The 54,403-nt window shown below is 71.1% G+C and carries 50 protein-coding genes (1 of these 50 running past the window's edge); 27 read left to right on the top strand and 23 right to left on the bottom strand.

Annotation, left to right across the window (positions count from 1 at the left end; translation table 11 throughout):
• Positions 1-374: 374 nt before the first annotated feature.
• Positions 375-1,523 (bottom strand): TIGR04053 family radical SAM/SPASM domain-containing protein, encoded by a 1,149-nt coding sequence (locus G6O68_RS24915; protein ID WP_165251370.1) that lies wholly within the window; start codon positions 1,521-1,523, stop codon positions 375-377.
• Between the two features lie 131 nt (positions 1,524-1,654).
• Between G6O68_RS24915 and hemG the strand changes: the two genes are divergently transcribed.
• From hemG to G6O68_RS24900, 3 genes are all read left to right on the top strand, one after another.
• Positions 1,655-3,130, top strand: a complete 1,476-nt coding sequence (gene hemG / locus G6O68_RS24910) for a protoporphyrinogen oxidase (RefSeq protein ID WP_165251369.1) — start codon at positions 1,655-1,657, stop codon at positions 3,128-3,130.
• An 86-nt stretch (positions 3,131-3,216) separates the two neighbouring features.
• Positions 3,217-4,572, top strand: coding sequence for a Gfo/Idh/MocA family protein (locus G6O68_RS24905; protein WP_165251368.1), 1,356 nt, complete (start codon positions 3,217-3,219; stop codon positions 4,570-4,572).
• Positions 4,573-4,631: 59 nt separating this feature from the next.
• A complete protein-coding gene (locus G6O68_RS24900) occupies positions 4,632-5,654 on the top strand; it encodes a hypothetical protein (protein WP_165251367.1) in 1,023 nt (340 codons plus the stop codon).
• 82 nt (positions 5,655-5,736) lie between these two features.
• On the opposite strand, the gene G6O68_RS24895 is transcribed toward G6O68_RS24900, so the two are convergent.
• Positions 5,737-6,333: a PEP-CTERM sorting domain-containing protein gene (locus G6O68_RS24895; RefSeq protein WP_165251366.1), complete on the bottom strand. Its 597-nt coding sequence runs from the start codon at positions 6,331-6,333 to the stop codon at positions 5,737-5,739.
• Between the two features lie 214 nt (positions 6,334-6,547).
• On the opposite strand from G6O68_RS24895, the gene G6O68_RS24890 reads away from it, so the two are divergent.
• Positions 6,548-8,299, top strand: coding sequence for a sigma-70 family RNA polymerase sigma factor (locus G6O68_RS24890; protein ID WP_165251365.1), 1,752 nt, complete (start codon positions 6,548-6,550; stop codon positions 8,297-8,299).
• A gap of 7 nt (positions 8,300-8,306) precedes the next feature.
• On the opposite strand, the gene G6O68_RS24885 is transcribed toward G6O68_RS24890, so the two are convergent.
• The 3 genes from G6O68_RS24885 to G6O68_RS24875 form a co-directional block, all read right to left on the bottom strand.
• Positions 8,307-9,557 carry a mandelate racemase/muconate lactonizing enzyme family protein gene (locus G6O68_RS24885; RefSeq protein WP_165251364.1) on the bottom strand — a complete coding sequence of 417 codons (1,251 nt, stop codon included), beginning with the start codon at positions 9,555-9,557 and terminating at the stop codon, positions 8,307-8,309.
• 121 nt (positions 9,558-9,678) lie between these two features.
• Positions 9,679-10,674 carry an HAD family hydrolase gene (locus G6O68_RS24880; protein ID WP_165251363.1) on the bottom strand — a complete coding sequence of 332 codons (996 nt, stop codon included), beginning with the start codon at positions 10,672-10,674 and terminating at the stop codon, positions 9,679-9,681.
• A gap of 103 nt (positions 10,675-10,777) precedes the next feature.
• Positions 10,778-12,646: an esterase/lipase family protein gene (locus tag G6O68_RS24875; RefSeq protein ID WP_165251362.1), complete on the bottom strand. Its 1,869-nt coding sequence runs from the start codon at positions 12,644-12,646 to the stop codon at positions 10,778-10,780.
• A 204-nt stretch (positions 12,647-12,850) separates the two neighbouring features.
• Here G6O68_RS24875 and G6O68_RS24870 point away from each other — a divergent pair, with 204 nt between their 5' ends.
• From G6O68_RS24870 to G6O68_RS24820, 11 genes are all read left to right on the top strand, one after another.
• On the top strand, positions 12,851-15,991 hold the full coding sequence (locus G6O68_RS24870; RefSeq protein ID WP_165251361.1) for a PSD1 and planctomycete cytochrome C domain-containing protein: 3,141 nt from the start codon (positions 12,851-12,853) through the stop codon (positions 15,989-15,991).
• A 16-nt stretch (positions 15,992-16,007) separates the two neighbouring features.
• On the top strand, positions 16,008-16,508 hold the full coding sequence (locus G6O68_RS24865; protein WP_165251360.1) for an SMI1/KNR4 family protein: 501 nt from the start codon (positions 16,008-16,010) through the stop codon (positions 16,506-16,508).
• A gap of 65 nt (positions 16,509-16,573) precedes the next feature.
• Positions 16,574-17,050 carry a hypothetical protein gene (locus G6O68_RS24860; RefSeq protein ID WP_165251359.1) on the top strand — a complete coding sequence of 159 codons (477 nt, stop codon included), beginning with the start codon at positions 16,574-16,576 and terminating at the stop codon, positions 17,048-17,050.
• A gap of 13 nt (positions 17,051-17,063) precedes the next feature.
• On the top strand, positions 17,064-18,944 hold the full coding sequence (locus G6O68_RS24855; RefSeq protein ID WP_165251358.1) for an amidohydrolase: 1,881 nt from the start codon (positions 17,064-17,066) through the stop codon (positions 18,942-18,944).
• A gap of 32 nt (positions 18,945-18,976) precedes the next feature.
• A complete protein-coding gene (locus G6O68_RS24850; protein WP_165251357.1) occupies positions 18,977-19,978 on the top strand; it encodes an isopenicillin N synthase family dioxygenase in 1,002 nt (333 codons plus the stop codon).
• 48 nt (positions 19,979-20,026) lie between these two features.
• Positions 20,027-20,749 (top strand): M17 family peptidase N-terminal domain-containing protein, encoded by a 723-nt coding sequence (locus G6O68_RS24845; RefSeq protein ID WP_165251356.1) that lies wholly within the window; start codon positions 20,027-20,029, stop codon positions 20,747-20,749.
• Positions 20,750-20,764: 15 nt separating this feature from the next.
• Complete coding sequence (locus G6O68_RS24840) at positions 20,765-21,379, top strand: nitroreductase family protein (RefSeq protein WP_165251355.1); 615 nt, start codon at positions 20,765-20,767, stop codon at positions 21,377-21,379.
• Positions 21,380-21,449: 70 nt separating this feature from the next.
• On the top strand, positions 21,450-22,910 hold the full coding sequence (locus G6O68_RS24835; RefSeq protein ID WP_165251354.1) for an AlkA N-terminal domain-containing protein: 1,461 nt from the start codon (positions 21,450-21,452) through the stop codon (positions 22,908-22,910).
• Positions 22,907-23,419, top strand: coding sequence for a methylated-DNA--[protein]-cysteine S-methyltransferase (locus tag G6O68_RS24830; RefSeq protein ID WP_165251353.1), 513 nt, complete (start codon positions 22,907-22,909; stop codon positions 23,417-23,419). Before G6O68_RS24835 ends, G6O68_RS24830 begins: the two co-directional genes overlap by 4 nt.
• An 82-nt stretch (positions 23,420-23,501) precedes the next feature.
• Entirely contained in the window at positions 23,502-23,834 is a 333-nt protein-coding gene (locus G6O68_RS24825) for a DUF6438 domain-containing protein (protein WP_165251352.1), read from the top strand.
• 299 nt (positions 23,835-24,133) lie between these two features.
• On the top strand, positions 24,134-25,615 hold the full coding sequence (locus G6O68_RS24820) for a DUF1501 domain-containing protein (protein ID WP_165251351.1): 1,482 nt from the start codon (positions 24,134-24,136) through the stop codon (positions 25,613-25,615).
• Here the strand turns inward: G6O68_RS24820 and G6O68_RS24815 are convergent.
• The gene (locus tag G6O68_RS24815) at positions 25,596-26,438 is read right to left on the bottom strand and encodes a hypothetical protein (RefSeq protein ID WP_165251350.1); all 843 of its coding nucleotides are present in this window, start codon (positions 26,436-26,438) and stop codon (positions 25,596-25,598) included. The two genes, G6O68_RS24820 and G6O68_RS24815, sit on opposite strands and share 20 nt — an antisense overlap.
• Positions 26,439-26,991: 553 nt before the next feature.
• Between G6O68_RS24815 and G6O68_RS24810 the strand changes: the two genes are divergently transcribed.
• From G6O68_RS24810 to G6O68_RS24800, 3 genes are all read left to right on the top strand, one after another.
• Positions 26,992-27,177, top strand: a complete 186-nt coding sequence (locus G6O68_RS24810) for a hypothetical protein (protein WP_165251349.1) — start codon at positions 26,992-26,994, stop codon at positions 27,175-27,177.
• Positions 27,178-27,365: 188 nt separating this feature from the next.
• Complete coding sequence (locus tag G6O68_RS24805) at positions 27,366-28,496, top strand: DUF1559 domain-containing protein (protein WP_165251348.1); 1,131 nt, start codon at positions 27,366-27,368, stop codon at positions 28,494-28,496.
• 210 nt (positions 28,497-28,706) lie between these two features.
• Positions 28,707-29,246 (top strand): BON domain-containing protein, encoded by a 540-nt coding sequence (locus G6O68_RS24800; RefSeq protein WP_165251347.1) that lies wholly within the window; start codon positions 28,707-28,709, stop codon positions 29,244-29,246.
• A gap of 86 nt (positions 29,247-29,332) precedes the next feature.
• Here the strand turns inward: G6O68_RS24800 and G6O68_RS24795 are convergent, their stop codons facing one another.
• The 3 genes from G6O68_RS24795 to G6O68_RS24785 all read right to left on the bottom strand — a co-directional run bounded on the left by G6O68_RS24795 (position 29,333) and on the right by G6O68_RS24785 (position 32,333).
• A complete protein-coding gene (locus tag G6O68_RS24795) occupies positions 29,333-30,550 on the bottom strand; it encodes an acyltransferase family protein (protein ID WP_165251346.1) in 1,218 nt (405 codons plus the stop codon).
• A gap of 130 nt (positions 30,551-30,680) precedes the next feature.
• Positions 30,681-31,580, bottom strand: a complete 900-nt coding sequence (locus G6O68_RS24790; RefSeq protein WP_165251345.1) for a ThuA domain-containing protein — start codon at positions 31,578-31,580, stop codon at positions 30,681-30,683.
• A 195-nt stretch (positions 31,581-31,775) separates the two neighbouring features.
• Positions 31,776-32,333: a hypothetical protein gene (locus tag G6O68_RS24785; protein ID WP_165251344.1), complete on the bottom strand. Its 558-nt coding sequence runs from the start codon at positions 32,331-32,333 to the stop codon at positions 31,776-31,778.
• A gap of 142 nt (positions 32,334-32,475) precedes the next feature.
• Here G6O68_RS24785 and G6O68_RS24780 point away from each other — a divergent pair, with 142 nt between their 5' ends.
• A complete protein-coding gene (locus G6O68_RS24780; protein WP_165251343.1) occupies positions 32,476-32,775 on the top strand; it encodes a polyhydroxyalkanoic acid system family protein in 300 nt (99 codons plus the stop codon).
• A gap of 31 nt (positions 32,776-32,806) precedes the next feature.
• Here the strand turns inward: G6O68_RS24780 and G6O68_RS24775 are convergent, their stop codons facing one another.
• Both G6O68_RS24775 and G6O68_RS24770 read right to left on the bottom strand, forming a co-directional pair.
• Positions 32,807-34,963 (bottom strand): LamG domain-containing protein, encoded by a 2,157-nt coding sequence (locus G6O68_RS24775; RefSeq protein WP_165251342.1) that lies wholly within the window; start codon positions 34,961-34,963, stop codon positions 32,807-32,809.
• Positions 34,964-34,994: 31 nt separating this feature from the next.
• On the bottom strand, positions 34,995-35,714 hold the full coding sequence (locus G6O68_RS24770) for a Uma2 family endonuclease (RefSeq protein WP_240911496.1): 720 nt from the start codon (positions 35,712-35,714) through the stop codon (positions 34,995-34,997).
• A 195-nt stretch (positions 35,715-35,909) separates the two neighbouring features.
• On the opposite strand from G6O68_RS24770, the gene G6O68_RS24765 reads away from it, so the two are divergent.
• Together G6O68_RS24765 and G6O68_RS24760 are read left to right on the top strand one after the other, a co-directional pair.
• Complete coding sequence (locus G6O68_RS24765) at positions 35,910-36,506, top strand: LemA family protein (protein ID WP_206108204.1); 597 nt, start codon at positions 35,910-35,912, stop codon at positions 36,504-36,506.
• Positions 36,503-38,302 carry a DUF2207 domain-containing protein gene (locus G6O68_RS24760; RefSeq protein ID WP_165251341.1) on the top strand — a complete coding sequence of 600 codons (1,800 nt, stop codon included), beginning with the start codon at positions 36,503-36,505 and terminating at the stop codon, positions 38,300-38,302. The genes G6O68_RS24765 and G6O68_RS24760 overlap by 4 nt, the downstream gene beginning before the upstream one ends.
• Positions 38,303-38,880: 578 nt before the next feature.
• On the opposite strand, the gene G6O68_RS24755 is transcribed toward G6O68_RS24760, so the two are convergent.
• Positions 38,881-40,308 (bottom strand): DUF1501 domain-containing protein, encoded by a 1,428-nt coding sequence (locus tag G6O68_RS24755; protein WP_165251340.1) that lies wholly within the window; start codon positions 40,306-40,308, stop codon positions 38,881-38,883.
• 242 nt (positions 40,309-40,550) lie between these two features.
• Between G6O68_RS24755 and G6O68_RS24750 the strand changes: the two genes are divergently transcribed.
• Both G6O68_RS24750 and G6O68_RS24745 read left to right on the top strand, forming a co-directional pair.
• Entirely contained in the window at positions 40,551-40,970 is a 420-nt protein-coding gene (locus G6O68_RS24750; RefSeq protein WP_165251339.1) for a hypothetical protein, read from the top strand.
• Positions 40,971-40,984: 14 nt separating this feature from the next.
• A complete protein-coding gene (locus G6O68_RS24745) occupies positions 40,985-41,782 on the top strand; it encodes a hypothetical protein (protein WP_165251338.1) in 798 nt (265 codons plus the stop codon).
• A 116-nt stretch (positions 41,783-41,898) separates the two neighbouring features.
• Here G6O68_RS24745 and G6O68_RS24740 read toward each other — a convergent pair whose 3' ends face one another.
• From G6O68_RS24740 to G6O68_RS24725, 4 genes are all read right to left on the bottom strand, one after another.
• Complete coding sequence (locus G6O68_RS24740; RefSeq protein ID WP_165251337.1) at positions 41,899-42,360, bottom strand: nucleoside deaminase; 462 nt, start codon at positions 42,358-42,360, stop codon at positions 41,899-41,901.
• 59 nt (positions 42,361-42,419) lie between these two features.
• Positions 42,420-42,830 carry a hypothetical protein gene (locus tag G6O68_RS24735; RefSeq protein WP_165251336.1) on the bottom strand — a complete coding sequence of 137 codons (411 nt, stop codon included), beginning with the start codon at positions 42,828-42,830 and terminating at the stop codon, positions 42,420-42,422.
• Positions 42,831-43,164: 334 nt separating this feature from the next.
• A complete protein-coding gene (locus G6O68_RS24730) occupies positions 43,165-43,749 on the bottom strand; it encodes a hypothetical protein (protein ID WP_165251335.1) in 585 nt (194 codons plus the stop codon).
• Between the two features lie 50 nt (positions 43,750-43,799).
• Positions 43,800-44,885: a ligand-binding sensor domain-containing protein gene (locus G6O68_RS24725; RefSeq protein WP_165251334.1), complete on the bottom strand. Its 1,086-nt coding sequence runs from the start codon at positions 44,883-44,885 to the stop codon at positions 43,800-43,802.
• A gap of 379 nt (positions 44,886-45,264) precedes the next feature.
• Between G6O68_RS24725 and G6O68_RS24720 the strand changes: the two genes are divergently transcribed.
• The gene (locus G6O68_RS24720) at positions 45,265-45,435 is read left to right on the top strand and encodes a hypothetical protein (protein ID WP_165251333.1); all 171 of its coding nucleotides are present in this window, start codon (positions 45,265-45,267) and stop codon (positions 45,433-45,435) included.
• A gap of 108 nt (positions 45,436-45,543) precedes the next feature.
• Here the strand turns inward: G6O68_RS24720 and G6O68_RS24715 are convergent, their stop codons facing one another.
• Complete coding sequence (locus tag G6O68_RS24715) at positions 45,544-45,807, bottom strand: hypothetical protein (protein WP_165251332.1); 264 nt, start codon at positions 45,805-45,807, stop codon at positions 45,544-45,546.
• Between the two features lie 191 nt (positions 45,808-45,998).
• Complete coding sequence (locus G6O68_RS24710; RefSeq protein ID WP_165251331.1) at positions 45,999-47,009, bottom strand: 6-bladed beta-propeller; 1,011 nt, start codon at positions 47,007-47,009, stop codon at positions 45,999-46,001.
• Positions 47,010-47,217: 208 nt separating this feature from the next.
• Between G6O68_RS24710 and G6O68_RS24705 the strand changes: the two genes are divergently transcribed.
• The gene (locus tag G6O68_RS24705) at positions 47,218-47,409 is read left to right on the top strand and encodes a hypothetical protein (RefSeq protein WP_165251330.1); all 192 of its coding nucleotides are present in this window, start codon (positions 47,218-47,220) and stop codon (positions 47,407-47,409) included.
• A 101-nt stretch (positions 47,410-47,510) separates the two neighbouring features.
• Complete coding sequence (locus G6O68_RS24700; RefSeq protein ID WP_165251329.1) at positions 47,511-48,614, top strand: DUF3500 domain-containing protein; 1,104 nt, start codon at positions 47,511-47,513, stop codon at positions 48,612-48,614.
• Positions 48,615-49,075: 461 nt separating this feature from the next.
• Here G6O68_RS24700 and G6O68_RS24695 read toward each other — a convergent pair whose 3' ends face one another.
• On the bottom strand, positions 49,076-49,309 hold the full coding sequence (locus G6O68_RS24695) for a hypothetical protein (RefSeq protein ID WP_165251328.1): 234 nt from the start codon (positions 49,307-49,309) through the stop codon (positions 49,076-49,078).
• Positions 49,310-49,789: 480 nt separating this feature from the next.
• Between G6O68_RS24695 and G6O68_RS24690 the strand changes: the two genes are divergently transcribed.
• On the top strand, positions 49,790-51,424 hold the full coding sequence (locus G6O68_RS24690; RefSeq protein ID WP_165251327.1) for a vWA domain-containing protein: 1,635 nt from the start codon (positions 49,790-49,792) through the stop codon (positions 51,422-51,424).
• A gap of 5 nt (positions 51,425-51,429) precedes the next feature.
• Here G6O68_RS24690 and G6O68_RS24685 read toward each other — a convergent pair whose 3' ends face one another.
• The 4 genes from G6O68_RS24685 to G6O68_RS24670 form a co-directional block, all read right to left on the bottom strand.
• Complete coding sequence (locus tag G6O68_RS24685) at positions 51,430-52,545, bottom strand: NHL domain-containing protein (protein WP_165251326.1); 1,116 nt, start codon at positions 52,543-52,545, stop codon at positions 51,430-51,432.
• 174 nt (positions 52,546-52,719) lie between these two features.
• Positions 52,720-53,616, bottom strand: a complete 897-nt coding sequence (locus G6O68_RS24680; RefSeq protein WP_206108203.1) for an isochorismatase family protein — start codon at positions 53,614-53,616, stop codon at positions 52,720-52,722.
• 85 nt (positions 53,617-53,701) lie between these two features.
• Positions 53,702-54,175 carry a carbonic anhydrase gene (locus tag G6O68_RS24675; RefSeq protein WP_165251325.1) on the bottom strand — a complete coding sequence of 158 codons (474 nt, stop codon included), beginning with the start codon at positions 54,173-54,175 and terminating at the stop codon, positions 53,702-53,704.
• Between the two features lie 184 nt (positions 54,176-54,359).
• Positions 54,360-54,403, bottom strand: partial view of a fasciclin domain-containing protein gene (locus tag G6O68_RS24670; protein ID WP_165251324.1) — the 3' end only. It continues 439 nt past the right edge of the window; only the last 44 of its 483 coding nucleotides appear in the window; the start codon falls outside the window, past its right edge; the stop codon is at positions 54,360-54,362.

The following is a 54,403-nucleotide window of genomic DNA, read 5'->3' as shown; positions in this document are numbered from 1 at the left end:
GAGAAGCTCGACCGCCTGCTGCGGAAGCTCGACGACGCGCCCGCCCCCTGACCACGGCCCCTCCATTTTCGAGCGAGCCGTCCCCATCCCGCGAAAATGGGGAACTGTGGACCTGGGGGTCTGCGCGGACCCGGCTCGCTCTCTGGCATCCCGGTCGTCTGGATTTCCTGGACCCCCTTCCCCGCCCGTGGGATCGGCGGGGAAAGGGAGATCGGCGCGTATCCCGAGACCGCGAAGGAGGGGCGAAGCGCGCCGAACGAAGCCAATTTCCGGGGGCTGGATGTCGCGGTTAAGGCCTGGCTGGGATGGTGTTTCGGTCGATTGGGTTCGTTTTCCGGAGGGTGCGAACGAAGCCGATTTCCGGCCGGTCGGCTTCAGGCTTCCGCGAGTGGGGCGTGGGCCTCGTCCCAGGCTCGGGGGATGTAGGCGCAGTCGGGCTCGGCGGCGTAGGGGTCGCCGGTCACGGCGAAGGCCCGGGCGCGGCTGCCGCCGCAGACGTGGCGGTACTCGCAGACGCCGCACTTGCCGCCGAAGGAGTCGGCGTCGCGGAGGCGCCGGAAGATCGGCGACCGCTGGTAGACGTCGACCACGCTGTTGAACGGGAACATCCCGCAGGTCAGGGGCAGGAAGCCGCTGGGGTGGATCAGGCCGGCGTGGCTGACGAACAGGATGCCCCGGCCGTCGTTCACGCCCGGCAGACCGCCGTTCCAGCCCCGGGCCGACAGCTTCATCGGCTCGGCCCTGCCCGACTCCTTCCGGCGCTGGAGGACGTATCGGCGGTAATGCATGCCTTCGGTCGTCTTGATCATGAAGGAATGCTCGCGCGAGAGCTTCCAGAGCCGGGCGAAGGCCTGCTCGTAGCGGTCGGCGTCGAGCCGCAGGTCGGCCGTCGCGCGGCCGACGGGGATGATCAGGAAGAGCGACCAGAGGGCGATCCCCCGGAGTTCCAGCAGGTCGGCGATGGCCTCGAGCTGGTCGAACGTGCCGGGGGTCAGCGTGGTGTTGACCTGGACGGGGAGGCCGGCGTCGCGGGCGTCGTCCATGATCTTCTGAGTCATGGTGAACGAGCCGGCGACGCCCCGGACGCCGTCGTGGGTCGGGGCGTCCACGCCGTCGAGCGAGACGGCCATCCGGCCGATCCCGGCGGCCTTGAGCCGGCGGATCGCCTCGGTCGTGACCAGGGGGGTCGGCGAGGGGGTGATGGCCGTCTGCAGGCCGATCCCGGCCGCGTGGGCGATCAGCTCGAACAGGTCGGCCCGCTTGAGCGGGTCGCCGCCGGTGAAGACCAGGAGCGGCGGCTCGGGGAAGCTGGCGAGCTGGTCGATGAGGCGGAGCGACTGCGACGTGTCCAGCTCGGCGGGGTCGGCCCGGGGCTGGGCGCAGGCCCGGCAGTGGAGGCAGACCAGGTCGCAGGCCCGGGTGATCTCGTAGAAGGCGATCAGCGGGCTGGCGTCGAAGTTGCGGCGGCGGGTCCAGTCGGGCGGCGCGGGGCCGGCCGACGGCGAGGGGCGGGCATGGCTCATGGCGGGCGTCCCCCCTTCGGCTCACGCCGGGCGGGGGACCTCGATATACTGGATATCTCCATCCACAATCTAGCCGAGCCCGACCGGCCTCTCAAGGAGCGCCCGGCCCGCCCGGCCAAGGTGAGGCGACGATGCGGGACGAGCCGGAGACGACGGGCGGGAGCCTGAACCTGAACGAGGCCGAGCACGAGGCCGTGGACGTGGCGGTCGTGGGGGGAGGGATCACCGGCCTGGCGGCCGCGCACCGCCTCCGCGAGATCGACCCAGACCTGAGCGTGGCCGTGCTCGAGGCCGGCCCCAAACCCGGCGGCGTGCTGGGGACGAGCCGTCGCGACGGCTTCCTGATCGAGGGGAGCGCCGACAGCTTCATCACCAACGTCCCCTGGGCGATCGACCTCTGCCGCCGGCTGGGCCTCGAAGATCGCCTGATCCAGACCGATTCTCGGCACCGGCGGTCGTTCGTCGTCCACGCCGGGAAGCTGGAGCCGATCCCGGACGGCCTGATCATCATGGCGCCCTCGAAGATCGGGCCGATGGTTCGCACCCGGATCCTGAGCATCCCCGGCAAGCTGCGGCTGGCGATGGAGCGGTTCCTCCCTAAGGGCGACGGCTCGGACGAGAGCCTCGCCGGCTTCGCCCGCCGGCGGTTCGGCCGCGAAGCTTACGAGCGGCTCATCCAGCCCCTCGTCGGCGGCATGTACACCGGCGACCCGGAGCGCCTGAGCGTCAAGGCGACCATGCCCCGGTTCCTGGAGATGGAGCAGCGCGAGGGGAGCCTCATCAAGGCCATGCGCGCCGCCGGCGCGAGCAGCCCGCAGGCGGGGGGCTCGGGGGCCCGCTACGGCCTGTTCGTCGGCCTCGAAGGGGGGATGTCCGAGCTGGTCGACGCGCTGGTCGCGAGGCTCCCCGCCGGAGCCGTGCGGTGCGAATCGCCCGTCCGCCGCCTCACGCGCGACGCCGAGGGCTGGCGGCTGGACCTGGCCGATCGGCCGAGTCCGCTCCGCGCCCGGTCGGTGATCGTGGCGACCCCGGCGAAGGCCGCGGCCGGCCTGCTGCGCGAGGCTTCGTCGGCGGCCGCGGTCGACCTGGCGGGGATCGCGTCGACGTCAAGCGTGATCGTCTCGCTGGGCTACCGCCGTGACAGGATCGCGCACCCGCTGGACGGGTTCGGCTTCGTCGTCCCGTTCGTGGAGAAGCGGCAGATCCTCTCGGGGAGCTTTTCCAGCGTCAAGTTCGCCGGCCGCGCCCCGGAAGGCTCGGTCCTGATCCGCGTCTTCCTGGGGGGGGCCAAGCGGCCCGACCTGGTGGACGCCGACGACGCCGAGCTGGTGCGGATCGCCTCGGGCGAGCTGGCCTCGCTGCTGGGCGTGCAGGGCGAGCCCGAGGCGTGGTCGGTCTCGCGGTGGCGGGAGACGATGCCCCAGTACGAGGTCGGCCACCTGGAGCGGGTCGCGGCGATCCAGGAGCGGGCGAAGGCCCTCGACGGCCTGGAACTGGCCGGCAACTGGCTGGGCGGGGTGGGCGTCCCCATGTGCATCCACACCGGCGAGCAGGCCGCCGAGCGGGCGGCGAGCCGGATCGCCGCGGCGGCCGGCCGGGCGGGTTGAACGGGGGGCGAGCCTGTGCGATCCTCGGTTGGATCGCCGTCCGCCAGGGTTGAGACGGCCAGGAAGCACCCCAGGGGAAACGACCGATGACGAATCGCCGGGACGCGCTCAAGTTCGGCGCGGCGGGACTGACGGCCTCGATGATCGGGGGCTTCACGCGCGGGGCGGCCGACGAGAAGACGTATCGCGTGGGCCTGATCGGCTGCGGCTGGTACGGCAAGTCGGACCTCTTCCGGCTGATCCAGGTCGCGCCCGTCGAGGTCGTCTCGCTCTGCGACCCCGACAAGAAGCAGCTCGCCCACGCGGCCGAGATGGTCGCCTCGCGCCAGAAGTCCGGCAAGACGCCGAGGACCTACGGCGACTACCGCGAGCTGCTCAAGGAGAAGGACCTGGACATCGTCCTGGTCGCCACGCCCGACCACTGGCACGCCCTGCCGATGATCGCGGCGGTGGAGTCCGGGGCCGACGTCTACGTCCAGAAGCCCATCAGCCACGACGTGCTGGAAGGCGAGGCCATGGTCGCCGCCGCCCGCAAGCACGACCGGGTCGTCCAGGTGGGGACCCAGCGCAAGAGCACGCCGCACCTGATCGAGGCCAAGAAGCAGGTCGTCGACGCCGGGCTGCTCGGCAAGGTCGGCCACGTCGAGGTCTGCTGCTATTATCACATGAGGGCGAACGACAACCCGCCCGTGACCGCCCCGCCGGACTTCTTCGACTACGAGATGTGGACCGGCCCCGCGCCGTTGCGGCCCTACGACGGCCTGCCCCACGTCCGCTGGTGGCGGACCTTCATGGAGTACGGCAGCGGCATCACCGGCGACATGTGCGTGCACATGCTCGACACCGTGCGCTGGATGCTCGGGCTGGGATGGCCGACGAAGATCTCGTCGAACGGCGGGATCCTGGTGCAGAAGGACGGCAAGTCGAACATCACCGACACCCAGGCCGCGACCTTCGAGTACCCCGACTTCGACGTGGTCTGGCAGCACCGGACCTGGGGCACGGCGCCCGACCCCGAGTACCCCTGGGCCCTGTTCATCTACGGCGAGAAGGGGACGCTCAAGGCCAGCACCATGCGGGCCGACTTCATCCCCCAGGGCGAGGGGAAGCCGCTGCACTTCGACTGCGTCTTCGAACGCGAGAAGTACCCCGAGGACGTGAACGAGCCCGAGATCGAGCTGAACGCCGCCCCGGCGACGCGGCTCCACATGCGGAACTTCCTCGACGCCGTCGCGAACCGTTCGAAGCCGATCGCCGACATCGAGCAGGGGCACATCTCGACCGCCTCGTGCCTGCTGGCGAACCTCTCCATGCAGGTCAAGCGCCCGCTCGTCTACGACCCGTCGAAGCGGATCGTCGTCGGCGACGACGAGGCCACGAAGCTCCTGCGCGGCCCCTACCGCGCGCCCTGGCAGCACCCGGCCGATTCGCTCCTCGGATGATCGCACATCGCGGGCCCCTCCCCGGGGGCCCGCGTCCGCCGGGCCGGGAGGCCGACTCGATGAGCACGCTTCTCGCTCGTTCGACTCGACGCGGCATGCTCGCTGGGACGGCGGGCCTGCTGTTCGCGGCGGGCTCCGGCCTCCGCGCCGGGCCCCCGGATCGGGTCGAGTTCCTGCTCGCCTGGGGGGAGCGGGGGGACGGCCCGGGCCAGTTCCACTCGCCCATCCACGTCGCCGTCAACGCCGCGGACGAGGTCTACGTCGCCGACCTGAACAACGCGCGCATCCAGAAGTTCACCGCCGACGGGACTTATCTGTCCCAGTTCCCGCTCCCCCTCGACGCCCCGCCGCGCAAGTCGTGCATCGTGGGGGGGCTGGCGGTGGACGAAGGGGGCCTGATCTACGTCTCGTTCATGAACCAGCACCGGATCGCGGTCTACGACGACGCCGGTGCGGTCGTCCGCGAGTGGGGCTGTCGGGGTGGCGGGGAGGGGGAGTTCAACCAGCCGGGGGGGATGGTGCTGCGCCGGGACGGCACGCTCTTCGCGGTCGACCAGTGCAATCACCGCGTCCAGCACTTCACGCGCGACGGGCGGTTCCTCGGCGCGTGGGGGGGCCACGGCTCCGAGCCGGGACGTTTCGGCGGGAGCGATCCCGCGGGCTCGCGGTTCGCCGGGCCCCATTTCCTCGGCCAGGACCGCGAGGGCCGGCTCTACACCACGGAGGCGGGCCTCGGCCGGGTGCAGCAGCTCGCGCCCGACGGCCGGCCGCTCCGGAGCTGGGGCGACAAGGGGGACCAGCCGGGCGGGTTCGGCGCCTTGAACTTCGGCTCGCTCGCCGGCACCTACGGCCCGATCGGCCTGACGCTCGATCGCCGCGACCGCGTCTGGGTCAGCAGCCTGAACGACCGCGTCCAGTGCTTCACCCCGGAGGGACGCTTCCTGTTCGGGATCGTCGAGTCGGGCCCGGAACCCGGCCAGCTCGACCACCCCCACGGCATGGCCTTCGACGGCCGGGGCCGCCTCTACGTCGCCGATTCGAGCAACCAGCGGATCCAGAAGTTCGCGATCCCCGCCCCCTGACGCCCCCGCCACGTTGCGGACGTCGGAGATTTGGCGAAGCTCCTGCGGGCCCCCTCTCGCAAACGGGCCTCGTCGCGAGGCGTCAGCGCGGGTCGCCGGTCGTCCGACGGCGGGCCTTCCAGGCGAGCCCGGCGATCGCCGCGAGGGCGACGAGGGCCGTGGAGGGCTCGGGGACCGGGCGGGCCGAGTTGGGGTCCTCGGGATGGACCCAGATCGCCAACTCCATGATCGGCCGATCGCCCCGGAACGAGGTCGTGTGCATCCAGTCCGGGTGGGCGAGCAGGCGCTGGAACATCTCGGGATACTGGCGGATCTGCGCCGAGGCCGCCGTCGTCGTCGCGATCACGTCCTGGACGGGCAGGTCCGGGTTGTAGCCGAGATTGAGGATCGTGCCGCCGACCTCGATGTCCGGGAGGCCGTCGAACGCGAACTTGAGCTGGAACGGCGTGGAGCCGAGCGCCCCGGGGTTCCCGCCCACGGGGACGGCCCCGATGATCAGGCCGCCCGCCTCGGCCGTCGCGTCGGTCTTTCCGATCATCTCGACGGGACCGGCCGGCAGCTCGAAGGTCCCCGAGGTCGAGAACCGGATCGGCTGGGCCTGCGCCGTGGAGGAAAGGGCCCCGAGGCCCAGGGCGAGGGCCCACGCCCACGCGCCGGCGACGATCGTGATTCGAGTCATGCTGTCCACCGTCCATCCCTGGTAACGAATCCGCTCCGCCTCCAGTCCACGCGGAAGCTCGCAGCCGATACCCTAGCGATTCCTGCGCTTCCGGCAAGCCCGGCCCGGGCCTTGCCGGTTAAATTCGACCTGGGATTCCGCGAAAGTTCCTGGAACCTCGGGGCCCCTCCCGGGCAGTAACGGGGGACGCGAAACGATCGACGGGGGGACGACGATGGGCAAGGGGGATCGGGGCCTGATCCTGCACGACCTGGACCGGCTTTGGCGCGGAGGCGTCGCCCCCTCGGGCGACGGCGAGCTGCTAGAGCGGTTCCGATCGACGGGGGACGAGGCCGCCTTCGAGGCGCTGGTGGACCGCCATGGGCCGATGGTCCGAGGGGTCTGCCGGCGGCTCCTGGGCGACGACCACGACGCGGACGACGCCTTCCAGGCGACCTTCCTCGTCCTGGCCCGCAAAGGGGGCAGCCTGCGCGACTCGGCCCGGCTCGGCCCCTGGCTCTTCGGCGTCGCCTCGCGCGTCGCCGCCAAGGCCCGCGCGCGGAACGCCCGGAAGCGCGGCCGTCCGCTCACCGACGACCTCCCGGCCCGGGAAGACCCCCGCGCCGAGTGGTCCGACGTCCGACCGATCCTCGACGCCGAGCTGGCCCGACTGCCGGCCGCCCAGCGCGACGTGCTGGTCCTCTGCCTGCTCGGCGGGGCCTCCGAGCAAGAGGCCTCGCGACGCCTGGCCTGCCCCGTCGGCACCGTCAAGAGCCGCCTCTCGCGTGCGAGGGAGGCCCTCCGCGGCCGGCTGGTCAAGCGGGGCGTCGCCCCGGCGACGGCCCTGGCGGCGGCCTCCTCCGTCGAGTCGTTCGCGTCCCCCGTGTCCTCGACGCTCCTCCGCGCGACCCTGGCGACGACCTCGGCGACAGCCCCGGTCCCGCCCGCGGTCGCGATCCTGACCCAGGGAGTCGCACCGACCATGCTCTTGAAATCGACCTTCGCCGCGTTGGCCCTCGCCGGGGGCGTCGGCCTGCTCGGGCTGACGGCGACCGCGTGGACCCAGGCCCCGCCGACGACCCAGGACGCCCCGCCCGGCGGACGGAAACCCGAAGCGGAACAGGCCGCAACGCCGGCCCAGAGGGAGCGGAACCTGATGCAGTTGCTCCTCGCCCTGCACAACTACTACAGCACGAACGGCGCGTTCCCGACCGCCGCCAGCCACGATGCCGAGGGGAAGCCCTTGCTGAGCTGGCGGGTGGCGGTCCTGCCCTACCTCGAAGAGGAGGGGCGGGGCCTCTACAACGAGTTCCACCTGGACGAACCCTGGGACTCGCCGCACAACCTGGCGCTGATCCCGCGCATGCCCAGGTACTTCGAGACGCCCGGCCTGGCGACGCCCCCCGGGCAGACGAGGATCCGGGGCTACTCGGGCCCGGACGCCATGTTCGGCCCGGAGCTTGGGGCCGAGACCCCGCCCGGCGTCCGCTTCGAGAACGTCACGGACGGGGCCGGGAATACGGCGTTCCTGACCGTGGCCGCCGAGCCGACCGTGTGGACGCGCCCGGGGGAACTCCCGGTCGGGCCGGGGCGGTCCTTCCAGAGACCCGACGCGAGCGACCCGAGGGGCTACGTCTTCGCGATGGCGGACGGATCCATCCGTCGCTTCCCGGCCGCACCCGAGCGTGACGCCTTCGTGCTGGCGGCCCTGTCCCGGTCGGGCGGCGAAGAGATCCCCGGGGACGTGGTCGCCCCGACCGAGCCGCGACGGGCCGCCGAGGCTTCGGCCCCTCCCGACCCGACGCCGCCCCGGGAAGCCCCCTTCTCGGTTGGACCCCCGCCCAAGGGCCTGGAAGCCAGGCCCATCGATGGGGTCCCGGCCCGGCCGCCGGGCTCGCCGCCCGGGCCCGGCGTGGAGGAGCGCCTCCGCCGCGTGGAGGAGAAGCTGGACGAGATCCTCAAACGGCTCGACGCCGCGAAGCCCTGAGGGGCCGTCAGGTGGTCGTCACGGGTTTCGCTTCCCGGACGTAGGTCGGGTCGATCACGATGCCGAAGCCGGGGCCGGACGGCACGCGGATCGTCCCGGCCTCGACCTTCAGGGACGAGGTGTCGCTGGAGGCGGGGACGTCGGCGCTCCCCTTGTACTCGGTGAATGGGACGGGGTTGGGGATGCACGAGGCGAAGATCGCTGCGTCGAGGTAGCCGAGGCCCGAGCCGGACATGTGCGGCGTGCAGAGCATCCCCGCCTCGTGGGCCGCCCGGGCGACCCGCATCGACCGGATGAAGCCGCCGTAGTAGTGCAGGTCGGGCTGGACGACGTCGACGCCCCGGTTGGCGATCATCCAGCGGAAGCGCTCCTCGCTGAACTCCTGCTCGCCGCCGGCGACGGGGATCGTCAGGGCGTCGGCGACGGCCTTGGTCTCCTCCAGGTGGTCGAACCGGCAGGGCTCCTCGTAGAAGGCGTAGCCGTGCTCCTCCATCAGCCGGCCGATCCGGATCGCCTCGGCCGCGTCGTACGAGCTGTTCGAGTCGGCGTAGAGGGTCGTCTCGGGGCCGAACGCCTCGCGGACGAGCGGGATCAGGGCCTCCGTCCGGCCCGGCAGCGAGTCGGCGTTCCGGCTCATCCGGCCGCCGAGGCGGAACTTCAACGCCTTCGCGCCGCTCTCGGCGACGATCTCCTTGAGGTAGGCGACCTCCTCCTCGGGCGTGTTCCCCCGGTTCCCGCTGGCGCGGTAGACGGCGATCTCGCGCCTCTGGGTCCCGCCCAACAGGTCGCCGATCGACTTGCCGGCGACCTTCCCCAGCAGGTCCAGCACGGCGAACTCGGCCGCCGCGACGCAGACCCAGAGGGCCAGGCCCTGATATTTATAATTGTCGTCGTGGCGATACAGCTCCCAGAGCAGGGGCTCCAGCCCGCGGGCGTCCTTCCCCCGGAAGAACGGGGCGACCCGGTTGAGGAAGATCGGGTAGGTGTGGATCAGGTGCATCGAGTTGGCGACCGAGAGCCCCTCGGCCCCGTCGTCCGAACGCACGCGGACCAGGAACTCGCGGCCGTTGCGCAGCAGCTCCATCGACCGGATCGCGACCGGCCGGTCCAGCCCCTCGGTCCGCAGCACCGGGGCCTCCATCGCCTTCGCGATCCGCTCGGCCGCCGCGCGGGGGGGCTCGTCGGCCCGGCCGCGAGCGGTCGACAGGAGCGGGACGGCCAGGGCGGCCTTGAGGCAAGAACGGCGATTCGGGAGCATGGCGGGGCCCTCCGCATCGGCCCGCGACGAGAAGGGACGCACCCCCCCCGCGATCGACGAGCCGCCGCCCCGAGCGTACTCGCGGCCAGGCCGGGCCGCCAGGAGACGCCGACACGCCGACTCAGGGCGCGTCGTCCTCCGGGAAGATGCGGGCCCAGTCGGTCTTCATGCTCGCCACGACCCAGCCCCGCTCCGGGGCCTCTTCGAGGGCCCTCGCCAGGCGGCCGACGACGGCGTCGCGGTCGTAGGCGTACTCGCGCTCGGCGTCGTCGTGGTGGACGATCAGGCCGAGGCGAGGGCCCGCGCCGGCCGTGACGTAGCGGAGCATCTCGTAGTCGCCGTCCGAGTTGCCGAAGGCGGCGATCGGCCGGCGGCCGATGGCCCGGGCGATGCCCACCGGCTTGCCCGCCTTGTCGTCGATGAACTCCACCTCGGGGAGCCGCATCAGCGCGGGCTGGCCGGCGATCAGCTCGTACTTCGTCCGGATCGCGCTGCCGATCACCTGTTCGGGCGGGACGCCGTACGCGGGCTCGGCCCAGACCCGCATGAACTCCACGCCGCCCCCCGAGACGAGGAAAGTCTTGAGGCCGTTCGCCCGCAGGAAGGCCAGCAACTCGACCATCGGCCGGTAGACGCAGCGCGTGTAGGGCCGGCGGAACCGGGGGTGGGTCGCGGCACCGATCCAGTCGCGGACCAGGCCGTCGAACGCCTCGGTGGTCATGCCGGCGTGGGTCGTCGACACCAGGTCCACCAGCGCCTTCTCGCCCAGGTCCGCGAGCTGGCGGCGGTCGCCTTCGAGCACCGCCTTGAAGGGCTGCAGGTCCTTCCATTCGGGATGGTCGACGGCCATCGCCCGGATCCGGTCCTTCACGAAGACCGCCTGGACGTACATCGGCTGCTCGCACCAGAGGGTGCCGTCGTTGTCGAACACCGCGATGCGGTCGGCCGGCGCCACGAAGTCGGGACCGCCCGGCTCGGCCACGCGCCGGGTGAAGTCCAGGACGGCCCGTTTGGTCGGCCCGTCGTTCCACGAAGGGAGCGGGTCCTCGGCGCGGGCCGAGGCCGCCAGGGCGAGCGCGACGGCGAACATGGCGGGCCGGGCGAGGAGCGTGCGCATTGAGGGGCCTCGGTTCGGGTCGTCTGGGGAGGGCCCGCGATCGCCGGGCGGCGGTCGAGCCTCGCTCCGGTTTAGCAGCGCCGAGGTCGCGAGGGAAGCCGCGTCAGGTCGCGTCCTGCTCGCGGAGGTGCTCGATGAGGATCCGGCGCAGCTCGACGACGGTGCCGGGGCTCTGCTCGGAGAAGTGGGTGCCCGGGAGGTCCAGGTGGGAAGCGTCGTCGGGAAGGTCGGAACTCCAGGCCGGGACGACGAGGTCGTTGGGCGCGACCCCGGCGAAACGATAGGCGATGGTGTGGTGGGTCACGCCCGGTGCGATGGGGAGGTCGGCCACGGCGGTGAGCACCGGGCTGCTCGGGCTCAGGTTGCCGATCGAGGTGATCGACCGGCCCCGGAAGACGTTCTCGCGGAACACGTCCGGCCCGTTGTCGGCCCGCAATTGCGCGACGACGGCGGCCTGGCGGTCGGGCGGCCGGACCAGGCGGGAGATGAGCCGGCCGAACGGCTCGTCGGCGATCCGGCTCCCCCGGTGCGGCGCGGCGATGAACACGGCGCGGCGGACGAACGGGACGGGGCGGTAGATCAGCATCTCCTCAAGCTCGGCGCGGACCTCCGGGTCGGCGCGGAGCCCCTCGGGCGGCACGCGGAGCACGGCGTTCCAGAGACGGTCGCCGGAGTCGGTGACCATCATCCTGGTGAGGATCCCCCCCATGCTATGGCCGGCGAGGATCATCCGGTGAAACGCCGGGTCCCCCCCGAAGGCCCGCTCCGCCTTGTCGAGCGAGCGGCGGAGGCTCAGGCCCGAGGCCGGGATCGGCCGGCCCGTGGGGTAGGCGAAGACGAGGAACTGGAACCGGCCGCCGATCTCCGGGTCGTTGCGAAGCTCGTTGATCGTCTGAACGAAGGCCCCGGGGTTCGAGCTGAGGCCGTGCACGAGGACGACGGGGATCTTCCCCGGCTGCCACGGCATCAGCATGTACAGTCCGGTCTCGACGCCCTCCTGGAAGTCGGACCGGAACAGGCCGAGGGTCGTCTGGAGCGAGAGGAGGGGCATCGAGACCTGCACGGCGAGCGGCGTGGTGACGTCGGCGGCCATCGGCGTCGCGACGCCGCCGACGTCCAGCGAGGTCGTCTCGTAGGGGTCGTGGAAGGCCAGGGAGACCGCCGCGGGCCGCCAGCCTCCGCCCACGGGCGCGGCCGTCACCGTGGCGCCGATCCGCAGATTCCGGGCATAGAACGCCTCGCTCGGCTCCGTCGGCCGCCCGCGATCGACCGTCCGGCTGGCGACCGTCGGCACGCCCAGCCCGGGCGATTGATAGACGCGCCGCATTCCCCGCACTCGGATGTCGTCGCAGACCTCCACCGACGCGAACCGGGAGGGGTCGACGAACGGCCCCGCCCCTTCGCAGGCGACCCCGAGCCGGGCCAGGGCGTCGATCCAGGGGCCGTCGCCCCGGACCCGCTCGTCCTGCGAGAGCCGGATCAGCCGGGCCACGGCGTCGTTGTGGATCGCGACCGCCTGGTCGCGACAGCCCCCCCGCGCCTGGGCCAGCGCAAGCATCGCGGCGGCGGACGAGTCGCGGAAGCAGGCCAGGGCGTCGGCGGGGGCGTCGCGTTCGAGCCGGAGCCCCGCGCGGAGCCAGAGGTCGGCCAGGGCGAGCGCGCCGTCGGACTCCTCGCCGGGGCGGGCGAGCAGGTCGGCCTCGAGCTGACGGGCGGCCGCGGCCGCGTCGCCGCGCGCCAGGCCCGTCAACCCGCGACGGGCCAGCACCTCGCGCGTGAAGGCGCTCGGCGTATGGGCGGCCCCGAGCCGGTCGAGGCCGTCGCGCAGGGCGTTGCGCACCTTCGCCGGCCGGGCCTCGACTCCGCCCCCTCGGCAGGCCTCGCCCGCCGCCGGCGCCAGGAGGGCCGCCGCGAAGGCCATCGCGCGAAGCCGACGGGGGGCGTCCCCATTCGTCCGGATCGAGCGGAACATCGGTCGGTCCAGCCCCTCGGGCGGTCGGGGCGCGGCTTCCTCGCCGCATCCCATTTGTGCACCCGCCCCTTCCATCGGCACGCCGGCGTCCCGACGTGAGGCCCGCCGCCGGGAATCCCGCGCCGGGCCGCCGGGCGCGGGGGATGGGTCGCCTTTTCGGGGGCCGGATGGGATAATGGAGGCATAGCCATAAGGGGATCGCTCATGGGACGTCGCTTCGCGCTCGGATTCGGAATCGTCTGGACGCTCGCCCTCGTCGCCGGGGCCGCCTCGCCCCGCGCGCAGGACGACGAGGCCGCCGCCGAACTTCCCCCGCCCGCGAGCCGGGAGGTCGACTTCGCGCGCGACGTGGCCCCGCTCCTGGAGCGGAGCTGCCAGCGCTGCCACGGCCCGAAGAAGCACCAGGGGGGACTGGTCCTGCACGACCGCGACCGCGCCATGACCGGCGGCGACGGCGGCGAGGTCATCATCCCCGGCGACTCGGCCGAGAGCCGCCTCATCCAGGCCGTCGCCCGCACCGACGCCGAGTCCCCCATGCCCCCCGACGGCTCCGGCGACCCCCTCACCCCCGAGGAGGTCGGCGTCCTCCGAGCCTGGATCGACCAGGGCGCGAAGTGGGCCGCCGAGACCGCCGCGGCGTCCGTCACGTCCGACCACTGGTCGTTCCAGGCCCCCAAGGTCCCGCCGATCCCCGACGCGAAGCACGCCGACCGCGCCCGCAACCCGATCGACCGCTTCATCCTCGCCCGGCTCGACCAGGAAGGGTTGGAGCCCGCGCCCGAGGCCGACCGCCGGACCCTGATCCGCCGCCTGAGCCTCGACCTGATCGGCCTGCCGCCGACGATCGAGGAGGTCGACGCGTTCCTGGCCGACGACCGGCCCGACGCCTACGAGCGCCTGGTCGACCGCCTGCTGGCCTCGCCCCACTACGGCGAACAGTGGGCCCGGCACTGGCTCGACCGCGCCCGCTACGCCGACACCAACGGCTACGAGAAGGACCGCGAACGCTCCATCTGGCCGTACCGCGACTGGGTCGTCCGCGCCCTCAACGCCGACATGCCGTTCGACCGCTTCACCGTCGAGCAGATCGCCGGCGACCTGCTGCCGAACCCGACCGCCGACCAGCTCACCGCGACCGGCTTCCACCGCAACACGATGATCAACGAGGAAGGCGGCATCGACGTCGAGGAGTATCGATTCGCCTCGGTCGTCGACCGCGTCGCCACCACGGGCTCCACCTGGCTCGGCCTGACGATCCAGTGCGCCCAGTGCCACACCCACAAGTACGACCCGATCACCCAGCGCGAGTACTACCAGCTCTTCGCCTTCCTCGACGACGCCGACGAGCCCGAGATCGAACTCCCCGACCCGGCCGTCGCCGCCCGCCGCGACGCGATCGAGGCCCAGGCGAAGGTTATGGAGGCCGCCCTGGCGGACGCCTACCCGGCCGACGGCCCGGACTCGCTCGCCGCCAAGCGGGAAGCCTGGGAGAAGACGCTCCGCCCGGCGCGCTGGACCGTCGTCCCGCCGTCGAAGGTCGTCTCGCGCAAACACGCCACCATGACGGTGCGGCCCGACGGCTCGGTGCTGGCCTCGGGCGACAAGCCGAACAACGACGTGTACGAGGTGGACCTGAAGGTCGACCTCGCGGGCGTCACCGCCATCCGCCTGGAAGTCCTCCCCGATCCGAGCCTCCCCGAAGGGGGGCCCGGCCGCGCGCCGCTGTTCCAGGTGGGCGACTTCTTGCTGACCGAGGTGCAGGCCGAGGCCCGCCCCGAGGGCTCGACCGAGCCGGCGAAGCCCCTGAAGTTCGCCCGCGCGACCGAGGACTTCGCCGCCGCGGGGCGTTCGGCGGCGCTGGCGATCGACGGCGTGACCGACACCGGCTGGAGCGTCATGGGCGGGGTCGGCAAGCCCCACGCCGCCGTCTTCGAACTGGCCGAGGACCTGGGCTCGGGCGACGGCCGGCCGACGGAACTGCGGCTGACGCTCCACCAGGAGTTCATCCACCAGACCACCATCGGCCGCTTCCGGATCTCCGTCGCCGACGACACCCGGCCGGTCGTCGCGTCGGGCGTCCCGGCCGACATCGAGGAGATGCTGCTGATCGAGCCCTCGGCCCGCACCGACGACCAGGCCCGCGCCCTCACGGCCTACTATCTGTCGGTGGCCCCCGAGACGGCCGAGGCCCGCAAGCCGATCGCCGCGCTGCGGGCTTCGGCGCCGAGGTTCGCCACGACGATGATCATGAAGGGGCGGGCCCCGGAGCACGCGCGGACGACCCGCATCCACAAGCGCGGGGAGTTCCTGAAGCCGGCCGACCCGGTCGAGCCGGGCGTCCCGGCGGTGCTCCACCCCCTGCCCCCCGACGGGCCGAAGAACCGCCTGGCGTTCGCCCGCTGGCTGGTCGCGGCCGACAATCCGCTGGTCGGCCGGGTGGCGATGAACCAGGCCTGGCAGGCCCTCTTCGGCCGCGGCCTGGTGACGACCCCGGAAGACTTCGGCACCCAGGGCTCGCGCCCCAGCCATCCCGAGCTGCTCGACTGGCTGGCGACCGAGTTCCCCCGCCGCGGCTGGAGCGTGAAGGCCATGCATCGGCTGATGGTCACGAGCGCGACTTACCGTCAGGCCAGCACGGCGACGCCCGACCAGATCGCCCGCGACCCCAGGAACGACCTGCTGGCTCGCGGGCCCAGGTTCCGGGTCGGGGCCGAGACGATCCGCGACGTGGCCCTCGCCGCCGCCGGCCTGCTCGACTCGCGGGTCGGCGGGCCGAGCGTGAAGCCGCCCCAGCCGGAGGGGGCGAACTCGCTCTCGTACGGCCAGGAGGCCTGGAAGCCGAGCGTCGGGGCCGACCGCTACCGCCGCGGCCTCTACACGTTCCTCAAGCGGACGGCACCCTACGCCGCGTTCGCCACGATGGACGCCCCCACGCCCGAGGTGGCCTGTATGCGCCGCGAGCGGTCGAACACGCCGCTGCAGGCGCTGGCGATGCTCAACGACGTGGTCTTCGTCGAGGCCGCCCAGGCGCTGGCCCGGCGGATCGTCGAGGCCCCTTCGCCGTCGCCCGAGGCCCGGCTCGACCACGCGTACCTCCTCGCCCTGGGCCGTCCGCCGCGCGACGACGAGCGTTCGCGCGTGCTTGCCTACTACGCCGACCAGCTCGCCCGCTTCCGCGAGGGGAGCCTCGACGCCTCCCTGATGGCCGGGACGAAGTCCGACGCCCTCCCCTCCCCGCTCCTCGCCGCGCCCGCGTCCGAGGCCGTCGACCTCCCCGACCTCGCCGCCTGGACGGCCGTCGCGCGCGTGCTGTTGAACCTGGACGAGACCGTGACCCGGGAATGAGCGTGGGGCCGATCGGATGACCGAGCGGGGCTTCAACCGGATCGAGGCCGCCTTGGGCGTCCGCCTGCCGGACGCCTACAAGTCTCGTCTGGACCCGTTCCCGATCCCCCATGAGGCCGGGAACGCTGACGACCACGTCTGGGACGACCCCGACGCGCTCATCGACCTCAACCGGCGCGTTCGCGACGCGTTCGCGGTCCGGCCGCGCTCGGACTGGCCGCCCTGGCTGTTCGTCATCGGTCAGGCCGAGGGCGACCCCGCCGGCCACGCGATCGACGTCCGGGATCCGACGTGCCCGGTCTGGTGGATCGAGCGGCTCGACGTCGGGGGGCTGGGCCCGTCCGACGGGCCGACCGGGGAGTCCTTCGAGGCCTGGTGCACGCGGTGGATCGGCGAAGCGCCCTGCCCGCCCTCCGTCCCTAACCCGATTGCGGTCTTCGTGGTCTGGGGGCTGATCTGCGCCGTCGCCGTACTCGCCGTGGCGGCGTACCACGCCTGGTCCGCCCGGCCGGCGTGAGGCCGCGCGAGGCGTCTCCCGCGTGCCCGGAAACCCGGACGAGGCCCCAACCGAGGGATCACGAGGTGGACATCGTCACCCTCCGCCGTAAAATCGACCGCCGGCCGTGGATGGTCGCCCCGTTCCTGGTCCTCTGGATCGCGGTCTCGGGGCTCTTCGTCCTCGGGGGTGGAGACGTCGAGGGGCTGCTCCATGCGGCCTTCGACCGTCACGCCATGCCCGACGCCTTTAACGGGCTGAACGCCGTGGCTTCCAGCGTTTTGGTGGGTCTCGGCCTCTGGACCTCGCTGGGCCTCGCGGCGGCCTGGCGTCGCCGCGGCGAGGTGGTCGTCATCCTGCTGATCGGCGTGGGTTTCGTCCTCGCGCTCTTCCTCGTGGGCGAACGGTGGTCCGATCCGAACTGGCATAACGTCGCCTGCGTCCTCACGATTTGCTGCTTCGTCAGCACCCTGGTCGGCGGCTGTTGGTGGTGCCTCGACCTGTGGAGGCGGTGGGAGTCGACCCCCGCCCGATCTTCCTCTGACTCTTCGAACATGCCCTGAAGGGACGCCGAGCATGCCGGATGAATCGCGGGCCAACGCGCCAGTCGATCTGATCCTTCGCAACGGCAAGATCGCCACGCTCGACGCCAGCCGGCCGTTCGCGCAGGCGGTGGCGATCGCCGACGGGCGGTTCGTCGCCGTGGGGGACGAGGCGGAGGTGATGAAGCTCCAGGGCGCGGCCACGAAGGTCGTCGACTTGCACGGGAAGACGGCGATTCCGGGGTTGAACGACTCGCACCTGCACCTGATCCGGGGCGGGCTGAACTTCAACCTGGAGCTGCGCTGGGACGGCGTGCCGAGCCTGGCCGACGCGATGCGGATGCTGAAGGACCAGGCCCGGCGCACGCCGCCGCCGCAGTGGGTCCGGGTCGTCGGCGGCTGGAACGAGTTCCAGTTCGCCGAGCGCCGGCTCCCCACGCTCGCCGAGATCAACGCCGCCGCGCCCGAGACCCCCGTCTTCCTCCTGCACCTCTACGATCGCGCCCTGCTCAACGCCGCAGCCCTCCGCGCGTGCGGCTACACCAAGGACACCCCCGACCCCCCCGGCGGCGAGATCCAGCGCGGCAAGGACGGCGAGCCCACCGGCCTCCTCATCGCCCGCCCCAACGCCATGATCCTTTACGCGACGCTGGCCAAGGGCCCCAAGCTGCCGCCCGAGTACCAGGAGAATTCCACCCGCCACTTCATGCGCGAGATGAACCGCCTGGGGGTCACCAGCGCCATCGACGCCGGCGGCGGCTACCAGAACTACCCGGAGGACTACCAGGTCGTCGACGCCCTCCACAAGAAGGGCGAGCTGACCGTCCGCCTCGCCTACAACCTCTTCACCCAGCGCCCCAAGCAGGAGTTCGACGACTTCTCGAAGTGGGTGACGATGACCAAGCCCGGGGCCGGCGACGACCTGTATCGCGTCAACGGCGCCGGCGAGATGCTGGTTTTCTCGGCGGCCGACTTCGAGGACTTCCTGGAGCCCCGGCCCGATCTGCCGGACACGATGGAGGCGGAGCTGCACAAGGTCGTCCGGCTCCTGGCCGAGCACCGCTGGCCGTTCCGCATCCACGCGACGTATGACGAATCGATCACCCGTTTCCTCGACGTGTTCGAGGCGGTGGACCGCGAGGTCCCGTTCGGCGGCCTGCGCTGGTTCTTCGACCACGCCGAGACGATCTCCGACCGCAACCTGGAGCGCGTGAAGGCCCTGCAAGGGGGGATCGCGATTCAGCACCGGATGGCCTTCCAGGGGGAGTACTTCGTCGACCGCTACGGGGCCGAGGCCGCCGCCCAATCGCCGCCGTTCCGGAAGATGCTGGCGATGGGCCTCCCCGTCGGCGCGGGGACCGACGCCACCCGCGTCGCCAGCTACAACCCCTGGGTCGCCCTCTCCTGGCTCACGACCGGCAAGACGGTCGGCGGCGCGACTCTCTACGCCGAGGCGGACCGCCTGAGCCGCATGGAAGCCCTCCGCCGCTACACCCACGGCAGCGCCTGGTTCTCCGGCGAGGACCATGCCAAGGGCCTCGTCGCGCCAGGCTACCTGGCCGACCTGGCCGTCCTGTCGGACGACTACTTCGAGGTCCCCGACGAGGCGATCCGCGGCATCGAGTCGGTCCTCACGATCCTCGGCGGCCGCCCCGTCTACGCCCGCGACGCCTTCCGCGACCTCGACCCTTCGCCGCTCCCCGTCACGCCCGACTGGTCCCCCGCGCGGTTCTACAACGGCTACGGCGGCGCGGCGATCCCGCCGATCGCCGCCGCGACGGCCCACGCCCGCGCGTCGAGCTGCTGCGGCTCCCCGTCGCCTTCGCTCCTGCACGCGATGCTCCACAAGCTCGGCGCGGCGACCGCCGGCCGGCCTCGCGGCATGGGCCTGGGCTGCGACTGCTTCGCGTTCTGACCCCCTCGGGCCGGCCTATCGAGGACCCTCGCATGAAAGCATCGGCCGATTTCACGAACATCCCGATCATCGACGTAGCCGAGCTCGTCACGCGCGGGCCCAGGCGGGGGGAGGTCGCGGCCCGGATGGGCGAGGCATGCCGCGAGTCCGGCTTCTTCTACGCGGTCGGCCACGGCGTCGACCAGGGCCTGCAGGACCGTCTGCGCGACCTCGCCCGCGCGTTCTTCGCGCAGGACGCGGCGGCCAAGATGCGGATCGCCATGCCCCTCGGCGGCCGGGCCTGGCGGGGCTACTTCCGCGTGGGAGACGAGCTGACCTCGGGCAAGCCGGACCAGAAGGAGGGTCTGTACTTCGGGGCGGAGATCGCCGCCGACGACCCCCGGGTCCTGGCCGGGACGCCGCTGCACGGCCCCAACCTCTTCCCGGCCGAGCCCGAAGGCTTCCGCGAGGCCGTCCTGGACTACATGGCCGCGCTCGCCGAGTTGGGCCATCGGCTGGCGGCCGGCCTGGCCCTGAGCCTCGGCCTGGACGAGGATCACTTCGCCGAGCACCTCACCGGCGAGCCGCTGACGCTCTTCCGGATCTTCAACTACCCGCCCCCGGCCGACCCGGCGCTCTGGGGCGTGGGCGAGCACACCGACTACGGCCTGTTGACGATTCTGCTGCAGGACGACTCCGGAGGCCTGGAGGTCAAGTCGCGGTCGCGGTGGGTCCCCGCTCCCCCCCTTCCCGGCTCGTTCGTCTGCAACATCGGCGACATGCTCGACCGCATGACCGGAGGCCTGTACCGCTCGACGCCCCACCGCGTCCGCAATCCGGCCCCGCGCGACCGCCTCTCCTTCCCGTTCTTCTTCGACCCGGCGTTCACGGCGCGGGTCGGCCCCCTCGACTTCCCCGGCCGCCTCCCGGTCCAGGACGACAAGGACGAGCGCTGGGACCGAGCCAGCGTCCACGAGTTCGACGGGACCTACGGCGACTACCTGCTCTCCAAGGTCGCCAAGGTCTTCCCCGAGCTGAGATCCTCGGTCCTCTGAGCCCGCCCGGCCAAACCTTCCGACTTCCTCGCCTTCGGGAGCCGATTCATGAAACCGCGCGTCCGATCCGCCGCCGCCCTCGCGGTCGTCCTCGCATTGGCCGGGTCTGCGGCGGCCCAGGAGGTCCGCGAGACGACCCTCAACGCGCCGCGAGGCCTGCCGGTGAAGGTCCGCATGGAGGGACCGTACACGGCCGAGGCGATGCTCCAGGTCGTCTGCTACTTCCAGCACGAGGCGACGGGCGACTTCGCCCGGGGGGCGCCGGTCGAGTTGGACCGGCGGCTCGGCGGCGTGATCGCCGCGCTCCGAGACCGCGGCGAGTTCCGGGGCGACGCGTTGGAGACGGTCCTCATCGTGCCGCCCGCGGGGACGATCCCGGCGAAGGGCCTGCTGCTCGTCGGCCTGGGCGACCGTGGGCGGCTGTCGGCGGGATTGCTGGAGCAGGTCGGCAAGGCGTCGCTCCGCGAGGCCGCCCGTCTCCGCGCGGCGACCGTCGCCTTCGCCCCGCTGGTCCGCGACCAGGGGGACGACACCCTGAGCGCCGGCGAGGTCGAGCGGGCCGTCACGCGCGGCGTCTTCCTCGCCTACGACACCGAGAAGCGGCTCCAGGAGCAGGGCCTCGCCCCCGCCTGGACGCTCGAAAGCTGGGAGGTCGAGGCCGGCCCCGACTACTATGACGACACGATCGCCGGCGTGAAGAAGGCGATCGACGAGGCGAAGGCCGCCCTCGCCGCCCGCGACGCGAAGCCCTACCGCACGAAGGCCGACTGACGAAGGAGCCGACCGATGGACCACGACGCGATCAAGCGGCCGAGGCCCGACCGCCCCATCCACGACCTGCACGCCCGGCGCTGGAGCCCCTACGCCTTCGACGATCGGCCGGTGGCCGAGGACGACCTGCGGTCGCTGTTCGAGGCGGCGCGGTGGACGGCCTCGTCGTACAACGAACAGCCGTGGGCGTACATCGTGGCGACGAAGGCCGACCCGGAAGCCTTCGCGAAGATGCTCGCCTGCCTGGTCGAGGCGAACCAGGCGTGGGCCGGCGCCGCCCCGGTGCTGACGATCGGCTGCGTCCGCAAGACGTTCCGGAAGGACGGCAAGCCCAACGCCGCCGCCGAGCACGACCTCGGCGCGGCGAGCTTCGCCTTGACGCTGGAGGCCGTCTCGCGGGGCCTGTACGTCCACCAGATGATCGGCATCCTCCCCGACAAGGTCCGCGAGACGTTCGGCGTACCCGACGACGTCGCCCCCCTGACGGCCCTCGCCATCGGCCACCTCGGCGACCCGTCGACGCTGCCGGAGAACCTCCGCACTCGCGACGTCACCCCCAAGCCCCGCAGGCCGCTCGCCGAGTTCGTCTTCGGCGACGCCTGGGGCCACGCTTCGCCCCTGATCGGGTGAATCCAGACCGTCTCCCCGTCGGGTCCGAAAACGGCGAGACCCGAGGCCGGGCGCGGCGTAGGATACGGCCATGGACATGGAACCCGACCTCTGCCACCGGGCCCTGGCCGCCCGCGACCCGCGATTCGACGGGCTGTTCTTCGTCGGGGTGACCTCGACGAGGATCTACTGCCGGCCGATCTGCCCGGCGCGGACGCCGGGGCGCGACCGCTGCCGGTTCTTCGCGATCGCCGCCGCCGCCGAGCGGGCCGGCTTCCGCCCCTGCCTGCGGTGCCGGCCCGAGCTGGCCCCCGGCGCCGCCCCGGTGGACGCCGTCGGCCGCACGGCGCGGCTCGCGGCGAGCCGCATCGGCGCCGGGGCGATGGACGACGAGGGGGGGCTGGAAGCCCTCGCCGCCGAGCTGGGCGTCGGCTCGCGGCACCTCCGGCGGGTGCTCCGCCGGGAACTGGGGGTGACGCCGGTGGAGCTGGCGCAGACGCACCGGCTGCTCCTCGCCAAGCGGCTCCTGACCGAGACGGCGATGCCGATCATCGACGTGGCGTTCGCCAGCGGGTTCAGCAGCGTCCGGCGGTTCAACGCCCTGTTCCTCGCCCGCTATCGCCTCTCGCCGCGCGACCTGCGACGGACGCGCGGGAAGGCGGTCGCCGACGGCGGCGTCCGGCTGACGCTGGCCTTCCGCCCGCCCCTCGCCTGGGACGCGATGCTCCGGTTCCTCGGGGATCGGGCCGTCGCGGGGGTGGAGGCCGTGGCCGGCGGCGCGTACCTGCGGACCGTGGCGATCGGCGAGGCGCGGGGATGGCTCAAGGTCGAGCCCGACCCCGGCCGCCACGCGCTGCGGGTCGAGCTGCCGACGAGCCTGGCCCCCGCCCTGCCCCGCGTCCTCGGCCGGCTCCGCGACCTCTTCGACCTCGACGCCCGCCCCGACGTGATCGACGACCACCTCGGCCGCGACGAACGCCTGCGCGGGGCGCCGCCGGGCCTTCGCGTCCCCGGCGCGTTCGACGGCTTCGAGCTGGCCGTCCGCGCGGTGCTGGGTCAGCAGGTCTCGGTGCGAGGGGCGACGACCCTCGCGGGGCGGTTCGCTTCGGCGTTCGGCGAGCCGATCGAGACGCCGTTCCCGGGGCTGGACCGGCTCACGCCGTCGCCGGTCCGCGTGGCCGACGCCGACCTTGGCGAGCTGACCGCCCTGGGGCTGGTCGCGTCGCGGGCGGCGTGCATCCAGGCCCTGGCGCGGGCCGCTCGCGACGGGCTCGCCTCGCTCGAACCGGGTGCGGACCCCGTCGTCGCCATGGAGGATTTGACGGCCATCCCCGGCGTCGGCCCGTGGACCGCGAGCTATATCGCCATGCGAGCCCTGCGATGGCCCGACGCCTTCCCCCACGGCGACCTCGTCCTGCGCAAGGCCCTGGGGGGGATTTCGCCGCGCGAGGTCCTGGAGACGGCCGAGGCCTGGCGCCCCTGGCGGGCCTACGCGGCGATGCGGCTTTGGCACGGATCGGGGAAGACCATCGAACCGGGGGACGCGCGATGACGACGTTCTACACGACCTTGCGGAGCCCGATCGGCGACCTGCTCCTCGTCTCCGACGGCGAGGCCCTCACCGGGCTGTACACCGAGCAGGCCCGCTACGCCCGGGCCGTGGAGGCGGACTGGACGCCCGACCCCGGCCCCTTCCGCGAGGCCGAGCGCCAGTTGTCGGCGTACTTCGAGGGCGAGGCCAGGGCGTTCGACCTGCCCCTCGCCCCCCGGGGGACCGACTTCCAGCGCGGCGTCTGGGACGCGCTGCGGACGCTCCGCTATGGTGAATGCGTCAGCTACGGCGAGCTGGCGCGCCGGCTGGGCCGCCCCGGCTCCGGCCGCGCCGTGGGGCACGCCAACGCCCGCAATCCCATCAGCCTGATCGTCCCCTGCCACCGCGTGGTCGGCGCGGGGGGCGGGCTCACCGGCTACGCCGGCGGGCTGGACCGCAAGCGATGGCTCCTGGAGCACGAGACCCGGTTCGCGAGCCGCCTCGGGGCGTATCAAGCAAGACCGGCTTGATGAGGGCCACCTCGACCTCCCTCTACGCGAATATGCAGATGCAGGCGCTCGACTATCCCCCTTCGCGGCGAGAGGCGATTTGATGCAAGCTCTATTGCTGCTCCTGTGCGTGATTCCACTCGTCTCGGCGGATGATAAAATCACCGAGATCCTCTTGTCTCGCTCCGACGAATTCCAGTCCGGCCCCGTCGACAAAGTGGTCCTGCGTTCGGACGGCACGGCTGCCTACACGGGGACCGCCAACGTGGAGGATCTCGGCAGGTTCAAGGGCACGTTCGAGGACGAGGACTTCAAGAAGCTGGCGAACCTACTCGTGGAGAAGAAGTTCTTCGAGATGAACAGCGGCTATTTCACCGGGAAGACGGATCAGCCATCGCGGTTCACCCAGGTCACGCGTGCGGGCCAGCACAAATAGTCCATAACTATGACAGGGCCGCTCCCAAGGAAATGCAGGAGATCGAGGACGCGATCATCAAGATCATGAAAAAGATCGATTGGAGGCCGGACCCGGCGCCGCCGCCCGAGGATGAGCGTTGAAGATCAGCCGGCGGCCGTCGCCTTCACTGCATTGACCCGCGCGGGCCGTCCGGGGCCACCGCGCTGGGCGGGACGCCCCGCCGGGGCGGCCGAGGTGGTCGTCCGCGGGGTGACTTGCGATAATGGAAGTAGGTCGAATCGACGAATCCGCCAACCGGAACGAGCGAGGCGAATCGGATGTCACGGAATCCCGAGCTGGAGCGCGTAATCGCGTGGAACCTGGCCCGCACGCGCCGGCACTTCTTCCGGGACTGCGGCGTGGGCGTGGGGAAGATCGCCCTGGCGTCGCTCCTGATGGAGGCCCAGGGGCGGGCCTTCGGGTCCGACGCCGCGTCCCCCGCGGCGGCTCCGATCCCGACCGACCCGCTCGCGCCCCGGCCGCCCCACTTCGCGCCGAAGGCGAAGCGGGTGATCTTCCTGTTCATGGCCGGCGCTCCCAGCCAGCTCGACCTGTTCGACGCCAAGCCCGAGCTGACCCGCCACGACGGCCAGCCCATCCCGCCCGAGGTCGTCAAGGACCAGCGCTACGCCTTCATCCGGCCCGACGCCAGCCTGATGTCGTCGCGGTACCGCTTCGCCAGGCACGGCCAGTCCGGGGCCGAGCTGTCGGAGATGCTGCCGAACCTGGCGAAGGTGGCCGACGACATCGCCATCGTCAAATCCTTGCACACCGACCAGTTCAACCACGCCCCGGCGCAGATCTTCCTGAACACGGGCTCGCCGTTCCCGGGCCGGCCGTGCATCGGCGCGTGGTCGGTCTACGGCCTGGGGAGCGAGTCGAAGGACCTCCCCGGCTTCGTCGTGCTGTCGTCGGGGAGCGGCCTGAGCGGCGGCGCGGCGCTCTGGTCCAGCGGCTTCCTCCCCACGTCGTATCAGGGGGTGCCGTTCCGATCCAAGGGGGACCCGATCCTCGACGTGGCGAGCCCGGCGGGCGTGGACCGGAAGTTCGACCGCGACTCGCTCGACCTGATCCGCGACCTCAACCGCGAGCACCTAGGCGCCGTCGGCGACCCCGAGATCGCCACCCGGATCAGCTCGTACGAGATGGCCTTCCGCATGCAGGCGAGCGCCCCCGAGTTGATGGACCTCTCGGGCGAATCGGCCGCGACGCTGGACCTCTACGGCGTGGAGGCGGGCAAGCCCTCGTTCGCGCTCAACTGCCTGCTGGCCCGCCGCCTGGTCGAGCGCGGGGTGCGGTTCGTCAACCTCTTCCACGAAGGGTGGGACCACCACTCCGACGTGGCCGGCGGCCTCAAGGCCCAGTGCGGCCAGACCGATCGCGGGGCCGCGGCGCTGGTGATGGACCTGAAGCAGCGCGGGCTGCTGGAAGACACGCTGGTCGTCTGGGGGGGCGAGTTCGGCCGCACGCCGATGGTCGAATCCAACGCCGCGCTGGGCCGCAGTATGGGCCGCGACCATCACCCCCAGGCGTACACCATGTGGATGGCCGGCGGCGGGATCAAGGGGGGCCAGACGATCGGCCGGACCGACGACCTGGGGTTCCACGTCGTCGAGGACCCGGTCCACGTCCACGACCTCCAGGCGACGCTGCTGCACCTGCTGGGGATGGACCACACCCGGCTGACGTTCAAGTCCCAGGGCCGGCCGTTCCGCCTCACCGACGTCAGCGGCGAGGTCGTCACGAAGCTCCTGGCGTGACCGGCGGGGCGTCGGGCGCCCCGGCGGGGTCGGCGTCGTCGGGCTTGTGCGGCTCCTCCCACTCCCGTCGCCGGGAGCGTCGGCGGCGGCCCGTCAGCCCGAGCCCCAGCCCCGCCCCGGCGCCCAGGGCGACGAGCAGGTGCGCCAGCAGCCGGGGCGTCCGCTCCGTGGCGAGCGCCCGGTCGGTCTCGGCAAGGGGAAAGACCGCGGCGCCGACCGTCGCGTAGATCAGGGCGCCGGCCACGCCGCCGAGCAGCGCGAGCGCCGCGAACCGGGGGACCGTCCGCACGCCCCCGAGCGCCAGGCCGAAGCCCGCGCCCGCCACAGCGGCGATCAGGCCGGCGACCGCCGTCTGCGCCGCCGTCCCGGCGAGGAGGGTGTCGACCATGTAGCGGTCCTGGAGCTCGAAGGCCAGCCGGTGCAGCCCCAGCGGGGCGAGGCCGCCGACCAGGCCGCCGAGGGCGAGGCCCACGCCCCCGCCGACGAGCCCCCGACGCGAGTCGCCCCGCAACAGGCCGCCGGCCAGGCCCAGGAAGAGGCCCGAAAGGGCCCCGAGCGGGGCGCCCGCCAGGGCCGCGTTCTTCATCATCGCCCCGTCGCGGGCCTCGGCCGACGGCGGGGCCGTGGCCGCCCTCGGGGCCTGTCGGGTCCCCCAGCCGGCCTCGAACGTGTCGTAGGTCGCCTCGCCGGCCGCGAATGCCAGCAGCCCCGCCGCCAGCCCCGCGAGCGTGCAGGCGACCAGCGGGTGGAAGACCAGGAGCGTCGACCCCGCCCCCGCCTCGGGGTAGCGGATCCGCACCTGCTTCGGATCCTCCCGCGGCACGTCCGCATCCGGATTCGATCCCGATCCCGTCGCCACGTCGTCACCTCGATCCGTCCGACGGGGCCGTCCCCGCGCGCGGCCTCCCCGCCGAGGGGGTGGCTCGTCGTCGCTGAAAAAACGAAGGATTTAAGACGTCGAAATCCGTTGAAGGGCTCGGTTCACCCCTTGCTAACCTCATAACCCCGACTATACTCTGGCATCGTGCGAGACCATAGTCTAGAGGTTTTCGCCGCCTCGTCATGCGAGTGACGGGGGGCGAGTCGGGTGCCGTCGCCGCATCGTCGAGCCTCGCCAGCGAACAGCCCAAGTCATCGATGTCTTGAGGCCCCGCGAGGCGGACCGGACCCCGAAAACCTCGATGGGGGTAGCCCCCCGCCCTGGAACATCGCCCTTGTCGTGCGATCGGTCGCTTCGGCGCGGCTCGGCGCCACCGGGATCGGTGGCGGGCCGCCCCTCGGTCGTCTGGACCTCGCGCGGCCTGCGAAGGCCGGCGCCGGGCGGTCCGGTCGTCTCGTTTTCGTGGCTCTTTCACACGGAAAGGCTCCTTCGACCCATGACAACCAGAAGATCCGCGGGACTGGCGGCGGCGACCTGCTTCGCCGTCGTCCTCAGCACCCTGGCCCTCCCCGGCTGCGGCGACTCCGGCAACACCGAGATCCAGGAAGAGAAGCCGGTGACCGAGGCCCTGAAGGGCTCCATGGACTACATGCAGCAGAAGTACGCTTCCAAGAAGAAATGACCTCGCGCGGGCTCGCGCCGGTCAGGCCCGTACCGGGCGGTCGTCCTGGAATTCATCCGATCTTCCGCCGATCCGGGAGCGGCCCTCCGCCGGGCGTGTCTCCGACCCCGGCGTCCTCGCCGTCGGGTCGATCCGTCGGTGTCTCGTCATTCGTCGTCGTCCCCCCCTTCCATCTTAAGAGGCTTTCTATGCAAGAGATCCATCGTCGCGATCGGGGCTTCACCCTGATCGAACTTCTCGTCGTGATCGCGATCATCGCGGTGCTCATCGCCCTGCTGCTGCCCGCCGTCCAGTCGGCGCGCGAGGCGGCCCGCCGGGCCCAGTGCATCAACAACCTCAAGCAGATGGGCTTGGGGATGCACAACTACCACACGTCGAACAACTCGTTCCCGATGGGCGTCTCGGCGTCCTTCCAGCCCGGTAACGGCAGCGGCAACGACGCGTGCATCCAGTGGGCCGGCTGGAGCGCCCAGGCGCTGCTGCTGGGCTACATGGAGCAGCAGCAGGTCTACAACGCCGCCAACTTCTACTTCGACCCCATCCTGGGCGGCGGCGATGCCCGCAACACGACGGCCTGGCGGACCAAGCTCAGCTTCATGCTCTGCCCGTCCGATTCCAACGGCGGCCGGCAGTACTATAACAACTACTACGCCAGCCGCGGCACCAGCATCAACTCCGACTGGGGCACGCCCCGCGCGGCCCCGCCGAACTGCGGCGGCATCAAGAGCGCCGGCCTGTTCTCCTACCAGACCACCTACGGCGTGGCCGACTGCACCGACGGCACCTCGAACACCATCGCCTTCAGCGAAGGCCTCGTCGGCTCGGGCGGCCAGCGCGCCGTCCCCTACACGACCGGCACCAACCTGCCCGACAGCGCCGGCGCCCCGCCCAACGGCGACGCCACCGACGCCTTCACCTACCTGACCATGAACGAGGCCGTCCCCGGCGTCGTCATGGGCAACCGCCTCCAGGAGTGCACCGCCCGCTTCCAGCAGGCGACCCCGGGCAACGGCCTGTCGACCGACCGCGGCCGCCACTGGGGCTGGGGCTGCGAAGCCTGGACGATGTTCAGCACGATCGTCCCACCGAACTCGACCCAGCACAAGTGGGCGAGCTGCCGCTTCGGCTGCGGTGGCTGCCCCGTGGAGTCCACCGACCACGCGCACATCACCAACGCCACCAGCAACCACTCCGGCGGCGCCAACGTGCTGCTGGCCGACGGATCCACCCGGTTCGTCAAGAGCTCCATCTCCATGAACATCTGGTGGTCGCTCGGCACCAAGGCCGGCGGCGAGATCATCAGCTCCGACGCCTATTGATCGCCCGGTCGACCTGACCTGATCAAACCCTCGCCGACCCCTCGCCAGCCACCCGGCTCGCGACGGGTCGGCTTTTTTTGTTTTCGTCGGGATCTCGCCGCCCGACTCCCTGGCTGGTACGCTTCTTGCCAGTGATGGAGTGCGTGGGGCGGCGCGCCGGCGAGGCCGGGGGCCGCCCGTTCGAGTGGTTTCTCGCAAAGGAGTTGGCGGATGAGCGGATTCAAGCGGTTCGGCGCGGCGGCGGCGATGGGGACGGCCCTTCTGGCCGGGGGCGCGGCCTTGCGGGCGCAGCAGGAGCCCGGCCCGATCGAGCGGGCCGGCGTGAAGCTGGACGAGGCCGGGCGGTCGCTCCGCCAGGGGCTCGAACGCGGCTTTACCAAGACCAAGGAGGTGGTCCGCGAGTCGTACGAGGCCACCCAGGCCCGCATCAACGACATGAGCATCGAGGCCCGCGTCTACGGCCGCCTGCACTGGGACAAGCACCTCGAAACCAGCACCTTCGACATCACGTCCGAGGCCCAGGGCATCGTCACCCTTCGGGGCCTGGTGCCGGACGAGGCGGCCAAGAAGCACGCCGCCGACCTCGCCGCCGAGACCGTGGGCGTCACGCGGGTCGTCGACCAGCTCGCCGTCCGCACCGAGACCGAGACCATCGAGGCCGACCCCCGCCCCAAGGCGGCCCGCCCGGCGGCCCCCAGGGTCCGCGTCCAGCCCCGCACGGAGGCCCCCGCCACGGTCCCCCAGGACTGAACGGTCGGCCTTCGGGATTCGATCAGGAGACGACCGACGACGCCCGGCCTTCGCGCCGGGCGTCGTCGCGCGCCGAGCCCCTGGGATCAGACCCGCAGGAAGGTCTTCGTGCGGTAGAGGTGGTACAGGAACAGCCACTTCACCGCGAGCAGGCCGACCGCGCCGATGATGAGGGCGACGGGTTTGTCCAGCAGCGCCAGAGTCCCCGACAGGAAGTAGTCGCGGATCGTCCCGAACGGGATGATGCTCTGGGCCATGTAGATGGTGATCGCGTTCATGCCGATCACGACGAAGAAGAAGGCCCAGGCCCGCAGCTTCCAGACGTCGATCACCAGGTAGAAGAGCCCGAGCAGGAGCAGGCTGAAGCCCCCGGCGACGAGGACGAACGAGCTGGTCCAGAGGTTCTTGATGATGGGGAAGCTCTGGCCCCAGAAGTAGCCGGTCGCCACGCAGAGGGCGCCCGCCCCCAGCAGCCCGACGGCCTTCGCCCAGGGCTTGCGGCGGCTCAGCAGCCACTCGCCGGCCAGGACGCCGAGCAGCGCGGTCGCCACGGCGGGGATCGTGGAGAGCAGCCCCTCGTTGTCGCCGTAGCCGTAGTAGCTCTTCATGATCTTGCCCGGCAAGACGTGGCGGTCGACGTAGCCCGAGAGGTTCGTCTCCTTGCTGTAGTCGCCCCGCAGGCCCGTCTCCGGGGCCGGCACGAGCGCCAGCAGCGCCCAGTAGCCGAGCAGGATCACGCCGGCGACGATCGCCTGGGTGCGCGCCTTCGTGAACAGGTAGATGACCGCCGCGACGCCGTAGCAGACCGCGATCCTCTGGAGCACGCCGACGTAGCGGAGGTTGGCGAAGTCGAACTTGAGGGCGCCGTTGTAGATGAACGCCAGCGCCAGTAGGAGCGCCACGCGGCGGGCCGTCCGCCAGAGGGCGTGCCCGCGGGGGCTCTCGCCGGTCTGGTACTTCTTCAGCGAGAACGGGATGACGGCCCCGACGACGAACAGGAACATCGGGAAGATCAGGTCGTAGAACCGGAAGCCTTCCCAATCGACGTGCTCGAACTGCTCGCCGAGCGTCGCGGCCTCGGGCGTGCCCCACCAGCGGCAGAGGGCGCGAGCGAGGGCGTCGCCGCCGATGATCCAGAACATGTCGAACCCACGGAGGGCGTCGATCGAGACCAGCCGCTCGGGTTTGGCCGGGGGCTCCGGGGGGGGGCCGTCGTCGAGCGGGGCTTCGGTCGCGAAGGCCCGGTCTTCGGGCAGGTCGTTCAGGTCGTCGTCGATCGGCGGCTCGGTCGCGAGGCTCGGCATGGGCGGCTCCCCCAGCGTCGGGTGATGGTCCTGGCGACGACGATTCTAACGGCCCGCCCGCCGCCGCGTCGATCGCCCCGCGCCGGGGGGGAGCCGGTTCGGGGAGGGGGCGGCGGGCCGGCCGGGATGTTCACTTCGCCGCGGCGGGGAAGTCGGCCGGGACGGGCAGGGTGACGTCGCCGGTGGCGGCCCACTCGGCGGCGCGGGCGATCAGGGCGAGGAAGTCGGGGGCCTTGACGGCGCCGAGGTCGTCGCCGGCGACGTGGCCCATGACGTTGGTGACGACGCGGCCCTTGCCGAACGGGACGGTCCAGACCATCGGCTCGTTCGCGCCGGTGCCCCCCTGGGCCTTGTCGGAATAGGCCGAGGCGAGCACCTCCATGCCCTTCGCCGGCCCGCGCTGGCCGTGGTACAGCTCGTCGACGGCGTGGGTCCACTTGCGGGGGAGGCCCTTGACGATGGGGTGGTCGGCCTTGCGGACTTCGACGGTGTAGGCGTGCCGGGGGCCGTGGCCGGAGCCGGGGCCTTCGCCCTTGGGGGTGCGGACGGCCTGGCCGGCGTCGTCGATCGTGATCCGGTCGCCGAAGCCCGGGTCGCGCCAGCCCAGGCCGATCATCTCGTTGTAGGCCGGCCAGTCGGCGAAGGCGTTGTTGGCCGCGTGCATCACCACGAGCCCGCCGCCGCCGCCGACGTACTCCTCCAGCTCCTCGCGGATCGCGGCCGGCCAGGGGTCGCCGTTGTAGTTGGTCAGGACGACGTCGTAGCCCTTGAAGCCGGGATGGAACGACTCCCAGGCCGAGGCCGGGGCCTTGCTCGGCGGCGTGGTCGCCACGCTGGTCTCGAACCGGCCCGACCGCTCCAGCTCCGCCTTCAGGAGCGGGGTCGTCGTCTTCCACTCGTGGTTGTTCTGGCCCTCGACGATCAGCACCTTCAGCTTGTCGGCGGCCTTCGCGGCCCCGACCAGGCCGAGGCAGGCCATCCCGAACGCCCCCGCCGCGACCCACGCCCGCATCCTCGTCGCTCGCGCCATGCTCGTCGTCCCCTCGCTCGTTTCCAGTTCCGTTCACCCTCGCACGACCCCCCAAGATACCGCGTCGACGGCCCGGCACAACGGCCCGAAGGGGGCGGGGCGGAAAAGGCGACGCCCCGGGGCCGCCGCTCTCGCGAAGGCTTCCGGGGCGTCGGGGCTTCCGGTTTCCCGGTAATGCGGGGGCTCACCCGGTCGTCACTTCTCCGCGCGGGTCAGCTCGAAGGCGGTGTGCTCCTTCTGCGTGCCGTTCGGGGTGAACTCCCAGTCGGCGTCGACCTTGGAATCGGCCTTGAAGGTCAGGGTCAGTCCGCAGATGTAGCCCCCCTTCGCGGGGTCGCAGTTGGAGCCGCCGTCGAAGGCGAAGACCAGGCGGTCGGGCTTCGACGCGGCCCGGTCCAGCTTCATCCTCGGCTGGTTCTGGGCGGGGCAGTAGTGGACCATGACCAGGTCCTCGCCGTCGAGGTGATAGACGGAGACCATCTCCATCTTCGTGCCGGGGCCGCTGACCTCGACCAGGGCCGAGCCGGCGCCGGTGAGCTTGTACTCCACCCGGTCGTACCCTGGCTCCTTCTCGCCGGTGGGGTCGCAGCCTTCGCCCTGGTGGATCCAGTCCCCCTTCAGGGTCTTGAGGCGCTCGAAGGCCGCCTTCGCGGTGACCGGCGCGGCCTTCTCGGAATCGTCGCCGGCGCCGAGGGCGGTGGCGACCAGGCTGGCGGACAGGACCATCAGGTTGAACGCGAAGAGACGCAGCATGACAACCTCCCTATAATCCGTTCGTGGGAAATGGGCGAATTTTGACCCTCCAGGTCTCCGCTCCGGTTGCTCCGCCACCAGGGACGTCGAAACATACATCGCTGGTGTACGGGCGTCAAGTCAACGCGAGAAAGATTTTGAAATGGCCCAGTTGAACATGTCCATCGAGCACGGGCAGCCGTGGGAGGCCGCACGGGCGAACTTCGAGACGACGATCGAGAAGGCGCGGGCGGACTACGCGCGCTGGATCCACGCGGTGGAGTGGTCCGAGGACCGGACGTCGGCGTCATTGTCGGGCCCGTCGTACGCGGTGGTGCTGGACCTGGACCCGACGCACGTCCACGCGCGGGGGAAGATCCCGCTGGCGCTCAAGCTGCTGGAGCCCTCGGTGCGTCGATTCATCGAGCGCACGCTCAGGGCGCAGCGGGGCGAGCCGACGTGAACCGCCGGCCCGCCCGCCTTCGGGCCGGGGATCACTGCGGGTCGCGGGCGGCCCGAACGTGCTCGGCGATCTCGTCGGCCTTGAGGGCCCGGTCGTAGACGGCGACCTCGTCGAGCAGGCCCTCCAGGCTCGCGGCGGGCTGGCGGCGGTCGCCGAGCGTGAACGTGGACGAGACCCCCTTCGGCAGCGGGGCCGCGTCGGCGTCGGCCTCGATCTCCGGGACACCGTCGAGGAAGACGAGGACGCGGCGGCCCTGACGCACGAGCGCCAGGTGGTGCCAGGCCTTGGGCGTCACGTCGGTCTTGCCGACCACCGGGGGGGCGGCTTTCGGGTCGCCGTGGGTGAAGACGAGGCGGTTGGGCGGGGTCCCTTCGGCGGTCCCGGAGAGCTGCACGGCGTCGCCGGGGGCGTCGTCGCGGCTGCGTTCGAACAGGACGCCGGCGACGGGCCGCGCGGCCGGTTCGAGCCCGTTCCAGAACCAGAAGTCGACGGTGTAGACCTCGGGCGAGACGGACAGCTCGGCCGTCAGCGAGCCGCCGGCCAGGTGGCTGGCTCGATCGATCCGGCCGTCGGCCGCGCGGAAGCCGGGCAGGTCGGGGCCCGGCAGGTGGAGGGCCACGCCCCCCTTTCGCTGGGCCGGGTGTTCGCGGCCGGAGGCGTCGCGGGCCTCGGAGCCGTCCATCTCGTCGAGCCGCCAGAACGCGGCGGGGCGGGCGGCCAGGACGACCTCGGCGTAGCGGGTCGGCGCGGGGGCCTCGGCGCGTCGGGACTTGCCGGCGACCTGCTCCAGCAGGCCGAGTGCGGCGTCGACGATCCTCGGCTCGGCCTGGACTTCGAGGCCGGCGGTGCGGGCGGGCCAGGTGGTGTAGCCCCCCAGGACGTGCTGCTCGGGGGGCGGGATGTAGCCCTCGGAGCCGTTGGCCAGCTCGACGTTCATGGTCAGGGGGAGCGGGCTGCGGGCCTTGAGCTTCAGGCCGGTCAGGGCGAAGACCTCGTCGGGGAGGGCGACGATCCCCAGGTCGCCGACGCGGAGGGCCTGGAGCTTGAGCGTCCGCTCGGGCTCGTCGCGGATGTAGAGGACCTCCTTGGGGTAGACCTCGCCGAAGTTCTGGGGAGGCCGGTCCCCCATCGCCTCGACGATCTTGCGGGCCCATTCGATCCGCTCGGGGCTCGGCAGGCGGCGGCCGAGGGTGAGCGTACTTTCGGCCATAGCCAGGGCCGGCTTGTCCTGGTAGGCCTTGATGGATCGATAGGCGCGGAGGGCGTAGTCGGCGACCCCTTCGGCGTAGGCGTCGAGGCCGGGGTCGACCTTGGCCTTGCCGTAGTCCATCCACATCTGGTCGCCGCTGGTCCCCTGCGACATGATGCAGACCGGCGCGGGGCCGTCTCCGTCCGGGGCGATCTTCCTCGCCAGGGCCGAGGCGAACCGTCCGTAGTAGTCGGCCGAGACGGGGTTCGAGCCGTAATAGTGCATCGAGTAGTTGGCCAGCACGGCGATGGGCCGGCCGCCGGGCTCGCGGATCGCCAGCACGGTGAGCGCGGGGTCGGTCGGGCCGGAGGGGGCGATGGCGTCGGGGTTCTCGTAGCCGGGGTGCATGTTGGCCCGGACGGTCCTGTCGCCGAAGGGGTCCTCGAGCATCTTGTCGGGGCGTCGGACCCAGCGCCGGGTGTGGGTGTGCTCGGGGTCGTCGACCGCCCCCCAGCCGGCCTCGGCCGGGGCGAGGGCCGCCGCCGCCTTCTCGATCGCCTCGGCGATCTTGCCGGGCAGGAACTTCGCGTAGGCCGGGTCGGCGGGCGTGCCGAGAGACCCCATGACCGAAGGCGCGGTGTGGGTGTGGGTGGCGGAGACGAGCATCCGGTCGACGGGGATGCCGGTCTTCTTCGAGGCGAGTTCCTTGGCCTCGTCGATCAGCTCGCGGGGCATCATGCAGCTGTCGACGACCGCGATCGCCAGGCGGGTCGCGCCGTCTTCCAGGACGACGCAGCGGGCGTGGAGCGGGTCTCGGGTCTCATGTCCGATCGCCTGGAGGAAGCCGCCGTTGACGATCACCGGGAAGGCCGTCGGCGAGACGTCCACCACGGCCGCCCCGGCCCGGAAGCCCCCCCCTTCCCCGGCCTTCGCGGCCGCACCGGGCAGGATCGAAAGCGTCAGGGCGAACAGCCGGAGGAGCGTGGTTCGGATCGTCATGGAGGCTTCACCATGGGGGTTCGGCGTGGGCTCAATCGACGGATTCTCCCAGCGCCCGGAGCCGCTCCGCAAGGCGCTCGGCCCGGAGACGCTCGGCCCGGGCGGCCTCCTCGGCGGCGTCGGCGCGGCCTTCGGCGGCGTCGGCGCGGAGGCGTTCGGCCAGGGCGACTTCCTGGATCTTCAAGAGCGTCCGGAAGGGGGATCCGTCGGGGTGGAAGATCCCGAGGCTTTCCGGGCCTTCGCCGGGCTCGAAGCGGACGCCGAGCCGGGGGCTAATCCAGCCGCGCAGGTCGGGGACCTCGCGCAGGCGGCCGTCGCGCCGGATCCAGGCTTGCAGGCGGCCGTGGTCGGGGTCGTAGAGGTAGTATTCCTCGACGCCGCGATCCTCGTAGACGCGGAACTTCCGCAGCATCTCGGCGGGGCGGTTGCCGGGCGACTGGACTTCGAAGACGACCTGGGGCGCGACGCCGGCCTCCTCCCACTGGCGATAGGAGCCGCGGTCCCCTTTCGGCCGGCCGAAGGCCACCATCGCGTCGGGGGCGGTCCGGGCCTTGGGGTTCCCCTCCTCGTAGTACCAGAGGAGGTCGCCCGCGACGAAGACGTCCGGCCGGTCGCGGAAGAGGAACTCCAGCCCCTCCTTGATGAGGACGATCCAGCGGAACTGCACCGTGTTGTCCGACATCGGCTTGCCGTCGCTGTCCGGATAGAGGACCTGTTCGCTGCGGGAAGTTCGGGCCGACGTGCTCATCATCGCCTCCGCCTGGAGTGGAAGTCCCCGGGCCCCTTTTCGCGCCAGTATGGCGTGGAAACGCGTACAGGACAAGGCGGCCGACCGGGGGGATTCCGCGAAGTCGGCGGCTGGGGACTTCGCCCCGGCGGGGCGGCGGAATAGGATGGGACGCGTGGCGAATCGGGGCGGGTCCGCGCTGGGGAAAGGGGCGTTGCGGTGACGGCTTTCTGGATCGTGGCCGGGGTCGTGGGGCTGGTGGTCGTGTACCTGGCGTGGACGTACAACCGGCTGGTGGGGCTGAGCCGGCGGGCCGACGGCGCGTGGAGCGACATCGACGTCCAGCTCAAGCGGCGGTGGGACCTCGTCCCGGCCCTCGTCGAGACGGTCAAGGGGTACGCCAGGCACGAGTCCGGCACGCTGGAGGAGGTCGTCCAGGCCCGGACGAGGGCCACGCAGGCCGGCACCGTCCCGGAGCGCGGGGCGACCGAGCAGACCCTCTCGGGCGCGGTGGGCCGGCTGTTCGCGGTGGCCGAGGCGTACCCCGACCTCAAGGCCGGGCGGAACTTCCAGGAGCTGCATCGGTCCCTCGTCGACGTCGAGAACCACGTCCAGTACGCCCGCCGCTATTACAACGCCGTGGTCCGCGACCTGAACACGCTGATCGAGGGCTTCCCGTCGTCGCTGGTGGCCTCGGCGGCGGGCTTCACGCCCCGGCCCTTCTTCCAGATCGACGAGGGCGAGCGGGCCGCGCCCCGGGTGAGCTTCGACGCCCCCCCCGCGCCCGCTCCCGCCCCCGAAGGGACGCCCGAATGAACGGGACGACGATGACGAGCCTGAAGACGTTCATGCGTCGATTCGCCCTGCTCCTCGCGACGGCCCTGCTCGCGACCGCGGCGCGGGCCGACGACGGCTGGTCGATCGCCGGCTTCGACGTCGACGTGGCGATCGGGGCCGACGCCGGGATCGACGTGGTGGAGACGGTCGACGCCGACTTCGAAGTCCCCAAGCACGGCATCCTGCGGGAGATCCCCGTCCGCTACGCCGTGGGGATGCATCAGTATTCGCTGCGGTTCCGGCTCCTGGGGGTGGACGACGGCGAGGGGCGCTCGTATGACACGTCGGTCGACTACGACTCGAACCTGGTCCGCATCCGGATCGGCTCGCCCGACTACGTGGTCGAGGGCCGCAACCGCTACCGGATCCGCTACCGCGTCCAGCGGGCGATCCTCTGGGAGGGGAACCAGGCCTGGGCCGACGGCGGCCGCGCCGTCCTGCGCTGGAACGCCACCGGGACCGAGTGGCAGGTCCCCATCGAGCGGTCGAAGGTCACCGTCCACCTGCCGCGCGACCTGGACGACGCGCAGGTCTCGTACGACGCCTGGATGGGCCGCTTCGGCGAGTCCCGCCGCGACTTCCGCAAGCGACGGGTCGACGCCCGGACCATCGAGTACGAGACCGGCCGGCTCGCGGCCCGCGAGGGGATCACCGTCGAGGTCACCATGCCGGCCGACGCCGTCGCCCGCCCCGGATTCTGGCGCGAGCTGCGCTGGTGGGCCGTCGACAACTTCCCCTACATCGTCTTCCCGATCACGGCGGGCCTCTGCTTCTTCGCCTGGTTCACCAAGGGCCGCGACCACCCCGGCCTGGGGACGATCGTCGTCGGCTACGAGCCCCCCGACGGCCTCACGCCCGCCGAGGTCGGCACCCTGGTCGACGAGCGCGTCGACCTCAAGGACATCTCCGCCACGATCATCGACCTCGCCGTGCGCGGGTACGTCCGCATCGAGGACGTCCCGAGGAGCGGCTGGTTCACCTCCGGGAGCGACACCCGGTTCGTGAAGCTCCGCGAGCCCAAGGGGCTCAAGATGTTCGAGAAGATGCTCTTCGACCGGATCTTCCGCGACGGCGACGCGGTCCTCCTGAGCGACCTCCGCGAGAAGTTCTACCCGGTCCTGCCGCAGGTCACCAACTACCTCTACGAGATCCTGAGCCGGGACAAGTACTTCGACGGCAATCCCCAGACGGTCCGCACCGGGTTCCTCATCGGCGGCCTGGTGGCGGTGGCCGCGGCGGTCGGCCTGGCGGCGATGGTCCAGCTGGTCATCCTCTCGCGGATCTTCGCCTTCCCGGTGATCGCGGCCCTGGCGCTCTCGGCGCTGGCGGTGGTCGCGACCAGCCGGTACATGTCGCGGAAGACCCGCAAGGGGCGGGTCGCCTGGGAGAAGGTCGCCGGCCTGGAGGAGTACATCCGCCGCGCCGAGGTGGACGACCTCCGCGAGCAGGAGCGCCAGGGGATCTTCGAGCGGCTCCTGCCGTACGCGATCATCTTCGGCCTCTCCGACCGCTGGGGCAAGGCGTTCGCCGACCTCTACCGCCAGCCCCCCGACTGGTACCGACCGGCCGACCCCGGCAACTTCTCCACCTGGGTCCTGATCAACGACATGGACCGCTCCCTGTGGGCCATGAACCGGACCTTCCCCACCCAGCCCCGCGCCAACCCCGGCTCCGGTTCCGGCCGAGGCGGCGGCTACAGCTGGTCCAGCGGCGGCTTCGGCGGCGGCGGCTCGTCCGGCGGCGGATTTGGAGGCGGCGGCGGCTCCTCCTGGTGACCCTCGCCGAGATTGGCTTCGTTCGCGCGGCCGGAAAACGAACCCGTTGGACGTAAGCCTTATTCGGTTTGTCGTTTAAGTCTCAGGGTTGGGTCCGGAATTGGCTTCGTTCGGCGCGCTTTTCGACACGCCTCACTCAACGCCACCGCGTCGAGGTCGTCGAGGGGCGTTGAACCGGGTGCCACGGGTTCGGAGAACCCGTGGATCGGCGTCGGGCCGGTCCCGAGCCGTGGCCGAGGTCCCCGGCCGGTCCACGGGTTCGGAGAACCCGTGGCACCCGAAGATCTTCCATCGCATCTTGGTGGAGTTGAGTGAGGAGTGTCACGAAATTGGCTTCGTTCGTCCGGCCCGGAAGACGAAGCCATCGGACCAAACCGCTTTCGGAATTTAAGTTTGCGATGCATTCGGGGCCTCGGAAATTGGCTTCGTTCGGCGCGCTTCGCCCTACATGATCGCGCCCGGGCGGCCAGGGTGGCGTCGGATCGTTCGGCCGCGAACTCGCGCACAGCTTCACCGGGTGCAGCCCCCCAATGTAGAGGATGCACCGATCGGCGAGATGCGGGCGCGCCGCGCGTCGCTCACCCGAAGAGGGAAGTGAGCGGCTCGCCGTCGGCGAGCTTGAAGGGGCGGCCCTGCGTGTCGCGGATCTCGCTGGCGGGGTCGAGGCCGAACCGCCAGAAGATGGTGGCGGCGAGGTCGGCGGGGGAGACGGGGTCGGCGGTGGGATACGCGGCGAAGCGGTCGCTGGCGCCGTGGACGGCGCCCCCGCGCACGCCGCCGCCGGCGAGCGCCGCGGTGTAGCAGTCGGGCCAGTGGTCGCGGCCGGCGTCCTTGTTGATGCGCGGGGTGCGGCCGAACTCGCCGAGGGCGACGATCAGGGTGCTCTCCAGCAGCCCGCGCGCTTCCAAATCCTCGATCAGCGCGGAGAAGCCCCGGTCCATCGGCGGCAGCAGGTGGTCGCGGTGCTGCTCGAAGTTGCGGGCGTGCGCGTCCCAGTTCTGCCCCTGCTGGCGGAAGTCGTTCACGTTGACGAACGGGACGCCCGCCTCGACCAGCCGACGCGCGACCAGCAGGTTCCGCCCGCGCATGTTGCGGCCCCCGGCGTGCTCGGCCCCGCCGCCGCCCCCCTGGGCCCAGGGGCCGTCAGCCGCCCCGTAGCGGGCCAGCGTGCGCGGGTCCTCGTCGTGCACGTCGAGCGCGCGGGCGACCTCGGCCGAGGCCAGCAGGCGATAGGCCTTGTCGTAGTTCCGGCGCATCGCCGCCTCGTGGGGCGACTCCGAGCGACCCTCGATCGCGTCCAGGAGGTCGCGACGGCGACGGCGGCGGTCGGGCCCCACGCCGTCGGGCGCGGCCAGCAGCTCGGCTCGGTAGGAACCCGCCGCGGGGTCCACGTCGATCCGGAACGGGTCGTACGCCGGCCCGAGGAACCCGGCCCCCTGGCACGGGGTCTCGACCACGTTGTGGAACGCGAACGGCACGACCGCGTGCGCCACCGGCAGGTCGCGGTCGCGCAGCATGGCGGCGACCGTCCCGCCCCAGCTCGGGAACTGTTGCGGCACGGCGGAGAACAGCTCGAAATCCCCCTGGGGAGGGAGCCGGCCGGTGAACGTGTGGATCGAAGCCGGGTCGTGCAGCCGGTTGCCGTGGTGCATGCTCCGGATCAGCGCCACCTTGTCCATCACCCGCGCCGTCATCGGCAGGTGCTCGGAGATCCGCAGCCCCGGGACGCTCGTGGCGATCGTGCCGAACTCGCCCCGGATCTCGGCCGGGGCGTCGGGCTTGGGGTCGAACGTGTCGAGCTGGCTCGGCCCGCCGTAATAGAAGATCGCGATGCACGATCGGATCGGCGGCAAGGCCCCGCCCCGCGCCGTCGCGACCGGCCTCGCCTCCGCCCGGGCCCTGAACAGCCCCGGCAGGTCCAGCGCCAGCCCCGCCCCCAGCGCCGACGCGATCACCCGCCGCCGCGTCGTCGGCCCGTCGCACCATCGCGATCCAGACGGAAGCATGTCGTCACCCCTCGTTGTCGGACTCCTGGTTCGTGTTCAACAAATATCCGACGCCCGCCCCCCGCGCCAAGGGGCGGGCCGGCGCATCGGGTCGACGGAAGTCGCTGGCGGCGGACGGGCGGCGCGCGGGATGATGGCCTCATTGCCGCTCGTCGACCTAGGACGGGCTGGCCCCTGGCGCCCGCGATCGTCCTCATCGGGGCTGCCTGATCCCTCTGTATTGTCGAAGCGGCTCAACCCGTATGAGTGATGACGAGTCCTACCTGCTGGAAGTCGCGGCCGTCGACCGCGAGGCTTTCGTGCTCTGCCTGGCGCTCGGGACTCTTGTGGCCATGCGCAGCGATTCCTGGCCCCTGGAGGCCGGGATCTGGACCCTGGGCCGGCCTACATTCCTGCGGCCGGTGGCGTCGGGGGTCGTCTCGCCCGAGGTGGTCGCGGAGTTGGAGGCCGTAGACGAGCTTGAGGCCCTGGCGAAATTGGCGGGCCGGCCCGTCGTGGACGCGGCGCTTGACCAAATGATGGCCGCGATCCGCTCGCGGCTCTCGGCCTTGAAGGAACGACCCTGGCGGGCTTCCTGGACGCACAAGCCGGCTGATGGAACGATGAGGGGTGACCCCGAGAGGCCCGGGCCGCCTCATGCCGACTCGTCGATCCTGATTTGAGAGGAGGCCTGCCGGTGGAGTCCAACTTCCCCCGACGCTGGACGACGTCCGCCGCACGTGCCTCGCTCGCCCGCCGCTTCAGCCTGCCCGACGACCTTTGGATGCAGGATTGGCCATGGGAGGTGGCCGACCCTTCGCGCTTCGGGGAGTTCCTCGATGCTTATCGCTCGGGCTCGCTCGACGAGGACGAGCGGTTCACGCTCATGGAGATGCTCATCCAGTGCGTCGAGGATATGGAGTCGCCCTCGATTGCGACATCACCCGAGTGGCGGGCCGTCGCCGCCCTCCTGACGGCCGACCCGCGTCTCCACGCCAGCTCGGTACGCTACTGGTCTTGCCTGGACGACGACCTGGAAGACGCCTTCGCCGTGTCCGGCCCGATGCGTACCCTTTGGGAGATCATCCGGCATTCCTCCGAGGACGGCGGAGGTCGTGAAAGATCGTCGAACCGAGACCAGGAGCACCTGAGAATGTCCCCCCCGCCCTCCCACACCGCCTTGCCGGAAGGTTGGTCTTACCCCGACGACGAGACGGCGCGCGGGCTTCACGCCGAACTTCAGCGTGAGTTGACGCCGGGCCATGTGCTGGCCGGACGGCCGGTCGAAGCGTTCGCCTGGCGAGAAGCAGCGACCGACGACGTCCTGTTCCGGCACACGAACGAGCCTGACCGTTTCACGATGATCCACCTGACATGGCTGGGACGTGCGGAGATCGACGCGACGTATCCGTGGGTGGGATACGACGGCCCTTTCTCCGGATTCCTGGCCGACGAGGAGGAGCACCTCCGCCTCACGCCTCCCGAAGACGCCTGATCCGAGACGCGAGGGGTCTGCGGCCTGAGCCCGTTGGTCGGGCGGCCTCCTTCCGAGGCTCCGGAATCGACGGCGATGCTCCTCGCGGCGGATGGCGACGCTTCCGGCCGGGCCGCTCAGCGCCGCAGCCTTTGGCATTCGCCTTCAAGGAGCCCGCCGATCACCCTCGGGGCGGGTCGCCAGGCGTCGAGTTCCGGGTCGGTCAGGATGGGGTGTCGGGACGTGACGCCGCCGATGAGGGGCGTCTCGACGCCGTAGACGACCAGCGCCGTCCGGAGCTGGCGGATCGCGTAGGAGCACATGAAGCAGGGCTCGGCCGTGGAGTAGAGGGTCGCCCCCGCGAGGTCCCGGCGGCCCGTGCGGTCGAGCGCGTCCTGGCAGGCGATCAGCTCGGCGTGGCCGGTCAGCGAGGAGCCGGCGGGGAGCGTCTCGGCCCCCTCCCCGACCACCCGGCCGTCCAGCACGACGACGCTGCCGACGGGCGTGTTGCCCCCGTCGCGGGCCGTGGCCGCGAGTTCGAGGCATCGCCGCAGGAAGCGCTCGTGGTCGGGGTTCGCGTGGACGTCCCTCAAGTTCATGCGTCTCCGATCGCCTCGTCTCGCGGCGACGGCCTCTCGGCTCCGAATGCGTCAGGACGTCAGTAGATGTAATCGGCGGCCGCCTGCTCCCAATCGATGGATTGGATCTGCCGGAGGATCGATTCTTCGATCGGCAACGCGTACTGATCCTGGAACCAGACGACCGTGAGCGTCGAGCCGTCTCGACTCGGATCCCGGGCGGGCGCCGTGTCCCGCAGCACGGCGATGCAGGTTACTTCGGGGAGCCATTCCGGGGCCTGGCCCCGCATCGTGCGGTGCCCGGCCATGTCGCCCGGCTTCCTGAGGTAGTCCCGCCGGGCCGGCTCGATGAGCAAGGGAATCGCCCCGTCCTCGGCGCCGCGCCCCGCCTCCTTCAGGCTGGCCTGGACGATGGAATCGTTCCATCTCCGCGACGGGACGCCCTCCATCCAGCCGGCGTAGGTTCTCTGCTGGTTCAACGAATCGAGCATAACCCTCCGGCCGGACCGCAGGACGATCTCGCCACGGAAACTGTCGACAGAGTTGGATTCCAGGCTCATCGTCGCCTCCGGACCTTCGCCCCGCCGCGGGACGTGAGCGACATAATAGCAGCCGCCGCCCCCAAACCGCCAACGTCCAGGGATCGCCGACTCCGCGGCAGTCCCTTCCGAGCCTTCCCGGAAAGCCGTCGGACCGGCCGGCGGAGGCCCAGCGCCCGGATGCGGAGGCGAGGACGGAGGGGTTCGCGCCGAGAAGTGCGGCGGCGCCGCCGGGGCCGGAGGCCCTCGCCTCGCGGGCTCGCCGGCGCCGCGAGGGCGGGCTGCGTCATGGGGTCGCCGGCCGCAGTCTGCCGGTCGAACAATCCGCCAGGAGTTTGGTGAGGGTCTGCGCCTCGTCGATGTCGATGGCATCGACCCCGTAGAACTTGATGTTGTCGCGTTTCATGGATTCTTCGGTGCGTGGGAGTCGGCAGAAGGTGGAATCTCGGATCTTATAGATGAGAGGGTTGTTGCCCAGGAAGTAGTAGGTGACGGTGTCGCGATGCCCATCGGCGTAGTCGATGAAGATCGAGCCCAGGATCTCCTCGTCCCTCACGTTGGCGAGGTCGAGCGGACCGGTCGGGGTGCAGCTCACGGACGGGGCGAGCACTTCGAGGATCTTGCCCATGCAGCCGGGCTCGATCTCGAACACTTCGGAGCCCCAGACTTGCGCGGACATGTGGAGGATGGGAGGTCTCCTCCAGTGCGGGGCGTTCGTATCCGGCGATGGCTGTCGGCTCGCGACGTGGTTTATGGTGAGGAACAAGATCGTCGAGATGGCGATCGCGGCCAGCATGATGCTCTTGGCCTTGACGAACTTCGACGAGGGTGTTTGTGTTTTCATGTTCAAGACGTGATGGAGATGCGCCATGGGGACCTCCGGTCGTCGCCCGAGACGTCCGAAGCGGCGGACCGGGGGCCTCAGGGCCGGAACGCCTTGAAGGTCTCTCCGTCGAGCCGATAGGCCCCCGACTCCAGCGTGCCGAGCCACACGTCGCCGCGGCCGTCGGCGTAGATCGACACCCCGAGGGCGTCTTTGCCGCCGTCTTTGGCGGGGTAGTTCGTCAGCTTCGCTCCGTCGTAACGCCAGACCCCTCCGCCGAAGGTTGACATCCACAGGTTCCGGTCCCGGTCGCGGGTGACGCCGTTGAAATAGGCCGGATCCTCGCCGCCCGGGATCTTCGGCAGGTCGACGCCGCGTTCCTTCGTGTACCGGACCGCCCCGGGCTCGGGCGAGATCGTGTAGCGCTGGGCGGTGTTGCAGATCCAGAACCTCCCGTGCTTGTCCTCCATGATCGAGCGAATGCCGAACGAGCCTCCTCCCGGCGTGTCCGTCAGCTCGCGCTCGTACATCCAGCCGAAAGATTCCCCGTCGTATCGGCAGAGGCCGAGCGCGGCGGTGCCGAACCAGAGGCGCCCCAGGCTGTCCTGGTAGATCGTGTAGACGCCGTAGGGGCTGGCGGGCGGGTCCGGGTTGTTTCGGCGATGCTCGTCCTCGCGCTCGCTCCTGGGGAACTTCAGGTGGTGGAGCGTCGTGCCGTCGTAGCGGTACGGGCCGGGCGACGTCGAATCGCCCTTGAACCAGAGGTCGTCGGGGTTGAGCCTCCAGCCTTCGAGGCCCTCATGCTCCACCGGGGCCAGGGTGACGAAATCCTTGCCGTCGAACTTGCTGACGCCGTCCAGCGTGCCGATGAAGAGGTTCCCCGACCCGTCCTCCTGGAACTCTCGGACGCGATCGCCGCTCAGCCCGTCCTTCGTCGTGAATCGGACGAGGGTCTTCCCGTCGAACCGATAGGCCCCCTGCCCGTCGCTCCCGAACCAGAGGTCGCCGTTCCCGGCCCGGAAGACCACCCAGATCCGTTTGCCCAACTCCGCGACCGTCTCGCCCCTGGCTACGGCCGGGCCTCGTTCGCCCCCCTCGCTCCGGCGAGGGGCGATTTCGGCGAGGGCGACGAGGGACAGGGCGAGGGCGACGCGAGGGAGTCGATTCGGTTTCTGGGATGACAAGGCTGGCCTCCCGGCTCGATGATCGAGAGCCATCGACCAGGCGACGCGGGCGGCCCGGCTCGATGGGTCGTCCCAGTGTACTCGAACCGCGCCGGCCCGTGATTCTCCCGAGTCATCTCCCGCCGCTCCTCCCGCACGAATCCCGGGTGATGCTCCAGGAGGGGGGCCGCATCGGGGCTCGGGCCCGCCCGAACGAGCCTGATACGGTACCTCAGGCGGGGGGGGCCGCCGGCTCCTCCCGGGGCCGAGCCGGATGAGATAGAATGGTGGGGGTCGGCGTGGCCGGGGCACATCGCCGGGGCGATGCCTTTCCGCCGCTGGCGGAGGCTCCTCCTGCACCACGACCGCATTTTCGACCCCGAGGGGTCGGGAGACTGAGATGGGCCTGTTCTGGGCGATCCTGCTGCTGGGCGTCGGCATCTCCGTCGCGGTGTTCCTCCTGATGTGGAACTTCCGCGGCCGGGGCTTCCGCGAACTCATCTTCTGGCGACGGCCGGTGGCCGCGGCGGACCGGGCTTCCGGCCGTGAGGGTCCGCGTGAGCGTTCCTGACGCCTGGAACTCACCTTGCGACCCGTTGTTCGCATCAGGATCCGGTTCGTCGACGAGGCGATCCGTGGGAGTCTGCAGGCCTGAAGCGACGGGCGTCGAGGATTCGCGTCAATCGCCCTGCAAGCCCATGTCGTCCATGAACGAGCGGCAGAATGCGACGATCTCGGCGGAGCCGCCTGGATCGGCCTGCTGTTCTCGAATCAATTCGTCGAGCGCTTCTCTCAGTGCGAGGTGTTCGGCTTCAGTGGCGCCTTGAAGCTCGTGGCCGATGGCTTCGAGGGCCCTCACCGCTTCGTCTGGGTCGACGACGTCGTCGTCGGAATGATCCAGGAAATAAACCGCAGTGATCACGGCCCGGGCCAATGCCTTCATCAATCACCCCCTCCCCGCCGAAGCTCGTTCGGAACGTCCTCCTCGCGCTGTATCGAACGCCAACCGGGGTGCTCCGTCGTTCTCCCGGGGGCCGCCGTAATGGCCCGGCGTTCGCCGGGCTCGGAGAGCCCCTCCCCCGCGCGGGGGAGGGGCGTCGATCGGGATCCGGTCGCCCTCGGCGGGCGCTCGTCTCACTTGGCGCGGAGGAGCTTCATGATGCGACCGGAGACGTTCCAGTCCTGGATGTAGAGGTTCCCTTCGGCGTCCCAGGACGAGCCGTGGGTGCCGCTGAAGACGCCCTCGATCCACTGCTCCTGGGGGATGTTATAGCTCCCCCCCTTGGCGCGGTCGGGGTTGTTGCCCAGGACGGAGACGATGGTGTTGGTCCCGTCCAGGACAACGAGCCGGCCGTGGAGGTCGGGGACGGAGACGAACTCCCCCTGGACGCAGGCCGAGGTGGGCATGCCCAGGCCGGTGACGACCTCGCCGAGGAACTTCCCGTCCAGGTCGTAGTGCACCAGCCGGCCCTTGGGCTCGTGGTTGCGGTCGCAGATCAAAAGCCGCGGGGGCTCGTAGCGGGTGTCGAGCGTCATGCCGTGGGCGGTGTTGAACTGGTCGAGGCCGTTCCCCTTGACGCCGAAGTGCATCAGGTACTTGCCGGCCTTGTCGAACTTGAAGATGTGATCGCTCGCGTAGCCGTCGGCCAGGAAGACGTCGCCGTTGGGGGCGATGGTGATCGCCGTGGGGTTGAACTTCTTGAGGTCCAGCCCCGACTCCTTCGGGAACGGCAGCTTCAGGACGATCTCGCCGGTCTCGGCGTTGAGCTTCACCCCCTCGGCGTGGTTGTTGCGGGCGGCGTAGAGGAACTCGACGCCCCCCTCGTCGCGGATCTTGACGTCGTGCATGTCGGCGTACGGGTCGCCGAGGAAGGTCCGGATCACCCGGCCCTCGGGCGAGAACACGAAGACGCCGGCGTGCGCGCTCGTGTAGATGCTGCCGTCCTTGCCGACGGCCACCCCGCCGTGGCACGGCCCGATCGCCGACTTGCCGTCCGGGGCGAGGCCCCAGCCCGGCACCGTGTCGAAGGTCATCAGCCCGCACCCCATGCGGACCGGCTGCGAGCCTTCGCCCGCGTGCGTCGAAGGGGCGAGCCCGACGGCCAGGGCGGACAGGAGGGCGAGAGAGGTCGAGCGAAGCTTCACGTTCGGGACTCCGGACGGGGGAGGAGGGATGTCGGGCCGGCCGCGCCGCGCGGGCCGACGCCATCCGGAGAGACTAGCACCCCGGGCCGGCCAGATACAGACGACGCCCGATTCCCGCGCGCGGGGATTCCGTCCGATCCGCCCGCAAACGGTGATAACCCCCCCACGAGGGCCGACGTCCGGCCTTCGGGACCAAGGGGGGCCTGCGATGTCCAGGATCTTGATGGCGGTCGGCGTGATCTGGTGGGCCTTCCTCGCCGGGTGGCTCGTGCGGCTGGGGATGGACCTGGAGCACCTGAGCCGCGACCGGCTCGTCCCGGGGGCCGTCGTCGGCGCCGTCGGCGGGCTCGGGGCCTGTCTGCTCGTCCCCCGGGTCCTGCGCGAAGAGGCCGCGAGGTGAACGCGGGCTCCCGCCCGCGAGCGGGGTGACTTCGGGCGTGGGCCTGTTATCATGGGCGGTCCGAGATGTTAAACAATCCGCTCCTCTCAGGAACCTCCGCCATGCCACGCTTCCGAAGCTCCTCCCTCGCGATCGCGCTGGCGATCGCGGCGATCTGCGGCCGCCCGACGCCCGCCGCGGCCCATGACGGCCCCGGGCCCCACTCCCACGAAGGGTCGATGGCGAAGGCCGGCCGCGAGATGGCGGCGGCGGCCCGCAACCTCTGGGCCTCGCTCACGCCCGAGCAGCAGTCCAAGATCGGCTTCGATTTCAAGGACGCCCTGCGCTACGACTGGCACTTCATCCCCCGCCCCCGCAAGGGCCTGCCGCTGAAGGAGATGACCGGCGAGCAGAAGGCCCTGGCGCACGCCCTGCTGGCCAGCGGGATGGGCCAGTCAGGCTACATCAAGGCCGAGACGATCATCAGCCTGGAGCAGATCCTGGCGAACCTGGAGAAGGGGAGCGGCCCGGCGCGGGATACGGAGATGTACTTCTTCAACATCTTCGGCGACCCGAATGCGTCCGGCGAGAGCAAGCAGCCCTGGGGCTGGCGGCTCGAGGGGCACCACCTGGCGCTGAACTTCACCATCGTCGGCGACCAGGGCGTGGCCGGCGGCCCGACCTTCATGGGCACCAACCCGGCCGAGGTCCGCTCGGGCCCCCGCCAGGGGCTGCGGATCCTCGCCGAGGAGGAGGACCTGGCGCGGAAGCTCGTCAAGTCGCTGGACGAGGCCCAGAAGAAGAAGGCGATCGTCCAGGCGGAGGCCCCGAAGGACATCCTGTCGATGGCCGCGCGCAAGGCCGAGCCGCTTTCGCCGGCGGGGATCATGACCCCCGAGCTGAACGACGAGCAGAAAGAGCTCCTGAACTCGATCATCGTCGTGTACGCGGAACGCCTCCGCCCCGAGCTGGCCGGGTCCGACCTGGGCAAGATCCTCAAGGCGGGCGTCGACAAGGTCGGCTTCGCCTGGGCCGGCGGCCTGGAGCGCGGCGAGCCCCACTACTACCGCATCCAGGGCCCCACGTTCCTGATCGAGTACGACAACACCCAGGGCAACGCCAATCACGTCCACAGCGTCTGGCGCGACTTCACCAACGACTTCGGCGACGACCTGCTCAAGAAGCACTACGAGGCCGCCGCCGCCGGCCACGGCCACTCGAACTGAGGAGAGGCCGCCCGTCGCGAAACCCCTCCCCGGCCCTCGGCGATTTCCCTTCCCCCCTCGCGGGGGAAGGTGGCCCGGAGGGCCGGATGAGGGGGAGGACGAGCACGAGCGCCGCGGGAGAATCGGTCGGCCCGGAACGCCGTCGCATCCTCGCGTCGTCCGCCTTGACGGTCCGCCTCATCCGGCCTTCGGCCCTCTCCCCACCAGGGCGGAAGTGATCTTAGGGGTGGGCGAGAATAAGCTGGCAGGTTTTTTCTCGTTGTACTTAGCTTATGTCGAAATTTGATTTCGTTTGATGCGTCCGTCGCAAGTTCGGCCTGCTTCAGTCCCTCAATGACCAGAGGATGCGGCGGACTCGGGCCGCCGCCGAAGCCATGGAAACCTGATGGGGCGGCGAAGCAGTTAGGTCCCGGGGAGCGTTTGGCCGGAGCAACGAGCGGAGGCATAGCATGGAGCCGAGATCATCCGACATCACGGAGGCCATCCACCTGATTGAACGGCAGGTGGCCACAACGGGGGCGAAGTTCGCCATCGTCGATGAGGGTTGCCCGGACGAATCGTCCCTGATGGCTACGCGGGATGGTTTCTTGAACCTGGCTCTCGCCATCCTTCGGCTGGTGGTCCTTGCGGATGAAGGTCGGGCGGAGGAGGACGGGCCGTTCACCTGGGACGACGGCATCAAGGCCGTTATGCATCAGCTCCCTTCCTTGAGATCCGTGTGGCTAGTCGGGGCTTGCTTGTTTCCAGACCATTCCTCGCTCATGACGGAGATTCAAGGCATGGTGGGCCCAGATCTGGCCGCCTCCTTGACGGCTGACCCAGCATACAAGGACCCTGCCAGCTAGCGGCTTCTCCAGCTGGCCCACGCCTCGGGCCGCCCACACAGGGACGCTCGCCTCTACGCAGGACGAGCGAGTTCCCTCATGATCTTTTTGCCCGACTCCTGATCATGGTCTCGCTCGCCGCCCCGGCGAGGCTCCGCGGACGATCCGCGGCGCAGCCTGGCAGCGAGACCATCGCCCCGCCCGGGATTTTCGCGACGCGCCCGACCTCCCCCCGTCATTCGTCGTAGAGCAGGATGGGTCCAGCCATCATCTCATCTCGTTGATCTCGCGTTCCTGACGTGACGCGCGACCCGGACCCGACGCTCGTCGCCCATTCGGGGAGTTTCGATCATGGTGCATCCTGACAACAAGCTGGGTCGTCGCGCGCGCCGATTGGGAGGCGCGGCGCTCTTCCTGGCCGCCGGGCTCGTGGGGTGTGGGGAGAAAGAGGGGGTGAAATCGGAGGTCGCGATCACGGCGCCCCCCGCCGCGGCGCCCAAGGCCGCGTCCGTGCCGGAGAGCGTCCCGAGCGAACCGGAAGGCGTCGCCGGCGAGAGCTACGACCGGATTGTCGAGAACGGCTTCCTCCGGGCCGACCGCGAGCCGCTCTCGACGTTCTCGATCGACGTGGACACCGCCTCGTACGCCAACGTCCGTCGCTTCCTGACCAAGAGGATGCTGCCGCCGAAGGACGCGGTGCGGGTCGAGGAGATGATCAACTACTTCCCCTATGCCTACCCGCCGCCGACCGGCGACAACGCGTTCGCGGCGTCCGTCGAGATCGCCGGCTGCCCCTGGGACGCCGGCCACCGCCTCGCCCGGATCGGACTGAAGGGGAAGGAAATCCAAAGGGAGAAGCGACCCATCGCCAACCTCGTCTTCCTGCTGGACGTCTCGGGCTCGATGAACGAGCCGAACAAGCTGCCGCTCCTGAAAGCGGCCCTCCAGCTGATGGTCGATCAGCTCGGCGAGAACGACCGGGTCGCGATCGTCGTCTACGCCGGGGCCGAGGGGCTCGCGCTGCCGTCGACCCCGTGCGACCGGAAGGAGGCGATCCTGTCGGCCCTCGACGGCCTCGCCGCCGGCGGGTCCACCAACGCGGGCGCGGGGATCGAGCTGGCCTACGAGCAGGCGGTCGGCCACTTCATCGAAGGGGGGACGAACCGCGTGATCCTCTGCACCGACGGCGACTTCAACGTCGGCGTCACCGCCCGCGAGGACCTGGCGAAGCTGATCCGCGAGAAGGCCCGCAGCAAGGTCTTCCTCAGCGTCCTGGGATTCGGCGAGGGGAATCTCAAGGACGCGACGATGGAGCAGCTCGCCGACCTCGGCGACGGCAACTACGCCTACATCGACTCGCTCCAGGAGGCCAGGAAGGTGCTCGTCGAGCAGATGAGCGGGACGCTGGTGACCATCGCCAAGGACGTCAAGATCCAGGTCGAGTTCAACCCGGCCCGGGTCGGCGCGTACCGCCTGATCGGCTACGAGAACCGCGTGCTGGCCGCCGCCGACTTCGCCGACGACGCCAAGGACGCCGGCGAGATCGGCGCGGGGCACGCCGTGACCGCGCTCTACGAGATCGTCCCCCCCGGGGCCCTCGCGGACGAGGCCGAGGCCGGGCCCCTCAAGTACGCGAAGCCGGCCAAGGCCGAAGTCGAGCCCGGGCCGGCCGATTCGCCCGAGAGCCTGACGGTCAAGATCCGCTTCAAGGCGCCCGAGGGGGACGTGAGCAAGCTCATCGAGCAAGGCTTCATCGACGAGGGTCGGGGGGCCTCGGAGGCCTCGGGCGAGTTCCGGTTCGCCGCGGCCGTCGCCTCGTTCGGCATGCTCCTGCGCGACTCGCCGCACAAGGGGGACTCGTCCTTCGGCGGCGTCGTCGAACTGGCCGAGGCCGGCCTGGCGGACGATCCGTCGGGACGTCGCAAGGAGTTCATCGGCCTGGTTCAGGCGGCCCGCGAAATGGCCGGGCGATCGCCCCGACCCTGAGCCGATCAGCGAGGCGAGGCGGGGACGACGCGGCGGATGCGATGGTTGTTGGTGTCGCCGATGACGAACGCGCGGCCGTCGGGGGCGAAGGCGACGCCGTGGGGGCGGTCGAGCCCGGCGGCGGTCGCCGGCCCGCCGTCGCCGCCGCCCCCCTTCGCGCCCCGGCCGGCGACGGTTATCACGACGCCCGAGGCCGCGTCGATCCGGCGGATCGCGTGGTTCTCGGTGTCGACGATCAGCAGGCCGCCGTCCGGGCCGGCGTCCATCTCCTTGGGGCCGTCGAACGCCGCGTCGCGCGCCGGGCCGCCGTCTCCCTTGTAGCCCTTCGCGCCGCCGGCGAGCGTGGAGACGATCCCACCGGGGCCGACGGCGCGGAGCGAGTGGCCGTTGCGTTCGAGGATCAGGAGCGTGCCGTCGGCGAGCGCCTCGACGGCGCGAGGGCCGAAGAACGAGGCGTCGACGGCGCGGCCGCCGTCCCCAGCGCGGCGGCCGCGGCCGTCGCCGGCGAACGTGGCGATCCGACCGCTGGCGAGGTCGACCACGCGCACCCGATGGCCGGCGACGTCGGCGATGAAGAGCCGGCCACGGCCGTCCAGGGCCACGTCGTTGGGCTCGACGAGCCCGGCCTTCGCGGCCGGCCCGCCGTCGCCCGAGGTCGCCTCGCTCCCGTCGCCGGCGACCGTGGTGATGATCCCGTTGCGGCCGTCGACCTTTCGCACGCGGCGGTTGAGCCGGTCGGCGAAGTAGATCGAGCCCTCGTCGTCGACGGCCATCCCGTACGGCTCGTCCAGCCGCGCCGAGGTCGCCGGCCCGCCGTCGCCCGAGAACCCCTTGCCGCCGTCGCCGGCCACGGTGGTGATGACGTTCGTCGCGGCGTCCACCCGCCGGATGCGGTGGTTCCCCGTGTCCGAGAGGTAGAGGTTCCCCGCGCGGTCGTACGCCACGTCGAACGGCTGGTCCAGCCGCGCGCGGTGGGCCGGCCCGCCGTCGCCCGAGAACCCGGCCTCGCCGGTGCCGACGATCGTCTCGATCCGCGCCGGAGGGGCGTCGGGTTCGTCGGCCGGGGCGATCGCGATCGCGGCGAGCGTCAACGCGGCGGGCAGGAACGCAGGGGCGAACATGGATCGGATCCCTCTCTGGCGGGGCGGGTGGCGTCGGCCTGCGATCATAAGCCGTCGCGGCCCCGCCCGCCACGGTCCGATCCGATCCGCGGCGGGCGAGGGCTCCGGGGCGTCAGATCGGGGCGTGTGCGCCGTGCAGGATCAGCAAGGGTCGAAGGGGCGCGAGCCTTGCGATCAGCGGGGGGCCGCAGGGAATCGGAAGGCGGGGGCGCCGGCGAGGTCGGTGCTGGTGAAGGTGGGGCACCAGTAGCGTTCGACGTGTTCGATCATCAGGTCGGTGCCGGCGAAGTGGGAGACGCCGGGGGGGCGGTCGGGGTTGTACATGGTGTCGGTCAGGTCGCGCATCAGGGCGACGCGCTTGCCGAGGGCGGTCAACTGGCGGATCGCGAACGGACGGCCCAGGACGCACATGTTGAGGTGGACGCCGCAGAGGATCACGCGGTCGATCCCCCGCTCGGCGAGGAGGTTCCAGGTCTCCTGGCCGTCGTCGGTGATCGCGTCGGCGTCGGCGATCGCGATGGCGGCCGCCTGCCGGGTCCAGGGGGCGGTGATCTCACACTTCTCGCCGGCGCAGTCGCAGCCCATGTCGGAATCGTCGATCGGCAGGACCCCCTCGCGCTTCGCGTCGGTCCAGTACCAGGCCGTGCCCCAGCGCGGGGTCGTGACGAGGGGCCTGGGGGTCGGCGCGTAAGGGGCCTTCTTGGCGCGCTCGCGCTGGGGCGTCCCCTCGTAGAAGGCGGTGCAGGTGCTCGGGGCGTGGATGATGAACGCGCCGCGGTCGCGGGCCGCCTTCAGGGTCGCGTCCAGCGCCCCGGCCATCTCGCCCACGCGGCGCTCGGCCGACTTGCACCAGTGCCGGTCCCACATGTCGCAGACGATGATCGCCGTCTTCTTCGGCTCCCAGGCCTCGACGTTCTCGACCGTCGCGAGCCGGCCGTCGACCACGCTTCGCGATCGGAGGTGGAGCGTGAACGGCTCGTCCTCGGCGAGGGCCGCGATCGGCAGGCACGCGAGCAGGATCGCCGGGACGAGACGCCGGAGGATGGGTCGCGAGGGGGGCCGGTTCATCATCGGTCGGTCCTGGACGGAGGGGGCGGAACGGGTCTCCGCCCATGATCGCCGGGCCGACGCGGGGGCGAAAGGGGGATCCGCGCCGTCAGGCGTGGGCGATCTCCTCGGTCAATTCCTTGGGCATCAGGTAGGCGTGGACGTAGCCCGCCAGCGTCGGGTGCCGCTCCACGACGGCGATCGCGACGGACGAAGCCACCTCGATGTGCCTGAGGCGCTCTTCCTCGCTGTTCGGCGGCACGTTCTCGTAAAGCTCGTAGGCCTTGCAGTCCATGTGGTCGAGGATGATCACGCCCTTCACATGGCCTTCGGCGACCGCGAAATCGAGATGCTGCTCGAACGTCGCGGTCCACTCCGCGTTGTGCCTGGCCGCGTGCGAGGCCCCGGCCATCGCCAGGTGGTAATACTTGCCGCGATATCCGAGGCCGTCCATCGTGTCGATGATCCGGTTCGGGAAGCGCAGGTCGATGCACGAGAGGAGCAGGACCTTGTCCCCATCCTCCTTCAGCATCGGATCGATGACGCTCTTCAGATACTGGTCGAGTTGACGATCGGCGGCCACGGCGGGTCTCCTTGACGGGGGGATCGAGACGAAGCGGCCGCGATTGTGGGCGTGATTGCGGGCGGGTTCAAGGCCTGAGGCGGTCCTGGAACGAGAAACGCCCGCTCCGGCCGGAGGAGGGCCGAAGCGGGCGTCGTGGGGAGTACTCAAGGTGTGCCGGCCCGGCGATCGGCCGGGCGAGAGGTCACTCCTTGGGCGGCAGGATGACGGTGTCGATGACGTGGATGA

This window comes from Paludisphaera soli (assembly GCF_011064595.1).
Taxonomy (GTDB): Bacteria; Planctomycetota; Planctomycetia; order Isosphaerales; family Isosphaeraceae; genus Paludisphaera; species Paludisphaera soli.
Note: the sequence above shows the minus strand (reverse complement) of the source record. Positions and strands in the feature narration are given on the sequence as shown.

Excerpts from the sequence above, each read along its gene's own strand:
- G6O68_RS24835 (WP_165251354.1), top strand. The coding sequence starts at position 21,450 with ATGGACATGGAACCCGACCTCTGCCACCGGGCCCTGGCCGCCCGCGAC.
- G6O68_RS24775 (WP_165251342.1), bottom strand. The coding sequence starts at position 34,963 with ATGACGATCCGAACCACGCTCCTCCGGCTGTTCGCCCTGACGCTTTCG.
- G6O68_RS24915 (WP_165251370.1), bottom strand. The coding sequence starts at position 1,523 with ATGAGCCATGCCCGCCCCTCGCCGTCGGCCGGCCCCGCGCCGCCCGAC.
- G6O68_RS24880 (WP_165251363.1), bottom strand. The coding sequence starts at position 10,674 with ATGCGCACGCTCCTCGCCCGGCCCGCCATGTTCGCCGTCGCGCTCGCC.
- G6O68_RS24895 (WP_165251366.1), bottom strand. The coding sequence starts at position 6,333 with ATGACTCGAATCACGATCGTCGCCGGCGCGTGGGCGTGGGCCCTCGCC.
- G6O68_RS24715 (WP_165251332.1), bottom strand. The coding sequence starts at position 45,807 with ATGAAGGCATTGGCCCGGGCCGTGATCACTGCGGTTTATTTCCTGGAT.
- G6O68_RS24730 (WP_165251335.1), bottom strand. The coding sequence starts at position 43,749 with ATGGCGCATCTCCATCACGTCTTGAACATGAAAACACAAACACCCTCG.
- G6O68_RS24695 (WP_165251328.1), bottom strand. The coding sequence starts at position 49,309 with ATGCATAACGGCCTTGATGCCGTCGTCCCAGGTGAACGGCCCGTCCTC.
- G6O68_RS24735 (WP_165251336.1), bottom strand. The coding sequence starts at position 42,830 with ATGCTCGATTCGTTGAACCAGCAGAGAACCTACGCCGGCTGGATGGAG.
- G6O68_RS24780 (WP_165251343.1), top strand. The coding sequence starts at position 32,476 with ATGGCCCAGTTGAACATGTCCATCGAGCACGGGCAGCCGTGGGAGGCC.
- G6O68_RS24720 (WP_165251333.1), top strand. The coding sequence starts at position 45,265 with ATGGGCCTGTTCTGGGCGATCCTGCTGCTGGGCGTCGGCATCTCCGTC.
- G6O68_RS24845 (WP_165251356.1), top strand. The coding sequence starts at position 20,027 with ATGAAACCGCGCGTCCGATCCGCCGCCGCCCTCGCGGTCGTCCTCGCA.
- G6O68_RS24785 (WP_165251344.1), bottom strand. The coding sequence starts at position 32,333 with ATGCTGCGTCTCTTCGCGTTCAACCTGATGGTCCTGTCCGCCAGCCTG.
- G6O68_RS24800 (WP_165251347.1), top strand. The coding sequence starts at position 28,707 with ATGAGCGGATTCAAGCGGTTCGGCGCGGCGGCGGCGATGGGGACGGCC.
- G6O68_RS24770 (WP_240911496.1), bottom strand. The coding sequence starts at position 35,714 with ATGATGAGCACGTCGGCCCGAACTTCCCGCAGCGAACAGGTCCTCTAT.
- hemG (WP_165251369.1), top strand. The coding sequence starts at position 1,655 with ATGCGGGACGAGCCGGAGACGACGGGCGGGAGCCTGAACCTGAACGAG.
- G6O68_RS24795 (WP_165251346.1), bottom strand. The coding sequence starts at position 30,550 with ATGCCGAGCCTCGCGACCGAGCCGCCGATCGACGACGACCTGAACGAC.
- G6O68_RS24755 (WP_165251340.1), bottom strand. The coding sequence starts at position 40,308 with ATGCTTCCGTCTGGATCGCGATGGTGCGACGGGCCGACGACGCGGCGG.
- G6O68_RS24830 (WP_165251353.1), top strand. The coding sequence starts at position 22,907 with ATGACGACGTTCTACACGACCTTGCGGAGCCCGATCGGCGACCTGCTC.
- G6O68_RS24680 (WP_206108203.1), bottom strand. The coding sequence starts at position 53,616 with ATGATGAACCGGCCCCCCTCGCGACCCATCCTCCGGCGTCTCGTCCCG.
- G6O68_RS24760 (WP_165251341.1), top strand. The coding sequence starts at position 36,503 with ATGAACGGGACGACGATGACGAGCCTGAAGACGTTCATGCGTCGATTC.
- G6O68_RS24690 (WP_165251327.1), top strand. The coding sequence starts at position 49,790 with ATGGTGCATCCTGACAACAAGCTGGGTCGTCGCGCGCGCCGATTGGGA.
- G6O68_RS24820 (WP_165251351.1), top strand. The coding sequence starts at position 24,134 with ATGTCACGGAATCCCGAGCTGGAGCGCGTAATCGCGTGGAACCTGGCC.
- G6O68_RS24790 (WP_165251345.1), bottom strand. The coding sequence starts at position 31,580 with ATGGCGCGAGCGACGAGGATGCGGGCGTGGGTCGCGGCGGGGGCGTTC.
- G6O68_RS24700 (WP_165251329.1), top strand. The coding sequence starts at position 47,511 with ATGCCACGCTTCCGAAGCTCCTCCCTCGCGATCGCGCTGGCGATCGCG.
- G6O68_RS24750 (WP_165251339.1), top strand. The coding sequence starts at position 40,551 with ATGAGTGATGACGAGTCCTACCTGCTGGAAGTCGCGGCCGTCGACCGC.
- G6O68_RS24740 (WP_165251337.1), bottom strand. The coding sequence starts at position 42,360 with ATGAACTTGAGGGACGTCCACGCGAACCCCGACCACGAGCGCTTCCTG.
- G6O68_RS24865 (WP_165251360.1), top strand. The coding sequence starts at position 16,008 with ATGACCGAGCGGGGCTTCAACCGGATCGAGGCCGCCTTGGGCGTCCGC.
- G6O68_RS24905 (WP_165251368.1), top strand. The coding sequence starts at position 3,217 with ATGACGAATCGCCGGGACGCGCTCAAGTTCGGCGCGGCGGGACTGACG.
- G6O68_RS24875 (WP_165251362.1), bottom strand. The coding sequence starts at position 12,646 with ATGTTCCGCTCGATCCGGACGAATGGGGACGCCCCCCGTCGGCTTCGC.
- G6O68_RS24810 (WP_165251349.1), top strand. The coding sequence starts at position 26,992 with ATGACAACCAGAAGATCCGCGGGACTGGCGGCGGCGACCTGCTTCGCC.
- G6O68_RS24705 (WP_165251330.1), top strand. The coding sequence starts at position 47,218 with ATGTCCAGGATCTTGATGGCGGTCGGCGTGATCTGGTGGGCCTTCCTC.
- G6O68_RS24855 (WP_165251358.1), top strand. The coding sequence starts at position 17,064 with ATGCCGGATGAATCGCGGGCCAACGCGCCAGTCGATCTGATCCTTCGC.
- G6O68_RS24850 (WP_165251357.1), top strand. The coding sequence starts at position 18,977 with ATGAAAGCATCGGCCGATTTCACGAACATCCCGATCATCGACGTAGCC.
- G6O68_RS24685 (WP_165251326.1), bottom strand. The coding sequence starts at position 52,545 with ATGTTCGCCCCTGCGTTCCTGCCCGCCGCGTTGACGCTCGCCGCGATC.
- G6O68_RS24840 (WP_165251355.1), top strand. The coding sequence starts at position 20,765 with ATGGACCACGACGCGATCAAGCGGCCGAGGCCCGACCGCCCCATCCAC.
- G6O68_RS24870 (WP_165251361.1), top strand. The coding sequence starts at position 12,851 with ATGGGACGTCGCTTCGCGCTCGGATTCGGAATCGTCTGGACGCTCGCC.
- G6O68_RS24825 (WP_165251352.1), top strand. The coding sequence starts at position 23,502 with ATGCAAGCTCTATTGCTGCTCCTGTGCGTGATTCCACTCGTCTCGGCG.
- G6O68_RS24890 (WP_165251365.1), top strand. The coding sequence starts at position 6,548 with ATGGGCAAGGGGGATCGGGGCCTGATCCTGCACGACCTGGACCGGCTT.
- G6O68_RS24885 (WP_165251364.1), bottom strand. The coding sequence starts at position 9,557 with ATGCTCCCGAATCGCCGTTCTTGCCTCAAGGCCGCCCTGGCCGTCCCG.
- G6O68_RS24805 (WP_165251348.1), top strand. The coding sequence starts at position 27,366 with ATGCAAGAGATCCATCGTCGCGATCGGGGCTTCACCCTGATCGAACTT.
- G6O68_RS24900 (WP_165251367.1), top strand. The coding sequence starts at position 4,632 with ATGAGCACGCTTCTCGCTCGTTCGACTCGACGCGGCATGCTCGCTGGG.